Genomic DNA, 57,671 nt, shown 5'->3' on the forward strand with positions numbered 1-57,671 from the left:
ATCAAGTTCGCCCGCTCCCGCAAGGGCCGCACCTGCATCATCGGCGCCCTGGACAAGGCCGCCGAGACCATGGCCGGTCTCTCCGGTACCCGCATCCACGAGTAGTCCCTACTCCGTTGCCTCTCTCGTGGGCGCCAGGCAAAGCGCCCACAAACTAGCCTCTCTTCATGAGCCCCGCAGTCCGCTCCGACTGCGGGGCTTTTGCTATTCACCTAGTCATTGGGGACAGACTTAAATGAGTAGTCCAAAACGGGTGCAGTTTCCTTTGAGGCCCTCAACCGGAAAATGCATCCCGGAAATATGCCGAAAAGTGGCTCTCAGTTTCCCAAGCAGGCCGCTAACGGAAAGCGCATCCCGCTATCGAACTTCAAAGCGGGATGTGCCTTCCGTGCCGGCAGTTCCGGGCAGTCTGGGGCCACTCATTTAAGTCTGTCCCCAATGAGTGCAATGAGTGCCCAATGACTAGTAGTAGGCCCACATGGCTTCGATTTCGTTGAGGACTTCTACGACGCCCCAGCGGCGAGCGCTGCGGCTTTGCGAGTTGGGGTCGTAGACTCCCACCTGATCGGCATCGTCGATGCCCCAGAGCACGATATAGTGTCCAACGCTGGTAAAGGTGCCGGGGCGAACCGATGCGATGATGGGCGCACCCGAGCGCAGCGCCTGGGTGATGGAGCTGCGATCGATATGGAGCTCCGTTCCGTTAAGGCCCAGCTGCCATGCGCCGCGCGTCATAAATGACCATTCGGTGGCGCCGGTGGGGGCATAGTTGCCCGCCTCGGAAAGGGCGCACATATCGACCGGCGTCATATCGGTGTGGCCGGTCTTAAAAATATAGACCATGGTGAGGCAAGTGGGACCGCAAGCGTTTTCGCGAATAGTGCCACCGGCATAGGGCAGCTCCGACCATGCGGGGTCAATTTGGTAGATGTGGGGCATGGTGCCGGCACTCCACTGCGAGCGCGGGGTCGAAAAAGCAAATGAGTAGCCGGGTGCGACGGGAGCTTTAAGCAGCTTGTCCTCGGCAGTGGGCTCAAGACCGGCTGATCCGTGGGAGATACAGGATCCCAAAAACACAAAGACGAGGCAGGCGGCAATGGAGCAAAGCGCAAGGCGTAGGCGGCGGGCCGGAAGCACGTGGCTTGTGGTATGCGACGCGGGGTGAGGGGCGGAATTGCCGCGATCGCGTTGAGGTCGCGAAAAGGAGCGTTTAACGTAGTAGTCGGTCTTACGGCGATCGTAGCGGCGCGGCTGCGATATGTCGGTCTGACGTTGGCGTGTGCTCGTACTCACGCGGTCTGACTGTTGCACGGTACGGCTTTGTTGCCGAGAAGAAGCCCCGGGCTGCTCTTGGGGGCGCTGCTGGTTGCCGTTGTCGGAGGTGCTTCTGGGCGTTGGCGTGGTGCGGCCGGCAAGGCGCACGCTTTGTGGCCGTTGGTCGCCGTCATTGTATCCGTATGCCATTCGAATCACCTTGCCTCGTGTGTAACTTGTCTATCCTACATAAAAAGATGCGCGACACATGGGTATGTGCGCCAAAAGCCTGACAAATGGTATGAACGTTGCCGCGCCGCGCGCCACGCGTCACGGCAACAGGTATTCAAAAGCAGACAAGATGAAAGCGTCCAAGACGAATGACGTCTCCCGCCGTTCGTCCCAAAAACGGCGCCGCTCGTTTTGCAGTTCTGCCTTCGGTCGAGCCTTGGACGGCGCTGCTGTGCCAAGGCCGTATCTTAAAGCCACGAAATAAAAGCGCGCGGTCAGACAGGTCGCGCAAGGGGTGACGCCGGGGGGCGTCAAAAAGGAAAGGAGGGGAACAATGGCGGACAAGAACGCAGAAGTTGCAGTCGAGGACAACGGCGGCATGAAGAAAACGCTTTCGCTCTGGAACTTCTTCACCATCGGTTTCGGTGCCATCATCGGTACCGGTTGGGTTCTGCAGGTCGGCGACTGGATGGTCGTGGGCGGCGGTCCCGTTCCCGCTATGATTGCATTCCTCTTGGGCGCAATCTTCCTCGTGCCCGTCGGAGCTGTTTTCGGTGAGCTCACGGCTGCTATCCCCATTTCGGGCGGCATCGTCGAGTATGTCGATCGTAGCTTTGGCCGTACGATGAGCTACATCACCGGCTGGCTCCTGGCCCTGGGCAACGGCATCCTGTGCCCGTGGGAGGCCATCGCCATCTCGACTCTCGTGTCCGAGATGTTCGGCAGCCTGCCAGGCCTTGAGTGGCTGCGCGCCGTCAAGCTCTACACCATCCTGGGCGCCGACGTTTACCTGTTCCCGACGCTGATCGCGCTCGGCTTTGCAACCTACGTCATCTTCCTCAACTTCCGCGGTGCCAGCTCGGCCGCCAAGCTGCAGGCCTTCTTGACCAAGGCCCTGCTCTGCGGCATGCTGCTCGCCATGGGCGTCTCGCTGTTCACCGGTTCGCCGGACAACGCCATGCCCGTGTTCTCCCAGGTCACCGGTGCTGGTGGCGGCAAGCCCGCTACCGAGGGCACCAGCCTGTTCGCCGGTATCGTGTCGGTCCTGGTTCTGACCCCGTTCTTCTACGCCGGCTTCGACACCATTCCTCAGCAGGCTGAGGAAGCAGCCGAGGGCCTCAACTGGAACAAGTTCGGTAAGATCATCTCCCTGGCCCTGCTGGCCGCCGGCGGCTTCTACATGGTCTGCATCTACTCGTTCGGCACCATCCTCGACTGGCATGAGTTTGTTAAGAGCCCGGTTCCCGCGCTTGCCTGCCTCAAGGGCATCAACATGCTCCTGTACCTGGCCATGCTCGTCATCGCCACGCTTGGACCCATGGGCCCGATGAACTCCTTCTACGGCGCCACGAGCCGCATCATGCTCGCCATGGGCCGCAAGGGCCAGCTGCCCGAGAAGTTCGCCGAGGTCGATCCCAAGTCCGGCGCTCCCAAGCTCGCCTGCGTCGTTCTGGGCGTCATCACCGTCGTCGGTCCGTTCCTGGGCAAGAACATGCTCATCCCTCTGACCAACGTGTCGGCTCTCGCCTTCATCTTCTCCTGCGGCATGGTCGCCCTCGCTTGCCTGCGCATGCGCTTCACCGAGCCCGACCTGCCTCGTCCCTACGAGGTGCCCGGTGGCAAGTTTGGCATCAGCCTCGCTGTCGCTGCCTGCGCCGTCATCATTGGCCTGCTCGTGATCCCGTTCTCTCCCGCCTCCCTCAACATGGTGGAGTGGAGCATCGTGATCGGCTGGCTGGCTGTTGGCCTGGCCCTCATGGCCTTCACCAATTCCCGCAAAAAATAACGCCTAGCCGGGGCGGATCGGGTGCGCGGGGCCCTCTCTCCCGCGCACCGAACCCGGCACCACTTGGGTAGTTTTGTGAGGCCTTAACCCAACGCGGCCTCGCCCACTATATGGATCCATAAGGAGGAACCATGTCCACTAAGTATGCAATCGTTGGCGGCAAGCTCATCGACGGTACCGGTGCCGAGCCGGTCGAGAACTCCCTCGTTCTCGTCGACGACAACGGCAAGATCGAGTACGCCGGCGCCATGCAGGACCTTCCCGAGGGCGTTGAGGTCATCGACGCCGCCGGCAAGACCGTCCTTCCCGGCCTGATCGACACCCACCTGCACTTCTCGGGCAACCTGACCGACGATGACACCGATTGGGTCATGCAGCCACTCCTCGAGAAGCAGGCCGTCGCCGTCAAGCAGGCCTACGACTGCCTCACCCACGGCCTCACCACCGTCTGCGAGATCGGCCGCTTTGGTATCCAGATCCGTGACTGCATCGACAAGGGCGTCTTCAAGGGCCCGCGCGTTCTGGCCACCGGCCTTGGCTTCTGCCGCGTTGCCGGCCACGGCGACTCCCACCACTGCAGCCAGGAGCTCAACAAGGAATCGCACCCCTGGGGCGATCAGGTCGACGGTCCTTGGGATCTGCGCAAGGCCGTCCGTCGTCGCCTGCGCGAGAACCCCGATGCCATCAAGATCTGGGCTACCGGTGGCGGCATCTGGCGTTGGGATTCCGGTCGCGACCAGCACTATTGCTCCGAGGAGATCCAGGCTGTGGTCGAAGAGGCCAAGATGGTCGGCATCCCCGTGTGGAGCCACTGCTACAACAACCACGCCGCTGCCTACGATTCCGTTCGCTTTGGCTGCGAGCAGCTGATTCACGGCTTCGATATCGATGAGCGAACCATGGACCTCATGGCCGAGCAGGGCACCTTCTTCACCCCGACGATCGCCTTCCTGCCCACCTGGTACGCCACCTATCCGCCCGTCTACGTCCCCGAGCTGCACGACAAGTACGAGGGCACCCTGGTCGAGAAGGAGCTGCAGCGCAACTACGACTGCCTGCGCGAGGCCAAGAAGCGCGGCGTCGTCATGACGATCGGCTCCGACTCCTTCTCCTTCGTCACCCCGTACGGCACCTGCTCCATCGAGGAGATGTACGAGTTCGTCGACAAGATCGGCTTCACTCCGGTCGAGACCATCACCTGCGCCACCCTCAACGGTGCCAAGATGTGCCACATCGAGGACGAGACCGGTTCCATCGAGGCCGGCAAGTGCGCCGACCTGCTGGTTGTCAACGGTGACGTCGCCGCCGACATCCACGTGCTCAACACCGACAACATGGACGTCATCATGAAGGATGGCTGGATCGTCGAGGCTGGCACTTTTGGTGAGGCTAACAAATACAGCGCCTAAGATACCGTTTGTCGATGGCTTGATGTAAAACACAGTTTTTGATTGCATAATGCAATGGAGAGGGTCGCTTGCGGCCCTCTTTATTGCTATGGGTGCTAAGGACAAGAGGGGATGACGGTGGATTTAAACAGGCTGATTCTGGGCAAGAGCTACAACTCTACCAAGGTCTTTCGTACGGCCCGGCATGTGGTTCAGGCCATCCTGCTCGGTATTGTCGTTCCGGCGCTTATCCTGCTGCTTATCTGGGATTTAACCGATAATCCCAATCCCGTTCCGGGCGTTGTCGTTATTGCCGGCCTGGTCATGCTGTGCTTCTTTTTCTCGTATGTCTTTGTGGTCCCCGACGACCTCACATCGAGCGCTACCGACCGCACACTCGCCATCGCATCGAAAATATTCGCCTATACGTCGCGAGGCCTTACGCCCGAAGCGGCCCTGGGCGCCTCTAAAATTATCCTGTCCGAGACCATCGCCTCTGCCATCTGCTTTACCGATGGCAAACAGGTGTTGGCAAGCTGGGGCGAGGACTCGGCAAAGTGCCCTGCCGGCACCCCGGTTGTGCTCAAGACCACGCTCAACGTGATCGAGTCCGGCGAGCAGAGTGTATTTTCGCGCGACGCCTCCAATGAGACGGGCGGCTATTTTCCCCGCCTGCGCGCCGGCATTGTCGCGCCGCTTACCGTGCGCGGGCATTGCGTGGGTACGCTCGAGCTGTACTATCCCCGCCTGAGCAGCATCGATATGCGCCAGACGGCGTTGGCCTCGGGTTTTGCCGACCTCATCTCCACGCAGCTCGCCAGCTTTGAGCTCGAGCGCCAGGACGAGCTCACAGCCCGCGTGGAGCTTCGGGCCCTGCAGTCGCAGGTCGACCCGCATTTTCTGTTCAACACCATCAGCACGATCGTGTCGCTCGTTCGAACCGAGCCCGACAAGGCGCGATCGCTGCTCATCGATTTTTCCAATTACTATCGTCAGACGCTTTCTGACTCCGATACGCTCACCACGCTCGAGCACGAGGTGGAACAGGGCACCCGTTATATCAATCTTATGCAGGCCCGGTATGGCGACGGCCGTCTGCGCGTCTCGGTCGATATCGACTTTGAGGTGCGCGATTGCATGGTGCCGCCGTTTATCTTGCAGCCGTTGCTCGAAAACTGCATCAAGCACGCGCAGCGCGAGACCGAGCCGCTTTCTATTCGTGTTAGGGCTTTTGAGACCGATGACGGCTTGGAGATCATCGTCGAAGATGACGGCATCGGTATGAGCGAAGAAGTCTGCGCGCATCTGTTTGAGCAGCATCGCCGAGAGGAGCCCGAGAGCATTACCGCCGACGGCTCCATCAAGCGAGGTTGCGGCCTGGCGCTCTTCAACGTGCTTCAGCGTATCCATTTCTTTTACGGAGAAGATTCCGGCATGCGCGTGGAGTCCCAGGAGGACGTGGGGACGCAGGTTATCGTCGAGCTGAACGGCGAGCCGCATGAGCCGGCGCCGTTGACGGCGTAGCACGCGAGTATATTGAGGAGAGAGAGGAAGCGCACATGTCCGAGGGCTGGAACATCCTGGTGGTTGATGACGAGCCTCCCATCAGGGCTGAGCTACGCTATCTATTGGAGAAGGACGCGCGCGTGGGGCATATTGCCGAGGCGGGCAATGTCACCGAGGCCGTGGAGTCGATTCTCTCGAGCAAGCCCGACGTGTTGTTTTTGGACATCACGATGCCCGGCCGCTCGGGAATTGAGCTTGCCGAGACGCTGCAGAACTTAAAGACGCCGCCGGTGGTTGTGTTTGTGACGGCGTTTGCCGAGTTCGCCGCCGATGCGTATAACCTCGATGCGGTCGACTATATCGTCAAGCCGGTCGAGGATGCACGCCTGTCAAAGGCACTCGACAAGATCGAGGCAGCCTTGGGTGCCCGTCGTGTTGTCCACGCTCCGCGCCAGCCTTTGCGTCTGACGGTGGACCGCGGGGGCAAAAAGGTGTTCATTCCCGCCGCAGACGTTTGCTACTTTGAGGCGCGCGCCGATTTTTGCAACGCCATCTGCGCCGAGGGAACGTACCTGATCAATGAGTCGATCTCTTCGCTCGAGCGTCGCTTGGACTCCGAGGGCTTTATTCGCGTTCATCGCAGCTACCTGGTCAATTTGGAAGACGTGCACAATGTTGAGATTGGCTCCACGGGGTTGATGGAGCTCAGGCTCGACCGCGTGAACTCGACGGTACCGGTGTCCCGTCGTCGTGCCGCCGAGGTCAAGTCGCACCTGGGGCTTGCGTAAGAGGCTTGCGTGCTGTCGTTTACCATCGCAGGTTTGGCATGGGCGCGCGGTGGGCATAATGGGTGGCATCGAATGAAATCGAAAGGATCATTATGCCCGCGCTTATCACCCATCATCTGTTTGGCGAGGAAAGCATCGACCGTCTTCCGCAGGGCGTCATCACGTCCGATGAAGAGCGCATTGCCTTTATCTTGGGCAACCAAGGCCCCGACCCGTTTTTCTTTCACATTCTGACACCGCGTGTTTCCGACTGCACGCTGCTGGCGCAGGTCATGCATCGGTCGCGCATGTCTCGCCAGTTCGCGTGCCTGCGCGACGGCGTGTCGCATCTGCTGCCGCGCGATGCCAGCTTGGGTCGTGCCTTTGCGCTGGGCCTGCTGTCTCATTACGTGCTCGACCGCAACGCTCACCCCTTTGTCTATGAGCAGCAGTTTGGCATCGTGGAGTCCGATTCAGAGCTTGAGGATTCGAGCAGTCAGGTCCATGCCGTGATCGAGAGCGACCTGGATGTACTGATGCTGCAGCTTAAACGCGATGGCGCTACGGTCGACGATTACCCGCCGGCGGGCGAGATCGTCACCACCGATCGCATCAATCGCGTGGCCGGCGTGCTGATGAGCTATGTTGCCGGACGCGTGTACGGCATTGACATTCCGGCGGGGGAGTACGGTGCTGCCGTTGCCAATATGCAGCGACTTTACCGCGCGATTGAGCCGGCCGGCTCCGCAAAGACGCGCGCGATCTCGCTGGTTGAGGGCTTGGTGCACGACTACTCGCTGCTCGACGGCCTTGCGCACCGCGTGACGACCGAGCTGCCCGAGCGTACCGGCAACCTGGGCCACTTGGCATGGAAGAACCCCTTTACCGATGAAGTCTCGACCGAGAGCTTCCCCGAGGTCTTTGACCGCGCGCTGCTCGATTACGAGTGCACGGTTGCCCGCTTTATCGAGACCGGCGATATGGAAGCCGTGACCAACCATGTCAATTACAGCGGTCGCGTGCTCAATGCCGATGAGGAGTTCGACCGCGAGGAATAGGGCTCATGCGTGCCCCTTTGCCGAATCCTTACCGGTGCTTCTGGACAATTGGGGTACGATGAACTAACTGCATATCGGGCAAATACGAAGGGTCCCTGTCCATGAAATACACCAAGCTCGAGCGTAACTGGGTTATGTACGATGTGGGCAATTCGGCCCTCGTGCTGCTCAATACCTCGGTGGTGCCCATTTACTTTAACGCCATCAATACCGGCGCTTCCTCGGCCGACCTGGTGGTCGCTTGGGGCAATGCGCAGACGATCGCCTCGCTGGTCATCGCCATGCTCATGCCCATTCTGGGCGCACTTGCCGACTACGCCGGCAACAAGATCAAGTTCTTCTTGGGCTTCTTCCTCACGGGCCTGGTGCTTTGCCTGGCGCAGGCTATCCCAATGTCCGCCATGGCATTTTTGACCGTGTACGTGCTGTGCACCATCGGCCTTAACTCTTCTATGACGTTCTACGACGCCATGCTGCCTGACATTACCACCGACGAGCGCATGGACGCCGTGTCCAGCTCGGGTTATGCCTGGGGCTACATCGGTTCCACCGTGCCGTTCGTCATCTGCCTGGCGCTCATCATGGGTGGCCCCGCTCTTGGCATCCCCACCATGCTGGCAACGCGTCTGTCGTTTATCATCACTGGTGCCTGGTGGCTCATCTTTACCCTGCCGCTCATTCGCACCTATAAGCAAAAGTACGGTCGCGAGCGCGGTCCCGAGGACACCATCGGCCACATCGTGGGCGGTGTGTTCTCCGAGGTCGGACACACCATGCGCGAGATCGCCCACAACAAGACCGTGCTGGTCTACATGATCGCGTTCTTCTTCTACATCGACGGTGTGCACACGGTCATTTCCATGGCAACCAGCTACGGATCGGCCTTGGGCATCGATTCGACCCAGTTGGTCCTGGCGCTGCTCGTCACGCAGTTCGTGGCCTTTCCGTCCGCCATCATCTACGGCAAGCTCGCCGGCCGCGTGGGCACGCTCAACATGATCTTGGTGGCAGTCGCCGCCTATATGGGCATTGTGCTGTTCGCCGCGTTCTTCCTAAAGACCGCCTTTGAGTTTTGGGTGCTTGCCATTATGGTCGGCCTGTTCCAGGGCGGCGTGCAGGCGCTCAGCCGCAGCTACTTTGGCCGCATTATTCCCAAGGAAAAGTCCAACGAGTACTACGGCTTCTTTGACATCTTTGGCCGCTATGCAAGCGTTATGGGCACCTTCCTGGTGTCGATCGTCACCTCGCTGACCGGCAACCCGTCGCTGGGCGTCCTTTCCATTGGTGTGCTGCTGGTCGTTGGCTTTATGCTGCTGGTCCGCCTGTCCCGCATGACTCGGGCGGCAGAGCATGCCGCATAGGAGTGAGCGGCTATTGTGCCTGTCCACGGTACTCTTTTGGGGTTATCCGCAATAAACATTCTGACTTTCGAACAATGATTAGCCCAAGTGGGTATGATGGAGTCAGCTAGGTCGCGGGGCGTCGCCTGTGTTTGGCGGCGTCCCGTTTTTGTGTTGCAGGGAGGGTAAGGCATGAACGCCACGGTCGTGATTCCAACGTATTGGGCGGGCGATGACGCTCGCGCAAACGCCCCTGGCACCTATGACCATTCGACACGACTCAACGCCGACAATCCCGAACTCGACCGCTGCCTGGCCTCGCTTGAGCAGGTGCGCGACATCCCGCGCATCATCCTTTTGGTGGTCTGTCCCGTTTCTGCCACAGCCGATGTGTCGCTGCGCGTGCACGAGATTGTCGACGCGCATCCCACGCTCAAGGTCACCGTTGTCACCAACACCCAGGCCTCGCGCATCGCAGACCGGGTTGCTCAGATCGCGCCCAAGGGTTCGGGCGAGTGCGTGAGCCTGCGAGGTTACGGTGCCATCCGCAACATGGGGCTGGCCTGCGCTGCGGTGCTGGGGCATGACGCGGTTATCTTTTTGGATGACGATGAGGCTGTCATCGACGCCGACTTTATGAAGCGCGCGACCTATGCGTTGGGGCAGCAGACGCGTCAGGGCTTGCCGATCTTGGTCAAGAGCGGCTATTTCTACGATCGCGACGGCTCGCCGTTGGCTCCCACGGACAAGGCGGGCATCTGCCATCGTTGGTGGACCAAGCGCATCGAGTTCAACCGTTGGATGAAAAAGGCGCTCTCGGGCACCCGCATCTCGCGCTCCAACTACGTGTGCGGCGGCCTGATGGCCCTGCACGCCCGCGCCTTTACGCGTGTGGCCTTTGACCCGTTTATCACCCGCGGCGAGGACTTGGATTACCTCTTTAACATGCGCATGTTTGGCTACGACGTGTGGTTCGATAACGAGTGGACCGTGCGCCATCTGCCTCCGGAGTCCGAAAAGCGCTCACCGCGCTTTATGCAGGATGTATACCGTTGGTACTACGAACGGGCCAAGTTGACGTTCGCCGCGCATCAAAAGGAGCTCATTCCCGTTACGGCGGCATCGCTCATGCCCTACCCGGGCCCGTGGATTTCGCGCGAGCTCGACGACCGCGTGCGCAAGACCGCTATGGTCCGCAGCGTGTTTACCCGCGAGCATGAGGGCTACCTGCGCATCTGGCGCCATGGTATCGACGAGGCAAAGGCCTATGCACGCCAAAACGCTGCAAGCTACCTGCGTTTCCAGAGCTTTTGGCCCAAGATCATGGACGGGCTTTGGCGTGACGCACAACTGATCAGTATCCTGGAGGGGGCCGAATGATCGACCGCCGCGCCCAGCGCGATAGTTCAATATCAATCTTTCGCATCATTGCCGTTGCCTGCGCCATTTGCGTGCTGGTGTACTTTATTTTTGCCCTGGCGACCGGAATCGAGCCGATTGCCACGGTGATTGCCTGCGCGCTGCTGTGCATCTTTCTGTGCATCTTTATCTTTTTGACGCTCAATCCCGATTCGGTGCGCTCCCAGTACACCGAGGAGACGCTCTCGGTGGCCTCGGCCATGCTCGAGGACATTAAGGGCGGTTTGACACAGGAGTCGGCGCGTTTGGTGTGCCAGCGCATTTTGCCCGAGACGCGCGCCATGACGGTGGCCATCACCGATGAGGACAACGTGCTTGCCTGCGCGGGCGAGTTTGAGGAAAAACTACTGCCAGATTCTCCCATCCACACGCTTGCCACACGCTACGTTATCGAACATGGCATCGTGCAGTCGTTCAACCGTATGGTGGATGTCGTGGGCTCGGACGGCTCGCACAACCAAGTCCCCGCCGGCATTATCGCCCCCATCAAGGTGGGCGATCGTACCGTCGGCACGCTCAAGTTCTACTACAAGACCCCGCGCGCCGTCGACCGTACCCAGTACGCGCTTGCCTCGGGCTTTGCCGAGATCTTGTCCACGCAGCTCGCCATCCACGAGCTCGAGGTGCAAAAGGAACTCACAGCGCGCGCCGAGGTGCGTGCGCTGCAGGCGCAGATTAACCCGCACTTCCTGTTCAACACGCTGAACACCATTGCATCGTTTACGCGCACCGACCCGCTGAGGGCCCGCGAACTGCTTCGTGAGTTCTCATCGTTCTATCGCGCCACGCTCGACAACTCGGGATCGCTTATTCCGGTCTCGCGCGAGGTCGCACAGACCAAGCGCTACCTTACCTTTGAGAAGGCCCGCTTTGGCGAGGACCGCGTGCTTGCGACGTTCGATGTGTCCGAGGACGTGGAAGATACGCTGGTGCCGGCGTTCGTGATCCAGCCGATTGTCGAGAACGCCGTGCGTCATGGTATGGGCGATGACGACGCCCTGAGGATCGACGTGACCGTTCACCAAGACGGCGAGGATGCAATCTTGATTGCCGTGGCCGATAATGGCGTGGGCATGGATGAGGGTACCGCCGCCAGACTGTTTGACGAGCGCTCTGCCCGTCCCGACGCCAGCTCTCCCCAGGGTGGCGGCGCCGGTGTGGCCATGCACAATATTTCGGAGCGCATCCATCGCTTTTTTGGGCCGCACTCCTATACGCGTGTCGAATCGGCGCCGGGCAAGGGCACCAAAGTGCTTCTTCATCTTGATTTGTCAGAGAGCATCTTTGACATTCAAGAGTAAAATAAAAGGCTACGGGCTCAACGTCATGCGACGGATGCCCGGCGTAGTTAGTTGACGAAAGGTTTTATCCCTATGCTGCGTGCGATGATTGTGGATGATGAGGCGCCGGCTCGCTCGGAGCTTCGCTTCCTGCTCGAGCAAACGGGCAAGATCGGCACGATCACGGAGGCGTCGAGCGTCCGCTCCGCCATCGAGATGCTTATGGAAAGTCGCGTGGATGTCGTGTTTCTCGATATCTCGATGCCCGGTGCCTCGGGCCTGCAACTTGCCGAGGCGCTGCATAAGCTCAAAAATCCGCCGGCGATCGTGTTTGTGACTGCGTATAGCGACCATGCGGTCGAGGCATTCGACGTCGATGCCGTCGATTATCTGATGAAGCCTGTCGAGGAAGCTCGCTTGGATCGCGCGATCGAGAAGGTCATGCAACGCGCCAAGCCGGTTACGGACAGCAAAGTGACCATCGAGCGTATCCCGGTGGAAAAGGGCGGCCGCAAGGTGCTCATTTCCGTGGACGACATCCGCTTTATCATGGCCAAGGACGATTACTCCTGCATCTATACCGTCGATGATCGCTTTTTGTCGACGACCTCGCTGGCGCAGTTTGAGGCCAAGCTCTGCGACTTTGGCTTCTTCCGTGTTCACCGCCGCTATATCGTCAACTTGGCGTGCGTTACGGACGTCGAGACGGTGCCCTCGGGCGCCATCCAGCTGGGCATTACGGGCGTCGACGAACGCGTGCCGGTTTCGCGCCGCCGCGTCGTGCCGCTCAAGAAGGCCTTGAGTCTCTAGCGCACTGGCCCCGCAGCCCTGTAGACCCATCGTCTGCGGAGCCGTGGGGCCTTTTTTGTATGTATCTGCCGAATCGTTTTTTGCGGAAGGGATCCCATGAACAGTGCAAGCGCCAAGCGTATCGACATCATCTCGGACACCCACGGCTATTTATCGCCTGCGCTCTTGGATGCGCTTGAGGGCGCAGACCTGATCATCCACGCCGGCGACCTCACGTCAGAGATGGACTACGAGCACCTGTGCACCATCGCCCCTGTACGGGCCGTATTGGGCAACAACGATTACTACCGCGACTACGGCCCCGATGTAGACCGTCTTGCGCTCTTTACCTACGAAGGCCTCAAATTTGCCGTAGCCCACTACCGCGAAGACCTTCCGGTGGGATCCGTAGACGTAGCCATCAACGGCCACACCCACGTAACCAAAGAAGCCCAGGTGGGCCGCTGCCTAGTCCTCAACCCGGGCAGCGCCAGCTACCCCAGAGGCACCCGAGGCCCCACCATGGCCAGAATGCTAGTAAAAGACGGCAAGATCCTAAGCATCAAATTTATTGATCTAGAGTAACCACAACAAAAGCGGGGGATGCAGATGCGTCTCCCGTTTCCATTTGAGCCAAAGGCAGAGCTTCAACAAAAACAATCAGACCAACCCCGCCGAGGAGCACGCGGGCTAGCCGCGCAGCGGCGCACGCCCGCAAAACTGGTTGAATAATGTGACGGCAGGGAGGGTCTCCGGGGCTGGGGGCGGGGGTTAAGTTTGTCGCGAGTTCCGCACGCAAAGGAAAGCACTTAATGTGCTTTCCGTCTTGCGCAGGACTGTAGAGCAGCAAACTTAACCCCCGCCCCAGCCCCGGAGACCCTCCCGGATGGCCCCAAAAATTTTTTCAAAAAAGTTGTTGCGCGCCGGACAGACTTCTGTGTATACTAATCCCCGCAGCGCACGCGAGTGGAAACAAACGCGAACGACTGCCTGGGGAGTTAGCTCAGTTTGGTTAGAGCGCCGGCCTGTCACGTCGGAGGTCGCGGGTTCGAGCCCCGTACTTCCCGCCAACGCAATTAAAGCCACGTCTTCGGACGTGGCTTTTTGCGTTTGATGCACTTTGTTTCGATAGAACGATCGCCCTGGTGCATCTTCGCCCAGAATCCCCGCGCCTTCGGGAACGCAAGTAAAATCGAATAAGTATATCTGTCTGAACAACAGCTTTGTTGCGCAACACCTGTTCAACGAGACAGGGGGTTAGGTTATACTAAATTGCACTGTAGGCCGCATCTGATGCATTTCGCTCCAAGCGCGGCACTCAGTGGATATCCTATTTATCATTTGGATGTCCTAGCGGTCATTTAGCGTCTCGACACAAGCTCGGCCCCGGAGCTCGTTCGAGCTGTTCGTATTCCTTGAAAGGGGAAAAATGGGCATATCGAGGAAGACTGATTACGCCCTTCGTATGCTGGCGATGCTTGCCGAGGATCCGGAGCGTTTGCTTTCTGTTCGCACCGCTGCCGAAGAGGTCAATGTTCCGTATTCGTTTGCCCGCTCGATTCAGCACGGTTTGGTCCAGGCCGGTATTGTGGAGAGCCTGCGTGGCGTCCACGGTGGCATGCGTCTCAAGGTCAGTCCGGACGACGTCACTATCCGCCAGGTCGTCGAGGCCGTTCAGGGCCCTATGGTTATGAACGATTGCACCGCGCCCGATGGTGACTGTGCGCGCATGGGCGCGTGCTGCTATCATCCCCTGTGGGCCGGAGCCCAGGCGTTGATGCGCGACTACCTCGATTCCGTTTCGCTCGGCGACATCGTCGCTCACCGCCAGTTCCCGGCCGTCGATCCCAAGTTCGCCGACCGCGAAGCGTTTCCCGAGTACGCCACCTGCGCGTGCGCTTACCGGGAGGAATAGCGCCGCATAAGGAGTATAGCCATGATTCAGGACCCCTTTCGTTCGATGATTCGTTCGGAAGGGGTCCTGCGTTATCGCGACCTTCCGTGGCGCCGCACGCGCGATCCGTACATCATTTGGCTTTCCGAGGTCATGTTGCAGCAAACACAGGTGCCACGCGTGGAGACGCGTATGCCGGCGTGGCTCGATCGCTTTCCGACTGTGCAGGCACTTGCGCAGGCGGCGCCCTCGGACGTTTTGGACGCTTGGCAGGGCATGGGCTACAACCGACGCGCTCTGGCGCTCCACAAGGCCGCTCAGCGCGTTGTGGAGGACTGGGACGGTGAGTTTCCGCGTGAGACGCGTGACTTGGTCGCTCTGCCTGGTATTGGCCCGGCAACGGCGCAAGGTATCCGGTCGTTTGCGTTTGACCTTCCAGGCGTGTATCTGGAGACCAACGTGCGCACGGTCTTTCTGCATCACTTCTTTCCCGATGTACCGGCTGTTCCCGACCGCGAGCTGGTGCCGCTGATTCAGGCGGCCTGTCCGGCGGTCCCCGGTGCGGCGACCGACGAGATCGCTCCCTTTGCCGTGCCACTCGATGATGCCGACACGCCACGTGCGTGGTATTACGCGTTGCTGGATTACGGCGCATATCTAAAAAAGACGTTGCCCAATCCGTCCAGGCGCTCGGCGGGCTATAGCCGTCAATCAAAGTTTGAGGGCTCACGTCGCCAAAAGCGCGCGCATATCGTGCGCATGTTGCTGGCAGCGCGCGATGGCCAACCGGCGGGGATTACGCTTGCTGATGCCGTGGTGGGCGTTAACGATATGGAAGCGGCGGCTGGGCGCGGGCCGGTCGAGCGCGAGCTTGTCGCGGGCATTCTGGCCGACCTGGAGCGTGAGGGCTTTTGCCGAGCCGAGGGCGATCGCTGGCTGAGCATTTAGCCCGTGGAAATCTGAAGAACAGGATTGTAAGGTTTAGATTTCCGACATGAGGGCATCCTAAAGACGAGGCCGCTCGAAGCCTACGGGCGGCATGCGTTGAAGGGAAGTACACCTATGGATTTTGAGAATTCCCAAACCAAGAAGAACCTCGAGACCGCTTTTGCCGGTGAGTCCCAGGCACACACCAAGTATCGCTACTATGCCTCCAAGGCAAAGAAGGACGGCTACGTTCAGATCTCGAACATCTTTGCCGAGACGGCTGGCAACGAGTCCGAGCACGCCAAACTGTGGTTTAAGTATCTGCACGATGGCGCCGTCCCCGATACCCTGGACAATCTGCGCGATGCCGCCGCGGGTGAGAACTACGAGTGGACCACGATGTACGACGAGTTCGCCAAGACCGCCGAGGAAGAGGGCTTTGCCGAGATTGCCGCAAAGTTCCGCGGCGTCGCTGCTGTCGAGAAGGCTCACGAGGAGCGCTACAACAAACTCGTCGAGCGTATCGAGTCGGGCGAGGTGTTTGAGCGTGAGGGCGTGAAGGTGTGGAAGTGCCTGAACTGCGGACATCTGCACGTTGGTGCCGAGGCACCTGAGGTGTGCCCGGTGTGTAACCACCCCAAGGCGTACTTTGAGGAGCAGGTGGTGAACTACTAGCGCCGATACGAACGTGGACTGCGGAGCGCAGGGCGGGGAAATACCTTTCCCTCCCGCTCACGGCTCCGCAGGGTCGCGCGAGGCAAAGGTATTTCCCCGCCCTGTGCTCCGGCGTTGGGTCGTCGCGTGCTCGATACAGAAAAGCTGATAAAAAAGGTTGTGTGCCGCCCCTTTTTGGGGCGGCACGTTTTTGTGGGGTCCCGGTCTCCACAGTTTTCGTCAAGCTATTGGTTAGATTTTGGTCAGTTGGCGTAAGGGTGGAAGGCCAAAAGATTGTTGGCGAAAAAAGCTCAGAGAAAGTGCTGGTAGGGGAGTTGTTGAGCTTTTCGACAGCTTTTGAGCAAAAGAAACTTTGTGGCTATTGCCGGCGATTGCGTTGTCGCGGTCATGGCGGTGCGGGATGCTGGTCGTAAGCGTCGAATGCTCCGATTTTGGAGGCCAGCATGGATCTGTTTCTTGAGACTCCGCAGCAACAAGCTGAGCGCATGCTGCGTCAGCAGCAACGACTCATGGAGATGCAAATGCAAGGGGTTGCCAACCAGGCGCCCGTGCAAAACGTCGTGCCCGCTGCTGTACCTGCAGCTGTGCCCGGGTGTGAATCGGCGCCAGAGGCCTATTCCGTACAGCAAGATTCATATGCGCAGGAGCTCGCGTTCGACAAGCATCGTGCGCGTCGCCGTCGCTGGGCCCAGCGCCTGCGTACGTTGGCGATGATCGTGCTCATCCCGTTGGGGCTTGCGGCCATCTTTCTGGCGTCGTATGCCCTCACGTGCATCCTCAACGGTGCATCGCCCAACGAGGTGCTCCAACATCTAGCGGCCCTGGGCCAGCGCCTAGATGACGTCATAACAACCATCCGCGCCGGCTGGGAGAGTTTGCGTTTTAGCGTCCGCGGCTCTAAGAGAAATTTGTCTGCAAGGCAGTGAGTGATCCGTGTGTGTGGCGGGGTAAGATTGATCGCGGTTTTGATTGATGATCGATTGGGTTTGTTGGGCGGAGTTTATGTCTGCAATTGATATTGCACTTATTGTGATTGCTTTGGTGGCGGTGGGGGTCGCTGCGGCCTGTGCCCTGCAGCTCAAGGGCCTTCGTGCCGAGTTGCGGGAGCGTGGCGACAGTAGCGCGGAAACGCTGGCAGCACTCGAGCAGGCCAACAACGCGCTCGATGCCCTGAACGTCGCGCTGGCCGAAACACGCCGCACGGCCAATGCCATCGCGCAGCAGCAGACGACCGATGCGGCCGTGGAGCAGCAACGTTACCTGGCCATCGCACGCGAGTTCTCGCAAGCTGGTGACCGGATGGATGACCTGCGCCGTGAGACGGCCCAACAGCTCGGCGCCAATCGCGAGGGCATCGAGCATCGCCTGGACAAGGTGCGCGAGACGGTCGATGCTCAGCTGGGCGCCATCCGCAAAGACAACAACGTGCAGCTCGATCAGATGCGTGCGACGGTGGACGAGAAGCTCTCTCGCACGCTCAACGACCGTCTGTCTGCATCGTTTAAGCAGGTGAGCGACCAGCTCGAGGCCGTGTACAAGGGCCTGGGCGACATGCAATCTATCGCCACTGGCGTGGGCGACCTTAAGCGCGTGCTGGGTAACGTCAAGGCGCGCGGCATTTTGGGCGAGGTGCAGCTGGGCGCGATCCTGGCGGATATCCTCACACCCGATCAGTATCTGGAAAACGTTGCCACCAAGCCCGGCGCCTCGGAGCGTGTTGAGTTTGCCGTCAAGCTGCCGGTAGACGAGGGCGACCCCGTACTGCTGCCGATTGACTCCAAATTCCCGGGCGACGCGTACGAGCATCTGCTCGATGCCCAGGAGTCGGGCGACGCGGATGCCGTCGCCGCCGCGCGCAAGACGCTTGACGCTATGGTCAAGCGTGAGGCAAAGGACATCTGCGAAAAGTATCTGAGCGTGCCCGTGACCACCAACTTTGGCATCATGTTCGTTCCGTTTGAGGGGCTGTACGCTGAGGTCGTCAGCCGCCCCGGGCTTATCGAGACCCTGGGCCGCGACTATCATGTCAACGTTGCCGGCCCTAGCACCATGGCGGCCATTCTCAACAGCCTGCAGATGAGTTACCAAACGTTTAAGCTGCAAAAACGCACCGACGATGTACTGCGCGTGCTCTCCGCTGTCAAGGCCGAGCTGCCGCGCTATCAAAAGGCGCTGCGCCGCGTCCAGCAGCAGATCGAGACCGCGGGCAAAACGGTCGAGGGCATCATTACCACGCGCACCAACGTCATGGAGCGCAAGCTCAAGGACATCGACGCGCTGGAAGACGCCGGCCAAGCCGATGAGATCTTGGGGCTCACGCCCGCGGGCTTTCCCACAGACCAAGAAGACGAGGACTAATTGCAACAAGACGGCGGGGCGCCGGCGCAAACGCGGATGCCCCGCTGCTTTTCGCATCGTGCTTGCCTGAAGTGCGCTTCAATGTGCAACAATGGCGTTTCGCCCTATCAGACGCGAAAGGAAGCCCATGTCTCAGAGAAGCACCAGCCCGCTCAAACGCTCCACCGTGCGCCGCACGCTACAGCGTTTTTGGGATGTCACGCGCACGCAGCCGCTGATTGTCTTTCTCTCGGTGTTCTCGTCGGCGGGCTACATCTTTTTGCTGACGTTTGCCAATACCTATGTGATGGCCCTCATTGTCGACCGCGTTCAAGCCGGTCCCGTGGCGGGTGACCAGGTGTTTGAGGTCTTCGGTCCCTACATTCTGGCGCTCGTGCTCGTCAACCTGGTGGGCCAGATCCTCTCCAAGCTGCAGGACTACACCGTCTACAAGCTCGAGATCGCGGGCAACTATCACCTGGCGCGCCTGTGCTTTGACACACTCTCCAACCAATCCATGACATTCCATACCAGCCGCTTTGGCGGATCGCTTGTGAGCCAGACAAGCCGTTTTATGAGCGGCTACACCGGTCTGGTCGACGTGACGGTGTATTCGCTCATCCCCACCATCACCTCGGTCATCTGCACCGTGGCCGCACTCGCCCCGGTGGTGCCGACGTTTACCGTGATCCTGGTGTGCATCATGGTCGTCTACATCGCGTTTGTCTGGCTTATGTACAAGCGCATCATGCCGCTTTCGGCCGCGACGTCCGCCGCCCAGAACAAGCTCTCGGGCGTGCTCTCCGACGCGGTCACGAACATCTTGGCCGTCAAGACCTGCGGGCGCGAGGACTTTGAACGCGATCTGTTCGACGCCGCCGATCGTGCCGCGCGCGACGCCGAGACGGTCTCGATGCACGCCATGATGCAGCGCAACTTTACGACCTCGGGCCTTATCGTCATCACCATGGCCGTGGTGAGTGTGTTCGTGGCGGGCGGCAACGCGTGGTTTGGCATCTCGGCCGGCTCGCTCGTCATGATCTTTACCTACACCTATAACCTCACCATGCGTCTGAACTACGTAAGCTCCATGATGCAGCGCATCAACCGCGCGCTCGGTGATGCGGCCGAGATGACGCGCGTGCTGGACGAGCCGCGTCTGGTGGCAGACGACGAGAACGCTCCCGAGCTTAAAGTGACCGAAGGTGCGATTGATTTTGAGCACCTGAGCTTTGCATATCGTGACGCCGCGGCGGGCGAGAACGTGTTCGACGACCTGACGCTTCACGTGGCGGCGGGCCAGCGCGTGGGCCTGGTGGGTAAATCGGGCTCGGGCAAGTCGACGCTCACCAAGCTGCTGTTGCGCTTGGACGATGTGCAGGGCGGCCGCGTGCTCGTGGACGGCCAGAACGTCTCGCGCTGCACGCAGCAGAGCCTGCGCCGCCAGGTTGCCTACGTGCCGCAGGAGGCGCTGCTGTTTCACCGCTCCATTCGCGAAAACATTGCCTACGGTCGTCCCAACACCACCGACGAGCAGATTCGCGAGGCCGCGCGCCTGGCCAATGCCCTGGAGTTTATCGACCGCTTGCCCCGTGGCTTTGACACCATGGTGGGCGAGCGCGGCGTTAAGCTCTCGGGCGGCCAGCGTCAGCGCGTGGCTATCGCCCGCGCCATCCTAACCGACGCGCCGATTCTGGTGCTCGACGAGGCGACCTCTGCCCTCGACAGCGAGTCCGAGGCGCTGGTGCAGGAGGCGCTCGAAAACCTGATGCGTGGACGTACCTCCATTGTGGTGGCGCACCGCCTGTCCACCGTGGCGGCGCTCGACCGCATTGTGGTGCTGGCCGATGGCGAGATTGTCGAGGACGGCACGCATGCGCAGCTTGTCGAGGCGGGTGGCGAGTACGCGAGCCTGTGGGGCCGCCAGACCGGCGCATTCTTGGAGGCGTAAGCGTCTCGGACGTGGGACAATTGTGCCCATAAGTTTATTGTGCCGTTGAGCCGAGGAGTCGTTATGCCACGCGAGACCAATGCCGCCAAGCGCGAGCGCGCCATCGAGGTGTGTGAGCGCCTCAACCGTCGCTATGGCCCGGTCGAGTGCTTTTTGGACCACGAGAATCCCTTCCGCCTGCTGATCGCGGTGCTGCTCTCGGCACAAACGACCGATGCGCAGGTCAACAAGGTGACGCCGCGGCTGTTTGCCCAGTGGCCCACGCCCGAGGCCATGGCCGGGGCGAGCGTAGCTGACGTGGCGGACACCATCAGGTCACTCGGCTTCTACAAGAGCAAAGCCAAGCATGCCGTCGAGGCCGCGCAGATGATCGTCGCCGACTATGGCGGCGAGGTGCCGGCCGACATGAAGGAACTCGTGAAGCTGCCGGGCGTGGGACGCAAGACGGCGAACATCGTGCTCAACGTGGGGTATGGCATCGTAGAGGGCATTGCGGTGGACACGCACGTCAACCGCATTGCGCACCGCCTGATGCTGAGTCCCAAGACGCATGCCAAGGAACCGCTCAAGACCGAGCAGGATCTGCTCAAGATTTTGCCGCACGAGTATTGGGAGTCGGTCAACCATCAGTGGATCACCTTTGGCCGCGAGATCTGCGACGCCCGCAAACCCAAGTGTGACGAGTGTCCGCTGGCAGATTTGTGCCCCAGCGTGCGCGTAGCGGGGTAGGGCGGAACGCATCTCCGTCTGGCGTTTTTGTTGCGGGGCTGGGCGTACGCTTGAGCTGGAGTCCTCTCCATGCGCTACCATGACAGACAATGTATTTGACGTACGACCCGCCGAGCTTGCCCCGGCGGGCTTTTGGCGTTGCGATGCCGGAGGAACAGCATGCTCATTCACCGTATAGCCGCGCAGCTCTACACTGCCGAGGCCTTGCAGACCGTCGAGGCCGGACTCGATGCCGGCGAGGACGTGACGCTGGCCGTGTCGCAGTCGGGCCGTACGCTCATGGCGGCCGCCCAGTTTGCGCGTCGTCCGCGCCCCACGGTCTATATCGTGAGCGGCGAGGACGCGGCCGATCGTGCCGCCCGCAGCCTTGCCGCCTATGTGGGGCTGGCGCACGTGTGCCGCTTCCCCGAGCGCAAGGACTATCCGTGGCGCGAGCAGGCGCCCGACGACGTCGTGGTGGCGCAGCGCTGCGAGGCGCTCGGGCGCATCGTGCGCGGCGACAACTGCATTATGGTCGCCTCGGCCCGCGCACTGCTGCGCTGCGTGCCGCCGGTCGAGAGTCGCTACTGGGAGTCCACTACTTTTGCGGTGGGCGAGGAGATTCCCTTTGACGAGGTGCCGCAGTGTCTGGTGGGCATGGGCTACACCAATGCCGGCGCCGCCGACGCGCCCGGCCTGTTCCGTGTGCACGGCGACACCGTCGAGGTGTTTCCCGCGCAGGAAAAGGCGCCCGTGCGCATTGAATTTTTCGGCGACAAGATCGACCGCATCCGCCGCATGGTGGGTTCCACGGGCCAGACCATCGGCAACGAGGACAGCATCGAGATTTTCCCCTGTCGCGAGCTCGCACTCACCGACGACGCCGTCCACAACATGCATGTGGCGCTCTATCGTGCCAGCCAGGACGACAGCAAACTGGCGGCGCTGCTCGAGATGGTGGATGCGCGCATCGTCACGCCCGAGCTCGATCGCTTTTTGCCGGTGATGTACGGCCAGACCGTGAGCCCGCTGGCGCACGTGAGCGGCAAGGCGCTCGTGGTGCTGTCCGAGCCGCGCTCGCTGTTCGACGATTGCCTGCGTGCCTACGAGGATATCGAGGCACGTGCCGGCGAGGCGGGGGTCGACCGTCTGGACGGCCTGTACGTGCGTGCCCAGCAACTCGACTTTGGTGCCCAGCAGCGCCTTAACTACGTGAGCTTGATTCGTGCCGGCGGTGCGGTGACGGCAGAGCTCAAGATTGAGCAGCCGGCCATCGCGGGCTCGGACAATCGCTTTATGACGCGCATCCAGGAGGTCGTGGGCAAGCGCTATGCCTGCGTATTTGCCATCCCCGACCGCGGTGCGCGCGAGTCGATGGAGCTCACCTTTGGCGATGAGGGTATTACTTTTGAGGAGTCGCTGACGGCCGCGCCCGAAAACGCGGGCGCTATTGGCGACCGTGTGCGCGTGGCAGCGGCGGATTCTGCCGATCGTGCTGTCCGCCAGGATGCTCATGCTGCAATTCGCGAACGCAAGGCCGACGCGCTCAACGCCCGCTCGCTCGAGGCAGGTGCCGCCCAGGCTGCCGCCGGCGCCACCGTGCCCACCATCTCGCGCGGACGCGTGACCTTTGTCGATGCCGCCTTGCCGCAGGGCGTGGTGGTGCCCGATGCCAACCTGGCCGTGTTCTCGATCGCCGACCTCAACGCCCGCATGGACGCCAACCGCGCGCGCAGCCGCCGCAAGGTGGACATTACGCAGATCACGTTTCCGTTTAAGCCGGGCGACTACGTGGTGCACGCCACTCACGGCATCGCGCTCTTTAGCGAGATCGCGCGCCAGGAAGTGGGCGGCAAGGAGCGCGACTACTTTTTGCTGGAATATGCCGACGGCGACAAGCTCTACGTGCCGCTCGAGCAGGTTGACCGCATCACACGCTATGTTGGCCCCGACGGCGACAAGCCGCGCCTGACCAGGCTCAACACCGCCGACTGGACGCGCGCCACCAACAAGGCGCGCAAGAACGCCAAAAAGCTGGCGTTTGACCTGGTCGATCTGTATACGCGCCGCTCTTCGATTACCGGTATCGCTTGCCCGCCCGACACGCCCGAGCAGATCGAGATGGAGCAGAGCTTCCCCTACGACGAGACGCGCGATCAGCTGGAGGCCATCGCTGACATTAAGGCCGATATGGAGGCGCCCAAGCCCATGGACCGCCTGCTGTGCGGAGACGTGGGCTTTGGCAAGACCGAGGTCGCCCTGCGCGCGGCGTTTAAGTGCGTGGACTCCGGTCGCCAGGTCATGGTGCTCTGCCCCACGACCATTCTGGCCCAGCAGCACTACGAGACGTTCTTTGAGCGTTTTGCCCCGTTTGGCCTTGAAGTCGAGGTACTCAGCCGCTTTCGCACGCCGGCGCAGCAAAAGCGCGCGCTCAAGGCATTTGCCGAGGGCACGATCGATGTGCTCATCGGCACGCATCGTCTGCTTTCGGCCGATGTGAACCCCAAGAACCTAGGCCTGGTAATCATCGACGAGGAGCAGCGCTTTGGCGTGCAGCACAAGGAGCAGCTCAAGAACCTGCGTGAGCAGATTGACGTGCTTACGCTTTCGGCAACGCCTATTCCGCGAACCATGCAGATGGCCACGAGCGGCGTGCGCGACATGAGCCTGATCACCACGCCGCCGACTGGGCGTCGTCCCGTGATCGTGCACGTGGGGGAGTACGACCCCGATGTGGTGAGCGCGGCGATTCGCCTGGAGGTGGGCCGCGGCGGCCAGGTGTACTACGTGTCCAACCGCGTCAAGACCATCGACGACGCCGTGGCGCGCGTGCACGAGGCCGCGCCCGAGGCGCGCATGGGCGTGGCGCACGGAAAGATGAGCCCGCGCGAGGTCGAGGACGTGATGATTGAGTTCGCGACCAAAAAGATCGACGTGCTCATCGCCACGACCATCGTGGAGAGCGGCATCGACAACGCGACCGCCAACACGCTGATCATCGAGGACTCGCAGCGCTTGGGTCTGGCACAGCTCTACCAGCTCAAGGGCCGCGTGGGTCGCTCTGCCACGCAGGCCTACGCGTACTTTATGTTCCCGGGCGAGCTGCCGCTCACCGAGGAGGCCACGGCGCGCCTGACTGCACTTTCCGAGTTCCAGGACCTGGGCAGCGGCATGCGTATCGCCATGCGCGACCTGGAGATTCGCGGCGCCGGTTCGCTGATGGGCGCTGAGCAGCACGGCAACCTGTCGAGCGTGGGCTTTGATCTGTTTACGCAGATGTTGGGCCAGGCCGTGGCCGAGGCGCGCGGCGATGACGACGCCGGCGTGGAGGCGGCGAGCGTGGGTATTAATCTGCCGGCCGATTACTTCTTGTCCGAGGAGTACCTGCCGGCGGTGGACCAGCGCGTGCTCGTGTACCGCAAGCTCGCAGCGGCCGAGGACCTGGAGAGCATCGACGAGGTGCAGGAAGAGACCGAGGCCGCGCATGGCGAGCTGCCGTTGGCGGGACTCAATCTGTTCAACCGCGCGCGTATCCGTATCCGCGGCGAGCGCTTGGGGCTCGAGAGCGTCACGCTCAGCGGCGGACGCATCACGTTTTTGGGCGTCGACGTGCCCAAGAAGGTGGCCTTTGAGTTTAAGAATCGGTACGGCGCGGTGAACTTCCCCAAGAGCCGCAAGCTGTCGGTGCCCTATAAGGCGGGCGCCGGTGCGGGCAGCGGCCTGGGTCGCGGTCTCGATGCCAACGACGGCGCCGGCCCCGTGGCGGCCACACTCATGCTGCTGCAGCAGCTGGGCGCTACTGACGATGACTAACAAGTAAGTCGGTGGGACAAAGTTATCAGTAGTTTTTGTCCCAGGTGCGATAGTCGCATCGAGCCTGTCAACGCAAGCGACCCTGGGACAAAACTACTGATAACTTTGTCCCACCACGTTGCGGGTTGACCCTTCGCCCGATGGAAAGGAAAGCATGTTCGGGTACATCTATAAGAAAGACGCCGCTGCCATTGCGGTTGTCCTGTGCCTTTGTCTGGGCGTGGGCAGTTTCTTCGATTATCAGATCTCGAGCGCGCTCTTCAATATCGGCAGCATGTACGGTCGCTTTATCGAGGCCGCTGGCGAGCTGCCGTTCGAGCTGACGGCGAGTATCGCGGGCGTCATGCTCGTGCGCGCGGTGCGTCCCGACTCCAGGGGGAGCAAATGGCTCGCCGTGCTCGGCATCCTCGTCAACGTTGGCCTGGCCGGCTACGAGATCGTCTCGTCCCTGAAGGTTGGCGGCAAACTCATCGCGGTTCAGCTGGTTCTGACGTTTGCATTGGTCATCGCGGCCAACCTCATCGCCTATCGCCTCACGCGCGACACCGACTCCGACGAGCTCACACGCTGGGCGCTGATGGTGCTTGCCGTGTGGGTCGCTCAGGCCATCATCCTCAACGTGATCGTCAAGCCGCTGTGGTCGCGCCCGCGCATGCGCGTGATCGAGGTCACGCCGGGGCTCAATTTTCAGCCGTGGTGGGTGATTGGCAATCCCGACAAGTGGAGCTATATCGCCGCCGGCGTGATCAAGGACGGCTTTAAGTCGTTTGCGAGCGGACACACGGCGCACGCGGCGATCGGCCTTATGCTCGCCGGGCTTCCCGCGGCGGCCTTTACGGAAAAGCCGTCGCGACGCCGCGTGGTCTTTTGGGTCGCTGCCGTGGTCGCGGCGCTCGTCGCCTTTGGCCGTATCGTGATCGGTGCACACTTTTTGACTGACGTGAGCTGCGGTTTTGCCCTGGTGTTGGCACTTGAGTGCCTTGCCGCGCGCATTGCCTATCCTCACGGCGTACAATAGCCCCACCTGAATCATCTGGCCGATACCTGGTAAGAGAGGATTGCCATGCTCGCGTTCAACAACGACTATTCCCACGGCGCACATCCGGCGGTGCTGCAGGCGCTCGTCGACACCAACATGGAGCCGCAGCCTGGCTACGGCACCGATGCGCACACCGAGCGTGCCAAGCAGCTTATTCGCGAGGCCTGTCAGGCTCCCGATGCCGACGTATTTTTGCTGGTGGGAGGCACGCAGACCAACGCGACGGTGATTGACATGCTGCTCGCGCCGTACGAGGGCGTGGTTGCCGCCGAGACCGGCCACGTTGCCTGCCACGAGGCGGGCGCCATCGAGTTTGGCGGCCACAAGGTGCTCACCATCCCCGGCTACGAGGGCAAGATGCACGCCGAGGATCTCGAAAACTATATCCAAGTGTTCTACGAAAACGAGAGCTGTGAGCACATGGTGTTTCCGGGCGCCGTGTATGTGAGCCTGTCGACCGAGTACGGCACGCTGTACTCCAAGGCTGAGCTCGCGGCAATCCATGCGGTGTGCCAGAAGCGCGAGATTCCGCTGTTTGTGGATGGCGCCCGCCTGGCCTATGCGCTGGCGGCCGATGAGTGCGACATTACCCTGCCCGAGCTGGCGCAGCTGTGCGACGTATTCTACATTGGCGGCACCAAGTGCGGCGCGCTCTGCGGCGAGGCTGTGGTGGTCTGCGGCATGCACGCTCCGGCGCATCCCATTCCGCGCATTAAGCAGCACGGCGCGCTGCTGGCCAAGGGCCGCCTGACGGGCGTGCAGTTTGAGGCGCTCTTTACCAATGGCCTGTATTTTGAGATCGGTCGCCAGGCGATTGAGACGGCTCAGGCGCTGCGCCGCGTGCTGCATGAGCGCGGCTACGAGTTCTTCTTGGAGACGCCTACGAACCAACAGTTCGTGATTCTGCCCAACGAGGATATGGCCCGCATTCGCGAGCACGCCTCGATCGAGTACTGGGAAAAGCACGACGAGACCCGCACCGTGGTGCGTTTTTGCACCAGCTGGGCCACGACGCAGGAGGACATCGACGCGCTGGCTGCCGTCCTGTAAGTTGATGCAATGACGAGGGCCGCCTTGCGCTTGGGTTTGGCGCAGGGCGGCCTTTGCTTTTGGGAGAAGGGTTGTATGACCGAGATGTCCGAGCCGACGATTCGCCTGGCGACGCCCGATGACGCGCCGGCGTTGCTTGCCATCTATGAGCCGTATGTGCGCCAGACGGCGATTACCTGCGAATACGAGGTGCCGAGCGTTGAGGAGTTCGCCGGGCGCATCGAGCGTACGCTCAAACGCTATCCGTATCTGGTGATGGAGCTGGACGGGCGTCCGGTAGGCTATGCCTATGCGAGTCCGCTCAACAGCCGCGAGGCATACGACTGGTCGGTCGAGACGTCGATTTACCTGGCACGCGACGTGCGCCACGGCGGGCTGGGCCGCAAGCTGCACGATGCGCTCAAGCAGTGCCTGATCGCGATGGGCATCACCAACATGTGCGCGCTCATCGCCGTGCCGCACGACAAGGACGACGAGTATCTAACGCACAACAGCCAGGACTTCCATGCCCATATGGGATATCGCTTGGTGGGTGCTTTCGACCGCTGTGCCCAAAAGTTCGGCCGCTGGTACGACATGTGCTGGATGGAGCTGGTCCTGGCCGAGCGCACCCCCAACCAGCCCAAACCAACCTGGTTCCCCGACCTTCCCGCCTAAAACCACCACGAAGGTGCCTGTCCCTTTGTGGTGGTTAGCCGATGGGCTCGGTGTATTTGGCGCGGTCGGTGCGCTGGATACGCTTGGAGATATGGAGCGGGCGGCCGTCGGCGTCGTAGACGTAGTCGGTGATCAGGATTAGCGCCTGCCCGCGCTCGACGTTGAGCAAAAACGCCTCGTTTTGCGATGCATAGCACACCTCAAAGGTCTTGTGCCCCTGCGCCGGCGCGCGATGGAACTCCTGGCGCAGCGTGGCGTAGAGCGATCCGTTGATATCGCGATCGATGAGCGGGGCAAAGCTCGGCGCCAGGTAGGTGGTCTCCAGGCACAGCGGGGCATCGTCCAGATAGCGCAGGCGGACAAGTTTGACGAGCTTGCTGCCCGCGGGCACATCAAAAAACTTGGCCACGTCGCCGGCGGCCTTGGCAAAGCCCGAGTCAACCGTGCGTGTGGTGGGCTTCATGCCCTGACCCTGGACCTGTGCCGTGTAGCTCGAAAACACCAGGTTGTTCTCGTGGAGCGCCGGCGTGTCGGCCACAAAGGCACCGCGCCCGCGTTCGGTGCGAAGCAGACCCTCATCAACGAGTACCTTAAGCGCGTGGCGCACGGTGCTGCGCGACAGGCCCGATTCGTCCATGAGTTCCATCTCGGACGGCAGTTTATCTCCGCGGGCGTAGGTGCCGGCGGCAATGCGGTCGCGAAGCGTTGCCGCCAGACGCTCGTATTGGGTCAAGTTCTTTTTCAACGAAGTGCTCATGCGAACAACCTGTATCTAACTTGTATGCTTACAGAACCAAGCATGTATCCAACATGACAACAAAACCGCTGGTAATGGCTTGCCGAAAACTTTACCAGCAAAATTTCTAAGACAAATATAGCATACAACTAGTCGACATCGTTAAAACATGTATGTAACTTGTATGCCATCGACAGCATCAAACGAGAAGAAAGGCTGATGCACGATGACTACTCAGGAACAGGTTAAGGACGTCGTCTCCCAGGTTTTGGCTGACAAGGCAGACAAGGGCGGCATCAAGCGCGTCGTGTGGATCGGCGCCGGCGGATCCAACGGCGGCAACTATCCTGCCCAGTACTTTATGGAGCACGAGGCCACGCAGGTCGTGAGCTCCAGCTACACCAGCAACGAGTTCGTGCACGCCACGCCTGCCTACGTCAACGAGAACACCCTGGCCGTCGTCGTGTCCATGCGCGGCACCAAGGAGACCATCGTCGCCGCCCAGGTCGCCAAGGACCACGGCGCCAGCACCATCGCCATCTATGTTGACGAGTCCGGCCTCACCGAGGTCTGCGACTACAAGATCCAGTACGACAGCCTGGCCGTCGACGAGTCCTGCATGGGCCGCACCAACTCTGCCGTCGTGACCATGATCGCCATGGAGCTTACGCAGCAGACCGAGGGCTATGCCGAGTACGAGACCGCTATGGCCGCCTTCGACTTGGTCGACCCCATCTATCGCAAGGCCGTCGAGTACACCCGTCCGCTCGCAGCCAAGTGGGCCGAGCAGAACGCCGACAAGCCCTGCATCAACGTGATGGCTCAGGGTCCGCTCTTTGGTGCCGCCTACGTCTTTAGCATCTGCAACGTGCAGGAGATGCTGCAGATCGACTCCTGCACCATCAACACCTGCGACTTCTTCCACGGTCCCTTCGAGATCCTGGACAAGCGTACCTCGCTGTTCCAGCTCATCAGCGTCGGCCGCAGCCGCTGCAACGACGAGCGCGGCATTCGCTTTGTCAACCAGTACGGTGGTGAGCGCGTCTACCAGCTCGACGCCAAGGAGCTCGGCCTCAACGACATCAAGGACAGCGTGAGCGAGTACTTCAACCACCTGATCTTTGCCCCGATCCTCAACAACGTCTACATGCGTGCGCTCTCCGCCGTCACCCACAAGGACTACATGACGCGCCGCTACATGTGGAAGCTGGATTACTAAGGGATAGAGCGGCCTAACAGCCCAATACCCCTCATGAGTTGCGGTGGAATAGTTCCTGTTTGGGGGCGTGAAGCCTCTGTTTGAGAACTATTTCACTGCAACTGCTAGAGCGGCACTTGGGGACGTTCCCTTTCTGCCGGCAGTTGGGGACACTCCTTGTGTCGAGAGATTTCCCGTTCGCCGATTTGTGCCTTGAAAAATGTATATAACGACTATAACGTAGCATGAAACATATTGGAAATATACTGAGGAGGCTGCGTTGAAGAGGAGCAATCTGGGCTATGTGCTGGTGCTGATCGCCGCGCTTATGTGGGGCAGCATCGGAATCTTTGTAAACGGCATCTCAGCCATGGGCGTTTCGTCCCAGAGCATGGCTGCCTTTCGCTTGTTGGTCGGAGCGCTTATCTTGGCGCCGGTCCTGATGTTTATGGGCTGCCGTCCGGGTGAGGGGTCTACCGTGGTTCAGGGTCCGCTGACCCTGTTCAAGGCAAGCCCTAAAGAGCTTGTTTCCTGCGCGCTTGTCGGTATCGTCGGTTTGGCTTCCGCCAACACCTGCTATTACGAGTGCATGCGCGAGGTGGGCATGTCCACGGCATCGGTGCTGCTCTACACGTCGCCGGTGTTTGGCGTCGCGCTCGGCCGCGTCCTTTATCGCGAGGACGTGACCCTCAACAAGCTCGTCGCCATTGTCTTTAACATCGTTGGCTGTGTGCTTGCGGTGACCAATGGCGACCTTTCCGGTTTTCATTTTTCGGTTTGGGGCGTCACGTCGGGCGTGATTGCAGGCCTTTGTGGTGCGTCGCTCGCGGTGTTTAGCCGGATAGCAACCAAGACGGTCCACCCGCTGGCTGTCACGTTTTGGGGCTTTGTTTTTGGCGGTGCGGTTATGGCAGCTATCGCGGCTCCGTGGCCGGATGTCGCCGCGGCAATGTCGCCACAGCTGCTGCTGCTGTTCCTTGGCTTTGGACTCATCCCCACAGCCGTGGCTTACATCTTATATATGCAGGGTCTGTCCATGGGGCTCGAGACGTCGAAAGTTCCCGTCGTAATGTCATTCGAGACAGTCGTCACCGTACTGCTGGGCATTGGTGTCTACGCCGAGCCCGCCGGCGCGATCAAAGTTCTGGGCATCGTTTTGGTGCTCGCGTCCATCGTGATTATGAACACCGACTTTTCCAAGCTGCGCAACAGTGTGTTTGTCGGTCATGTCGTTGAGAGCATGACCTTTAAACCCAACGCGTGGTGGACGGAGAAATCGCAGGACATGGATCTCTTCCGCGAGCGCACGGGCATTGCGCTGGAGCCCACCGTGCAGGAAAGTCCCTGGTACTTCGTGCGATAGGGGGGTTGCGCGCGGCGTCCGACCTGGGGTTATCCAGCCAGCGCCGGCCTACCCAAGACCATCGTTTCGATTGCGTTAAACCCGCCAACGGTCGTTTTTCACCCGCGAACGGTTTATATACTAATTATCAATATAAGCAACGTATAAGACGTTATAATGACCATAACGAAAAGGAGGAGGCAAGATGAATCAGATCATTCTCGCATCTCATGGCGGCCTGGCCGCAGGCGCCAAAGACACGCTCGAGATGGTTCTCGGCGACGTGTCGAACGTCCACGTCGTGTCGCTTGCTCGTGACGACAAGGAGCCCATCACCAATAAGGTTGAGGCTATGATCGCCACGTTCAACGCGGACGACACCGTCTATGTGCTGACCGATATGCTCGGCAGCTCGGTCAACAACAACATGGTCGAGCTTTCCAAGAACGGCACGAAGTTCACGGTTGTTAGCGGTTTCAACATCCCGCTGGCGCTCACGCTCGCTATGAGCCCCGTCCCCGTCAAGGGTGCCGAGCTCGCGGCCCTCATCAACGAGGCCCGCACCGGTCTGACCAACCCCAACGCACCGGTCGAGGCCGCCGCGGCTCCCGCCAAGAAGGCCAAGGCGTCCCGTCACAGCTCCGGTCCCGCCAAGATCGTCCTCGCACGTCTTGACTACCGTCTGCTGCACGGCCAGACCGTCTTTACCTGGACCACCAAGGTTCAGGCCGAGCGCATCATCGTCGTCGACAACGCTGCCGCCAACGATGACATCAAGAAGGGCGCTCTTAAGCTGGCCAAGCCCCAGGGCGTGCGCCTGAACGTCTTCACCGTCGAGCGTGCCCTCGCCAAGATGGACAAGCTCAACACCCTCGGCGAGCGCGTCATGTTCGTCTTTGGCAACACGGCCGAGATGCTGCAGTTCTGCCAGGGCTACAAGCTCGACGCCATCAACCTGGGCGCCACCGCCAACCACGACGGTGCCGATCAGGTCGGCGGCAAGGACAGCTCCGTCTTCCTCGACGCCACCCAGAAGGCCGACGTCAACCAGCTGCTCGACATGGGCATCAAGCTCTACGTCCAGCAGACCCCTACGTATCAGAGCGTCGACATCGACGCCAAGCTGTAATCAACCAGGCTTTTGCCTGACTGAAAGGAGAAGGGTATGAATACGTTCATCAGTGCGGTGCTCGTCGGCCTCGTCGGCGTGTTCTGCATGTGGGACTCCCGCCTGCTCGGTCGTCTTAACTTCGAGCAGCCTCTCGTTGGCGCTACGCTCGTCGGTCTGCTGCTGGGCGATGTGCCCACCGGCCTTGCCGTCGGTGCCGCCGTCGAGCTCGTGTCCATGGGCCTGGTGCAGGTCGGCGCCGCCGTTCCGCCCGATATGGTCCTGGGCGGCATCGTGGCCGCTGCCTTCGCGTGCCTGACCGATGCTTCCGCCGAGACCGCCATGACGATCGCCATCCCGGTCGCCGTCCTGGGTCAGCTCCTCGGCATCGTGTTCCGTTCCATCATCGCCGCCCTCACCCATGTGGCCGATAGCGCGATTGATAACGGCAAGTTCAAGACCGCCTACCGTATGCACATCTGCGCCGGCTCCGGTCTGTACGCCATCATGTACTTCCTGCCGATCTTCCTGGCCGTCTTTGTCGGTACCGACCTGGTCCAAGCCATCGTCAACATGGTTCCCGAGTGGCTGTCCGTTGGTCTGAACGTCTCGACCAAGATCATGACCGCCTACGGTCTGGCCCTGCTGCTCACCATGATGATCAAGAAGGGTATGACCCCGTTCCTGTTCATCGGCTTCCTGCTCGCCGTCTACCTCAACCTGTCCGTCATCGCGGTCGCTCTGATCGGTGTGTGCCTGGCTATCGTCTTCATGGGCTTCAAGTTCAATGGCTCCCATGCAGCCGCCGGTGTCGATTCCGACTACGATCCGCTCGAAGACGACGAAGACTAAGGAGGAACACACTATGGCAACCGCAACCAAGGACGTGTCCCTGAACAAGAAGGTCAGCCAGTTCTTCTGGCGCTCCTGGGCCATCCAGGCCTCTTGGAACTACGAGCGTCAGATGAACATGGGCTTCCTCTACGGCATGGTCCCCACGCTCGATCGCCTCTATCCGGACGAGTCCGACCCCAAGCAGCTCGCTGCTAAGAAAGAGGCTTACCACCGTCACATGGCGTTCTACAACTGCACCCCGCAGACGAGCGCTTTCATCCTGGGCCTCGCCGCCTCCATGGAGGAGGAGTACGCCAAGGATCCCGAGAACTTCGATCCCGATTCGATTAACGCGGTCAAGACCTCCCTCATGGGCCCGCTTTCCGGCATCGGTGACTCCTTCTTCCAGGGCACCATCCGCGTTATCGCCTTTGGCCTGGGCGTTCAGCTGGCTCAGCAGGGCTCCATCATGGGTCCGATCCTGGCCATGCTCATCTCCATCGTGCCCTCCGTGCTGATCACGTGGTTCGCTGCCAAGATCGGCTACCAGGGCGGCCACGAGTACCTGAGCAAGCTTCAGGGCGGCGACCTCATGGAGAAGCTCATGTATGTCTGCGGCATCGTGGGTCTTATGTCCGTGGGCGGCATGATCGCTACGCTGATTGGCGCCACCACCCCGCTGCAGTTCGCTGAGGGCACCGTCGTGATCCAGGACATCCTGGACGGCATGATGCCCCAGATGATTTCCCTTGGCCTCACTGGCCTTATGTACTGGCTCATCAAGAAGAACGTCAACACCGGTTGGCTTCTCGTGATCGCCATCGTGGGCGGCATCGCCCTCTCCGCGGCCGGCATCCTGGCCTAGTCGCGACCAAGCGCCTAATCGCTTTCCCCCGGGGGCCTGCCTGGCATCCCATACCCCAGGCAGGCTTCCATCCCTAAATGTGTCAAAGGGACAGTTCCTTTGTCACATCCTCAACGGGCCGGCGACTCGGTCCAAATCACGGTAACCCTGCGAGCGCCCGGCAATGTGGCGCCGCAAAAATCGAAAGGAATGTGTCAGATGTACGAGATCGACCTTAACCTCCCTAAGCAGATCGTCGCTGACGTCCTGTCCAACCACGAGATCCACAGCGTCGCCTTCGTCGGCTGCGGCGCTTCCATGTCCGACCTTTACCCCGCCAAGTACTTCCTGGCCAACAACACGGACAAGCTGAACGTTCAGATCTTCACCGCTAACGAGTTCAACTACGACACGCCTTCCTGGGTCAACGAGCACACCTTCGTGATCACCTGCTCCCTCGGTGGCTCCACGCCCGAGACCGTCGAGGCCAACAAGACCGCCAAGAAGCACAACTGCCCGGTCGTCTCCCTCACCAACAAGGCTGGCTCCGCTCTGACCGTCGACGCCGACCACGTCATCGTTCACGGCTTCCACGCCAACTACGCTGCCAAGTGCGAGAAGCCCGGCTACGCCATCGCTCTTGCTCTCGAGATCCTTCAGCAGACCGAGGGCTATGACCACTACGAGGACATGATCACCGGCCTCACCAACGTCTTCGATCTCTGCGAGAACGCCGCTCAGCACTGCAAGAAGCTCGCCAAGAAGTTCGCCGAGGACTTCAAGGACGACAAGATGATCTACTTCATGGCCTCCGGTGCCTCCGAGAAGATGGCTTACTCTCACGCCGCCTTCCTGTTCACCGAGATGCAGTGGATCGACGCCGCCGCCTACAACACCGGCGAGTACTTCCACGGCCCGTTCGAGGTTTCCACCGAGGGTAAGCCCTACGTCTTCTTCATGTCCGATGGCGCTACCCGTCCGATGGACGCCCGCGCCCTCACCTTCCTTGAGCGCATGGGCGCCAAGGTCGCTCTGATCGACTCCAAGGACTACGGCCTGGCTGACGCCGTGCCCGCGAGCGTCATCACCTACTTCAACCCGCTGCTGCACCTCGCCGTTATGCGTGAGTACGGCAACCAGATCGCCGAGGCCCGTCAGCACCCGCTGACCATGCGTCGCTACATGTGGAAGCTTTCCTACTAATCACAAGTAAGTAGACCTTACGGGTTGATTGAGAGGGGATGGGGTTTGCGCCCCGTCCCCTTTTTTGCTCTGGGGAGGGCGTGTCTGTCGTGTCGCAAAACCCCAGATAAAACCTACCAAAATAAACCTGTCCCTTTTTGGCAGGTGGGAGGAGATGCGTATGATCAAGGCAGTGCTGTTTGACATGGACGGCGTGCTGGTCGATACCGAGTGGTTCTACAACCGTCGCCGCGTGGCATTTATGGAAGAGAAGGGCTTCCACTTTGACGAGATCCCCGATCTTTCGGGGTCTAACGAGCCCGCCATTTGGAAGGCGCTGGTGCCCGACGATGTTGAGCTGCGCGAGCGCCTGCGCGTGGAGTACAAGCAGGTCTACAGCCCGGACCACCCCGTTCCGTATGCCGAGCTTCTCAACGAGCAGACGGAGCCGGTGATGCGCAAGCTGCACGAGCGCGGCGTGAAGTGCGCCATCGCGAGCTCGTCCTATCGCGAGCTCATTGACGAGCTGGTGGAGATTGCCGGTATCGCCGACGTGCTGGACTACACCATCAGCGGTCACGAGTGCAGTGCGTTTAAGCCCGACCCCGAGATCTACCTGCGTGCCATGGAGGCGCTGGGGGTGGAGCCTGCCGAGTGCCTGGTTATCGAGGACTCGCCTTTGGGCATCGAGGCCGGTAAGTGCTCCGGCGCCCGCGTCCTGGCACTGCGTCCGCACGAGGGCGTTAACCTGGACCAAACGGGAGCCGACGCCGTCATCGACAACCTCGCCGACATTCTGACCGCTTTGTAGCGTCAATTCGCCGCAAGAAGTGCGGATTCACACGTCTCTTGCGGTGGATTGGCTCATTTTGGCTTCGATTTAGATCCGTTTGGCTTCGACTCGGACTAAGTGAGTAGACTTTTTGGCACATGCCGAGCGCAAAGCGTATCTGCCTTAGTAAAACCGCAGGTCGGAGAGGTGGCTGTTTTGAGTGCGCTTGGTAGATCGCGAAAAGTCTACTCACTTAGAATTTGGCTCTTTGGTTGGGGAGCTGCTGGCTCGTTTTGGTTGTCGAGAGAGGGTGAATTGAAGCGCCCTCTCGCGCTCCATGCTACAATCGCCGGCATGCCCCACAATTACATCTGCCTTCGAAAGGAGCCTACGTGGCGAACGCCATCGATCAGCTCACGGACCGCGTGCTCGTGCTCGGCCGTCTCACCATCGTCCGCCGCGCCATTACTGCCGTGGCGGTCACCATCTCCGCCGTTCTCCAGACATTTCTGATTCAGGCGTTCATTCGCCCCGCCGACCTGCTTCCGAGCGGCCTCACCGGCGTCGCGGTCCTGCTCGATCGCGTCACCTCGCTCGGCGGCGTTCATATCGACATCTCGCTCGGCATGCTCGCGCTCAACATCCCCGTGGCGCTCCTTTGCTGGAGCGGCATCAGCAAGCGCTTCGTCATCTTCTCGATGATGCAGGTCATGCTCTCGTCGCTGTTCCTCAACATCTTTCACTTCGCCCCGTTTTTGGGCGACAAGATCATGCTCATCATCTTTGGCGGCGTGGTCTCGGGCCTGGGCGCCGCCATCGCGCTTAAGTCCGGCGCATCCACCGGCGGCACCGACTTTATCGCGCTGTGGGTTTCCAACCATACAGGCAAGACCATCTGGGGCGTCATCTTTGGCTTTAACTGCGCTATCCTGGCGATCTTTGGCTTTATGTTTGGCTGGGACAATGCGGCGTATTCCATCGTGTTCCAGTTTATTTCGACCAAGACCATCGACAGTTTCTACCGACGCTACGACCGTGTGACGCTGCAGATCACGACACGCAAGGCAGACGAGGTCATGACAGCCTATGTTGACCATTTTCAGCATGGCATTAGCTGCGCCGAGGTCATTGGCGGATACAGCCGCGAAAAGATGTATCTGCTGCATGCCGTTGTCTCGACCTACGAGAGCCAGGACATTATCAAGCTGGTGTGCGATATTGATCCCGGCGCCGTGATCAATGTGTTCCACACGCTCAACTTCGTGGGCGGCTGGTGGGGCGGTCATGTCGACGAGCCCATGCCCACGGCCGTACCCGATCCCGACAAGCCCGCGCGCATGGCCAGCAGGCAGGCGCGCCTCAGCGAGCAGGACAGTCTGCAGCAGGACGACGGCAAGTAGGGTTTTGGCTTTTTGCCGGTCAAGCGCAGCCCATTCGAATGAGCCCCCCGAAAGCCCCGTTGCTTTCGAGGGGCTCTCGTTTGACCAGATAAAACCTACCAAAATGAAGCTGTCGCTTTTTGGTAGGTGGGGTGTATCGTTTTATCAAACTGAGATAACATATAAAAAGACGTTATATACGTATTAGTTATTTCGCTATTTTGATAAGAGTGATCAGATATGCCCGCACCCAAAAATGCACCACTTTACCAGCAGATTTACGACGAAATCAAGGATGCGATCGAGAAAGGTGTTTATGCACCCAAGGAGCGTATCCCGTCCGAGCTTGAGCTTGCCGAGCAGTACGAGGTAAGCCGCATTACGGTGCGTCGCGCCGTTGAGGAGCTGTGCTCCGATGGCTACCTGGTTAAGCAGCAGGGCCGCGGCACCTTTGTCTCCACGCCGCACATCAACCGCCAGTTCCACGCCTCGACGCTGCAGACGTTTACCGCGCTGTGTGCCGACAATGACATGAAGGCGGGTGCACACGTGGTCGATCGCCAGATTGTGCCGGCACGTCAAAACGAGATGGAGTTCTTTGGCCTGCAGAAGGACGCGCTGCTACTGCACATTAAGCGAGTGCGTACGGCCGACGGCGAGCCCATCTTTGAGGAAAACATCTTTGTGCCGTTTGATACATACCGTGAGCTGTTGACGGCCGATCTTGAGGACAAGTCGATTTTTGCCGAGGTCGAGCGTGTTGGCGGAACGCCGATTGTCTCGGTTGGCTACCGTACGGTCGAGGCCGTTCGCGCTAACGCCGAGCAAGCGGCCGAGTTGGGCATTGCTCCGCACGATCCACTGCTCAATCTGCGTGCCGGCTTTATCGGCCCCAATGGCGAGCCGGTCCTGATGGGTAAGCAGTACTACGTGGGTAGCCGTTACGTCATGGTGATGTAAGTTACGCGGTTTTACCAAACCGCGTAACGGGCCGACGCTGCGCCCTTGGTTCCGCCGTTCTGACGAACGGCGGACCGGTCGACGCTGCAAGCCCGCCAGAGCGGCAATCTGCCTTTCAACTTCGGCGGCATGACCAGAAGGTCAATGCCGCCTCGTTTCAAGGCACCTTGCTCGCTCTGACGGGCTTTCGCTGACTTTGCCAAAACATCGACTACCCGCAGAATGAGCGTGGATAATCTCCCGTTTTTGGCTTGGTGACGGGCCCAAAGTGGGAGATTATCCACGCCCATCCGGAAAGTGTCCAAAAATCCACGCTCGTTCCCTTCGGATTGCATCGCCCGTGGCCGGCAGCCGTGCGGCACCGGTCCGCGTGGCGGCGTATAATCGGCGGCAGATGACTTGGACGTTAGGAAACCATGACCGATAGCATGCAACAGACGGCGCTCGACACGCTCGGCGCCTATTTTGGCTACACCTCGTTTCGCCCGGGGCAGGACCGTATGGTCGATGCGATCCTTGCCGGCTGCGACGCGCTGGGCGTTATGCCCACGGGCGCCGGCAAGTCCATTTGCTACCAGGTGCCCGCGCTCATGCTTCCCGGCATCACCTTTGTGGTGAGTCCGTTGCTGTCGCTTATGGAGGACCAGACCCGCGCGCTGCTCGCGGCGGGTGCGCGCCCCAGTTATCTCAACTCCAGCCTTACTCCGGCCCAGCAAAACACCGTGCTCAAGCGGGCGCGCGAGGGCCGCTACCAGCTTATGTACGTGGCGCCCGAGCGCTTGCTCGAGCCACGCTTTTTGGCCTTTGCGCAGGAGGCCGCGGCGGACGGCGGCATTGGCGTGCCGCTCGTGGCCATTGACGAGGCCCACTGCGTGAGCCAATGGGGCCAGGATTTCCGTCCCGCCTACCTGCAGATTCGTGAGTTCATCGATTCCCTGCCGCAGCGCCCCATCGTGGCGGCCTTTACCGCTACGGCGACTGAGCGTGTGCGCGCGGACATTCAGCAGATGCTCGGCCTGCATAATCCCGCGACGGTGGTGACGGGCTTCGATCGCAAGAACCTCTACTTTGGCTGCGAGGAGATGGGCGACAAGGCCAAGGCAGCGTGGGTGCGCGACTATGTGATTGCGCATTCGGGCGAGAGCGGCATCGTGTATTGCTCGACCCGCAAGACGGTCGATGCGCTGGCAGGCGAGCTTGCCGAGGCGCTGGGCCCCAGCGGCATTCGCGTTGGCCGCTACCATGCCGGCATGGGCAATGACGCCCGCCGCCAAAGCCAGCGTGCCTTTATTGACGACGATCTTCAGGTGATGGTTGCCACCAACGCCTTTGGCATGGGCATCGACAAGCCCAACGTGCGCTACGTGATCCACAACAATGTGCCCGAGAGCATCGAGGCCTACTACCAGGAGGCGGGCCGCGCCGGCCGCGATGGCGATCCGGCCAGCTGCCACTTACTGTGGAACGGCAACGATTTTCGCATGCGCCGCTTTTTGATCGACCGCGGCGATGCGGCCGACGAGGCGCTCGACGACGAGCAACGCGCGTGGGCGCTCCAAAATCGATATCGTCTGCTCAGCCAGATGGAGGGCTACTGCAATACCACCGGCTGCCTGCGCGAATATATGCTGCGCTACTTTGGCGACGAGGCCGCGGCCGAGCATGCTGCTGCGGCTGGTGCGGGCGCCACCGCCACGGACGAAGCCGAGGGCTGCGGCAACTGCAGCAACTGCCTCACGCAGTTCGAGGTCGAGGACGTCACCGATATGGCCCGCGCCGCCGTGCGCTATGTGGCCACGCGACCCATGCGCTTTGGCAAGTCGCTGATCGCTGATGTGCTCCACGGCGGCAACGCCGAGCGCATTCGCCAGATGCATCTGGACGAGGACCGCGGCTACGGTGAGCTGTCGAGCGAATCGGTCGGGCGCATCAAGGACATCATCGGTCAGCTGTGCGGCCGCGGTTATTTGGCAACCTCGCAGGGGCAGTACCCGGTCGTTGGGCTGGGCCCGCGTGCCGTCGAGGTCGAGGATGAGGCGTTCGCCTTTACCGTTAAGCGTCGCGCGTCCAAGCGCAAGGCCTCGGCCCGCGCCCGCCGTGCGGTGGATCTGCTGCGCGAGGAGGCCGAGCTGGATCAGCGCCCGCGCGTGGGCGACGATGCCGAGCTGTTCGAGCGCCTACGCGCCCTGCGCAAGGAGATCTCGACCGAGCTGGAGATGGCGCCGTACATGGTCTTTTCCGACAAGGCCCTGCGCGGTCTGTGCCGTCTACGCCCGCAGACGCGCGACGAGCTTGTTCAGGTCAACGGCATTGGCGAGAAAAAGGCCGACGCCTTTGGCGAGCAGTTTATGGCGGCGATTGAAGAATTTGAGTCCGAGCATGCGCGGGATGGAGCGTAACGATGGCAACCGACGATAAAACCGACCGCGCTGGCGCGTCCGCCGTGCCGCTGTACCAGCAGGTCATGGACGACCTAAAGGGCGAGATCGCACGCGGCGTGTACGCGCCCGGCTCGCGCATTCCTTCCGAGATAGAGCTCGCGAAGTCCTACGGCGTGGGGCGCATTACCGTGCGCCGCGCCATCGAGGAGCTGTCGCGCGCGGGGTACCTCAACCGCCAGCAGGGGAGGGGCACCTTCGTGTGCGCCCCCAAGCTCAAGCGCAAGATTGTCCAGAAAGGCGACGTCCAGAGCTTTTCCGAGGGTTGCGCCGCCAACGACATGGTGGCCGGAGCGCGCCTGGTGTCGCGCGCGGTGGTTGCGGCGACGCACGAGGACGCGGCGTTTTTTGGCGTGGAACCCGGCTGCGAGCTCATTGTGGTCGAGCGCGTGCGCACGGCAGACGGCGTGCCCGTCATGCTCGAGAACAACGCCTTTGTGCTCGCCGACCATCCCTACCTGCAGACGCTTGCCGATAAGGACCTCGCCGACAACTCGATCTTCTCGCTCGTTGCCGAGCATTCGGGTCGCGCGCCGCTCAAGTCCGACCCCTGCACCGTGGAGATTGCGCTGGCGGATGCCCACGCGGCCCCGCTGCTGGAGGTGCCGGTCGGCGAGCCGCTCTTCTATATGGAGGCCTACTTTACCGACGCCGGCGGACGCCCTCTACTGCTCGGGCGTCAAAAGATCGTGGGCTCGCGCTACGTGTTCGACATCTAACGTCCACAGATAGAACAACATAGAACAAATTTGCCGGGATGACTTCACGGGCGTTATTACACGTGTTATAAATAGGACAACATAGAACGACCGCAGGTACGAGCTGCCGTCGTTCAAAGCCGCCACACAAGGAGGAGCGTCACCGTGAACGCACACGATCTGATTCAGGAAATTATCGAGCGCAAGGGTAAGATCGAGAACGTCTTTTGGATCGCCTGCGGCGGTTCGATGATCGACCTGATGCCGGCTAACGAGCTGCTCAAGCGCGAGGCCACCACGTTTGCCTCAACGGTCTACACGGCACGCGAGTTTTGCCTGATGGCGCCCAAGAGCCTGGGGCCGAAGTCACTCGTCGTCGCCTGCAGCCACAGCGGCAATACGCAGGAGGTTGTCGATGCCTGCGAGATGGCGCTCGCCGCCGGCGCCGAGGTCGTGACTATGACCGACTACGCGGGCTCCAAGATCGACAACGGCAAGTGGACCACCTGGGTCTATCCGTGGGGCAAGGGCGAGTCGCAGGCCGAGGTCCCGCAGGGCATTGGCGTGCTAATGGCTGCCGAGCTGCTCGACCAGCAGGAGGGCTACGAGGCGCTCGCCGACATGTATGCCGGCCTTAAGCAGATGGACGCGCTGCTGCCCGCCGCCCGCGAGAAGGTCAACGCCGAGCTGGGCGATCGCTTTGCCGAGCTCTGCCAGCAGCACAAGTTCTTCTATATCCTGGGCTCCGGCCCCAACTTTAGCCAGACCTATGCCATGGCCATCTGCTCGCTCATGGAGATGCAGTGGCAGCACTGCTGCTACATCCACTCCGGCGAGTACTTCCACGGCCCGTTCGAGGCTACCGAGCCCGGCGTGTTCTACTTTGTGCAGCTCGGATCGGGCGAGTGTCGCCCCATGGAGGAGCGCGCGCTGGCGTTCCTCAACACGCACACCGACACGATCATGGTGCTCGACGCACTCGAGTACGGCGTGGGCGACGTGCCTGCCAGCGTGCGTTCGTACCTGGAGCCAATCTTCTTCTACGCGATGAGCTGCGAGCTGCGCGCAGCCCGCGGTAAGGCGTTCGACCACAGCCCCGAGATTCGTCGCTACATGGGCATCGAGCAGTACTAGGTACCGGGAATTATCTTTTTTGACGGGGTCTGCGCTGCGCGCGGGCCCCTTTTTGCGTTGTGGCGGCCGGATTCGTGTCTGCGCGAAAACGAAGTCTAATACTTTTCCGCGAAGTGAACGACCTATTTTGGACCCCCGAAGCATCGACATTTTTTGGCGCCAAAACCGCAGGAAAATCTTAATGAAACCGCAGGAAATGGTTCCCATAAAGTGTCGATGCTTCGGGGGCTCATTTTTGCTCGTTCACTTCGCGGAAAAGTATTAGACCTAAATTTGTAAGCGTGTCGTGTGAGCCAAAAAGCGGGCCGCGCCGATGGGTTTCCGGCGCGGCCCGCTTTACATGGCGTCCGTATGGGCGAGGTGTCGCGTCAAGCGGCGGCCTACTTTGCGTCGTACGCCTCGGCGTCCCACCAGTCGAGCTGGGCGATGTTGCCGCGGATGTGCCGGCAGCTCTTGTGGAAGCCCTCGAGCTCGTACTCGGACAGGTCGAGCGTGTAGACCTCCTCGACGCCCTCGGCACCGATCACGCACGGCAGGGAGGTAAAGATGCCCTCCTCGCCATACTGGCCGGTCATGAGCGTGGAGGCGGAAAGCACGGCGTGCTCGTTATGCAGAACGGCAGCGCAGACGCGCGCGGCGGAGTTGGCGACGGCGTACTCGGTGCACTGCTTGCCCTGGTAGGTCACATAGCCGCCCTTACGCGCGAGCTCCTCGACCTCCATGTGGTCAAAGGCGTACTTGTCGGGGTTTTCGGCCTGAAGCTCGGTCAAGCTCTTACCGGCGATGGTTGCGGCCTTAAAGGCGGCCAGCTGGCTAAAGCCGTGCTCGCCGATCATGTAGGCGTCGACGGACTTGGGGCTCACGCCAACTTTCTTGGAGATCTCGGTGCGCAGGCGGGCCGAATCCAGGCCGCAGCCCGAGCCGATGATCTTCTTGGGATCGTAGCCGGTCAGGTGCCACAGCTCGGTGCACACGACGTCGCAGGGGTTGGAGATGCTCACGAAGATGCCGTCAAAGCCGGCGTCGACGATGCGCTTGGCAAAGGTGCGGGCGGCGTCGGTGGTAAAGAACAGCTCGCCGTCGCGGTTGCCGGCGGCCAGCGCGACCTTGCCGGCGGCGTTGACGATGACGTCGCAGCAGGCCAGCTCCTCGTAGTGGTCGTAGCAGTTGACGATCTTGGTGTTGTACGGGACAAACGAAAGGGAGTCGCGCAGGTCCTGGACCTCGGACGTCACCTTGGCCTCGTTGATATCGCATAGGTACAGCTCATCGGCAATGCCCTGCATGAGCAGGCTGTTGGCGACATGTGCTCCTACGTGGCCCTGGCCGACCACACCGATCTTACGCGTCTGGTACATATATGTATCCTTTCGGCCGAGTTTTTCGCGTCGGACCATTGTAGCGTCCTGGCGTCACTTTGCTAAGCTAAAGTGCCGTAGATTTTTGGGACATGCCTTTATTTCTACTTTTACGGCGTTTTAGGACGAACAGTGCCCGGATGGTCGAAAGGTAGAAATTAAGGCATGTCCCAAAAATCTACCGCTGGGGGATGTGCTCGCGCGGATGGGGTCGCTCGTTGTACCATAGCTGCAACTGACTCGTTAGGAGCTTCCATGCCCATTCGCATTCCCGACGCCCTCCCTGCCGCCGCGCAGCTCGAGAGCGAGAACATCTTTGTCATGACCGAGTACCGCGCGCTGCACCAGGACATCCGTCCGCTGCGCGTGCTCATCCTCAACCTCATGCCCACCAAGATCGCCACCGAGACGCAGATCATGCGTAAGCTCTCCAACACGCCGCTGCAGGTGGAGGTGGACCTGCTGCGCACCAAGACGCACGAGGCCACGCATGTGAGCGCCGGCCACCTGGAGACGTTCTACCGCACGTTCGATGACATCCGCGACATCCACTACGACGGGCTGATCATCACGGGCGCGCCGGTGGAGCAGATGCCGTTTGAAGAGGTCGACTACTGGCCCGAGCTCTGCCAGATCATGGACTGGTCCACCACGCACGTGCACTCCACGCTGCACATTTGCTGGGGCGCGCAGGCGGGGCTCTACCATCATTACGGCATTCAGAAGTACGACCTGCCGGCAAAGGCGAGCGGCGTCTTTGAGCATTACCTGGTAAAGCCGCAAAGCCCGCTGGTCCGCGGCTTTGACGACTGTTTCTATGCTGTGCATTCGCGCAACACCGATGTGCGCCGCGAGGACGTGGAAGCCGAGCCGCAGCTTGAGGTCGTGGCCGTGTCCGACGAGGTGGGCCTGTACATCGTCAAGTCGACCGACAGCCGCCGTTTCTTTGTCTTTGGACATCCCGAGTACGATACCGATACGCTGCGCCTAGAGTACGAGCGCGACGTGAAGCGCGGGCTTGATCCCGAGGTGCCGGCCCATTACTTCCCGGGCGACGACCCTACCGCCGAGCCGCGCAACGTCTGGCGCAGCCAGGCTCAGCTGTTCTACACCAACTGGCTCAACTACTACGTCTACCAGACCACGCCCTACGACCTGGCCCGCGCCGGCGAGGAGCACTAGACTTCGCTCGTGTAACGAGGCGCGCCAGCGGTTAGGCGCTGATGATGTTGGGTAGCGGCAGGTCGTGGACGTCTGCGGGGACGTGGTCGACGCGCTGCTCTTCAAAGGCGATGCCGATGATGTGGCAGTCGGGACGAAGCGTGGGCAGGTAGCGGTCGTAGCAGCCGCCGCCGTAGCCCAGGCGCGCGCCGGCGCGGTCGAAAGCCACGAGCGGCACGACGATCATGTCGAGAGCTTCGGCAGGCACAATGGGGAAGCGGCTGCTGTCGATGTCCGTGGCCGCAAAGGCCCGCGTGGGGTGGGCGATAAACGTAGCCGCGTCCGCGTCGCCGGCAGCAACTGCCCGCATACACATGCGCTGGCCACAAGCTGCGGCGTCTGTTGCCGAGAGCATGCACGGATAGGCCACGCGCCAGCCACGTTTGGCGGCAGCTGCGGCAAACGCGGCTGAGTCGACTTCGGAACCCATCGCGGCATAGACGGCAACGGTGTGCGGCGCCGCGGCATCCAAGCGGCCCAGCAGCTCAACCAGCCGCGCACAGATATCAGCAGACTTCGCCGCCCGCAAGTCCAAATCAAGAGCATCGCGCCGAGCAATCACCGCCCGCCGCAACTCAGCCTTGTCCATCCCGGCTTCCTCTCCCAAACCTACCAAAAAGGGCAGGTTTATTTTGGCAGGTTTTATCTGGGCAAATGTCGAAACCACCACAAAGGTGCCTGTCCCCTTTGTGGTGGTTTTGGCCCATGCGTTAACGCTATAACGCCGCGGCGATTGCTTCGGTCACAAACTTATTGAGTGACTCGCCCTTCTTTGCCGCCGCCAGTGCTGCCTGCTTGTGAAGCTCGGAGCCTGTTCTCACATTGAACGAGCCCTTAAAAGCCCGCTCTGGTTCCTTGCCCTTTTCGGCACAAAACTCAAGGTAATCGTCGACGGCGTCGTGGAAGCATTGCTCCACTTCTTCAGCCGTGGAGCCTTCAAATACAATTGCGTCCCTAATGCCGGCGACCATACCTGTTAGTACATGCTGCTCGGCATCGAACTCGACTGGGGCGAAATAGCCCTTGTATGCCAAAACGTTACTCATGACTGCCTCCGACATCCTGCAGAAATCGAACGATGTTTCGAATTGTCCCCGCTGTCAATTCGTCAGATGGATGAGGCGCGTGCATCACGAACATCCTGCCATCTGAGGGCCTGTAGAAGCGAATGCGCGATCCGGATGTCTTGCCTTTGCTGTCCATTTCAAAGCCATATGAGGCCATGACTTTTAAAAAATCGGCATACCGATACGTCGAAGGGCAGCTAAACAGTTGGGCGATGAGTTTATCGGCTCGAGTCATCCTGCCTCACATTCTGCAACTATATTCTAGTTGCAATTTAGATCCGATGCAATCACCCATACTATAGAACATGTGTACGTATAGAACAAGTGTTCGAACCACTACAAAGGGGCCTGTCCCCTTTGTAGTGGTTTTGCTTGCTGTGGTTAGCCCATCAGGTCGACTACGTTAAAGCCGGCGTTGCTCTTGGCGATGACGTCTCGGCCGCCAAAGACGCAGGTGGGCGACTCGGCTGCGATGCGCGTTACGTCGGTGCCGAGCGAGCGCAGCTCACCGGGCGTGGCGGCGAGCATCTGGGCGCGACGCTCCTCGCGCGCATGCGGATCGAGCCCGGCCAGGTAGGTCGTGTTGCGGCGCTTGGTGAGCGCATAGGGCTTCACCGGCGCGTCCATGCCGCTCACGCAGCTCACGATAAAGCCCTCAAAGGCGGCCTCGTCGGGCTCAAAGCGGCCAAGCCATGCGCCTGCACGCTCCACGCGCTCAATCGAAGGGTCAATCGCCGGGTCGCGGTAGGTGTAGAACGCCGTCTGGCGCTCGCCGGCTGCGCGGAATCCGCAGCCGTATGCACCGCCCTTCACGCGAATCTCGTTCCACAGGTAATCGTAGGAGAGCGCGTTGGCAGCCACGGCCCAAGCGCCTGTCACGTCAAGCCCCAAGCGACGCGGGTCGCACGCGCTTGCCGCAAAGCAGATGTCGCTGGGGATGACAAAAGCCTCGTGGCGATTGCACGGCGTCGGCACCACGAGCGCGTCGCGGTCGGCATCGGCGCCGTCGCCCGCGCCAAGCCCCAGGTTACCCGCGGCATCCCAGTACGCGTCAAAGTCCTCGTCGCTGCCGGTAAAGCTCGCCATGCAGCCGTCGACCACAAAGATACGACCTGCCAACTCGGCAAGCTTGGCGCGCAGGTCGTCCAGTCGCTCGTCAAAGTGGTCGAGCAGATCGCGCAGGAACAGGTAGAAGTCCACGCCCGAAAGCTGCTCGCGCACCACGACCGAAGGCGAGCTGTAGCTCATCGCGCGACCGAGCGCCGCCGAGTGACCGTTGTTGATAAAGCCCTGCTCAAGCCCAATGCGAATCTGCGTGAGCACGTCGCGCACGCGGTCGGCGTCGGCATCTGCCAAAAGCGTGCTCGACCATACCTCGCGCGGCAGACTCGCCAGTGCATCGATCTTCTCGGACAGGGCGCCGGCGCTCACCAGCAGGTAGGGGCGCACGCCGTCCACTTCGGGCTGGGTCATGACTTCGGTCGTAAAGCTCAAAAAGCCCAGCTTGCCAGCGAGCAAGTTATCGAGTTCCTCGGCCGAGTGCTCGCGCGTGGGCAGCTGCTTAAGCAGGCGGCAGAGCAGCGTCACATAGGGCAGGTCCTCAAACGCGACGCAGCTCAGGTCGAAATACTGCATGGCGTAGGCCAGACGGTTGGTGGGGATGCCGTGGCGCAGGCAGGGGATGGGTGCGGTGGTGTCCACGACCAGTGGCGGCTCAGGGCGCGCCTCGCCAATGTCGGACACGCGCAGGCGTGGCAGCGTGGCCTTGGCCTCGGGCGTGTCCTCGGCTTCCTGCGCGGCGCGCAGCGCGGCCGTGCGCTCGGCCACATCGGCCAGCTCGGCATCGGTCATGGCATCGCGCTTGGCTGCCAGCTCGGCGGCCTCGGCACCCTCCGAGCCGGGACCGGCGTCCACCGGCACCAGCTCGACCAGCGCCATGTGGTCGTTTTCCAGCACGAGCTCGCGCAGCAGGTCCTCAAAGTAGCTACCGTCTAGCTCGCCACGCAGCTCCTCGTACACCGGGCCGTACTTGAGCGCCAGCGTCGCGGCGTCGTCATCGTAGAGCCACGTGCTCAGCGCGTCGCACGCAATGGCCACGCCGTCGGCAATGCCGTAGTCGCGCTGGCGCAGGTCGTATTCGTTGCTGCTGATGATGGCTTCCAGGCGCTTACGCGGAACGCCGTGCTCGCACAGGTCGCGGCAGGCGTCCTGGAACACGCGGCGCAGCTCGCGCGCCACGCCGGGCTGCGCGTTTTGCAACATGATGAGCTCGTAGGGCTGCAGGCTCTCGGCCGCGGTGTAGCTCACCACGTTGCCGCCCAGGCCGGCGGCCAGAATGGTCTTCTTAACCGGTGCTTCGTTGGAACCCAGCAGCGCCTCGAACAGGATGTCCGCCGCGATCGTGCGCTTGCGATCGAGCGCGCCGCCCAGCACCAGGCCCAGGCCCACCAGGGCGTTCTCGGGTGTGGTGGCCATCTTGACGCGCTTGTACTCGCAGGTCACGGGCGCCTGCACGTCCAGCGGATTGGGCGCCAGCGCGGACGGGTCCTCGCCGGCGGCGACGGCAGCGTCCATGCGGCGGCTCGCGGCACTCGGCTGCGACAGATAACGCTCGTCCAAAAAGGCCAGTGCGCGGTCCACGTCCAGGTCGCCGTAGAGCGTGATGTAGGAGTTGGAAGGATTGTAGTGGCGCGCATGCGTGTCCAGGAACTGCTCGTAGGTGAGCGCGGGAATCGCGCGCGGGTCGCCGCCACTTTCGTGCGCATAGGCGGTGTCGGGATAGAGCGCGGCGTTGACGGCGTCGTCCAGCACGCTCATGGGATCGGACAGCGCACCCTTCATCTCGTTGAATACCACGCCGTTATAGCGCAGCGTGCCCTCGCGCAGGCTCGCGGAGCTGTCGCTGCCCTCGATCTCGACGCTCTCCGGCAGGTCCAGCTCGTAGTGCCAGCCCTCCTGCTCAAAAATGGTGGGCTTGGTATAGATGGCCGGGTTGAACACCGCGTCCAGATACACGTCCATCAGGTTGTACAGATCCTGCTCGTTGGTGGTGGCGACAGGGTAGATGGTTTTGTCGGGGTAGGTCATGGCGTTGAGAAACGTCTGCATGGAGCTCTTGATCAGGTCGACGAACGGCTCCTTGACGGGGAACTTGGCCGACCCGCACAGTACCGAGTGCTCGAGAATATGGAACACGCCGGTAGAATCGGCCGGCGGCGTCTTAAAGCCAATGGCAAAGGCCTTGTTCTCGTCGTCGCACGCCAGGTACAGCAGGCGCGCGCCCGATGCGGTGTGGCGCAGCACGTAGGCGTCCGAGTCGAGCTCGGGCACGGTCTCGCAGCGCTCGACGGCAAAGCCGTGGCAGGTAGTGCCGGGCACCAGCAGTGCGGCGGCAGCGGCGCGCGGGTCGGTTGAGGTGGTGGGCATATGCAGTCTCCTTTGACGCCCCAGCGGGGGCGAATCGAGTCGAATCCCCGAGAGTATACCCATATGGGGCCGCGGCACTGCGGCGAACTGGAGACGATGCCGGCTGATCGTCGATCACTCGCGGTTCGCCCGCCGCACGAGCGTGGATATCCGGACGCGCGAGCGTGGAAAATTGGACGCTCGCCAAACGAGAGTGGATATTCGGACGAAATCGGCCGTCAAAAGTTCAAAAACCGTCCAAATATCCACGCTCGTGCGTCAACTACGTGTCTCTCACCTCACATTCATTTCTACGACGAGGGATGACTGAGAGACAGACAGAAGATAAAAATCAATCGGCTTATCGGATGCATATACCGCCATCAGATTGAAGCTGTATGCGGAAATGGATGGACTCTACACCGCTTACGCAAAATAACCCCTCGTTTGCTGAAACATTATAGGAAATGGCGTGGAGTGCTAAAAAGTTCTAATACAATATAAGTCATTTATCTATAAGCTGCTGATTCCTTGTAAAGGTATGGTTGATATGGTTGAGGCAAATAGCGTTATCCCCCTGTACAAACAGATTGTTCGTGCGCTTTCTGATTCAATCGCCAACGGCACGTACCGCCCGGGAGATAAGCTTCCGACCGAGGCGGAGCTGATCGAGCAATTTGGCGTGAGCCGAATAACGGTTCGCTCCGCAATTAAAGAAATGGAAGATGCTGGGCTTGTTGAGAGGGCCCGCGGCAAGGGCACGTTCGTTTCGTCGGACACGCAGATGTATGCCGCGGACGACCGTGAGAGCTTTACCCATTCGTGCCAGCTTGCGGGCAAACAGGCGTCTACCAGGGTTCTCGAAATGGGCTGGGACTTCCCAAGTCTGCGAGACGCGAAGTTCCTGGGCGTAGACGATACCCAAAAGGTATTGCGTAGCCGTCGTCTGCGCCTTGTGGATGGCAAGCCCACGATGCTGGAAACCAATAGCTATTCCGCTGCGCTTTCTTTTTTGGAGCATGAGTCCTTCGATGATTCGCTGATGGCGGTACTCGATCGCCAGGGGATCAAGATGGGTCCCAACACGCGTACGCTCGAGGTCTGCTATGCGAGCGAGCTCGAGGCGGCATACCTTAACGTGGAGCTGGACTCTTCGCTGCTTCTGTTTGTCGATAGACGTTGTGCCCCAAGTGGCGAGCCGCTTTTCATCTCCCGTCAGGTGTACTGCACCGAGCGACTGAAGTTCTATTTGTAAATTAGAGATAGATTGGTCGATTTACCGACCAATTGTTACCGTTCGCGGATTTGGAAAATAGACACACCACGTAGGGTAGATTGCTAATATACTTTGTTATGACAATATAGTACGTCCTATTGGTATTGGAGAACTATGAATAAGATATTGCTAGCGAGTCATGGTTATCTCGCCCAAGGCATGAAAAGCTCTCTGGAGATTCTGATGGGCACCAACGACCGAATCGAGTGCCTGTGCGCCTATGTCGATGACGATTCAAGGGACGTCGCGGCGTTGATTGATGCATGGATGGAGACGAGGGACCCTGCCGACTCTTGGTTTGTCGTGACTGACATCTTTGGCGGCTCTGTAAACAACGAATTCATTCAGAGGCAGACTGCCGGATCGTTTACGTTGATCGCCGGAATGAACTTGCCGCTGCTGGTGGAAATGGTTACACAGCTGGACTCTCTGGATGCGGACAAGGCCAAAGCCGCGGTCGAGGGATCGCGTTCGTTTATTCAGCTTTGCGAGGCGGCGGACATGCTTGCCGGCGCCGAGGAAGAAGATTTCTAGTTAGTTCTGGTTCGAGCCCTAGCTAGGGGTCGCACCTGTCATTCCCTTTATCACGTGCGGAGATGATAACGATGATTAAGCTTACGAGAGTTGATTACCGACTGATTCACGGCCAAGTTGCCATGTCCTGGACTCACGCTTTGGATGTAGATTGCATTCTGCTCGCCAGCGATGCTGTGGCAAAAGACGACATGAGGAAGGCGGCCTTGAGGCTCGCCCGCCCCAGCGGCGTTAAACTCGTCATCAAGGATGTTGACGCTGCTATCGAGGCGCTCAACAGCGGCGTTACCGACAAGTATTCGCTGTTTATCATCGCTGAGACGATTGAAGATGTCTATCGTCTCGCTAAGGGTTGCAAAGACATCAAAGAGATCAATCTGGGTGGAACCCGAAAGACCCCCGAGACCACGCTTCATCCGACCCCTGCAATCTTCGCGACCGAGAAAGATGCCGAGCATATCCAAGAACTCCTGGGCGATGGCGTGGTCATCGAAATCCGTCAGGTTCCCAATGACGCTAAGGTGTTTGCCAAGGACGTTTTTTAGCCGAAAACATGCTGGTGCTCGGTATTTATTGAACCGATACTCTATGTCTAAGCCCGTCGATCATTTGATCGACGGGCTTTTTATTGAAGAAAAATCAAAAAAATTTGAAATAGTTCTTGCATAGTTAGTTATATAAAGTATTATAACGTCATGGGATGAATGAAGGGTTCATCCAAGTGAGTTAGGAGTAAGGGATGTTCAATTTCGATGAGCCTCGTTACGAGAAGGTTGTGAGCGATGCCCTCGCTCTCCGTCCTCAGATTGAGGCTGCCGTGGACGAGGTCTGCGAGCAGGGTTATTCCAACATCTTCTTCATTGGCTGCGGCGGCACCTGGGCCCACACGCTCCCGATGAAGTATTGGGTCGAGACCACCACGGCCGACGTCGACGTCCACTGCGAGATCGCCGCCGAGTTCCTCGCGTGCCCGCCCAAGACCTTCAACAAGGATTCGGTCTGCGTCTTCTCCACCCGTACCGGCACCACCCCCGAGATCATTGAGGCTGCCAAGTTCTGCCAGGAGCAGGGCGCCCGCACGCTGATGTATGTCTCCAACGACAACACCCCGGCCACCGAGTACGCCGATTACAAGTTCTTCAGCTTCGCCGAGGACGACGTTCTGTGCGAGGCCATCTACACCTACCAGATCACGCTGGTCGCCCGCTTCCTCAAGAACGCCGGCGCCTTCCCCAAGTACGACACCTTCATGGAGGAGTTCGGCAACATCGCTCCGTTCCTCATCAAGGCCAAGGACGCCCAGGACGAGCGCTGCGCCGCCATGGCCGAGGACTTCAAGGACACCGACTACCACATGGTGATCGGCTCCGGCATGCTCTGGGGCGAGGCCTACGACTACGCCATGTGCATCCTCGAGGAGATGCAGTGGATCAAGACCAAGTCCATCCACGCCGCCGAGTTCTTCCACGGCACCATCGAGCTGTGCGAGGAGGGCACGAGCCTCATCATGCTCTACGGCGAGGACGACACCCGTAAGCTTATGGACCGCGTGGACAACTTCACTCACATGCTCGCCGACGAGAAGGGCGTCAACGTCCGCGTGAACAAGTTTGACACCGCCGAGGTCGAGCTGCCGTTCAGCGACCCCGAGTTCCGCAAGATCGTCTCCCCGATGGTCACCTACACCATCACCGAGCGTCTGAGCTGCCATCTCGAGCACGTCCGTAACCACCCGCTCACCACGCGTCGTTACTATCACCAGATGAACTACTAATCCTCTCAAATTGCTGCGGTTGTCTGCAGGCGAGCTGCGCAGAATGCCTCGCCTGCAGACCTATTTCTGGGGTTGATCGAAATGGTGTCCAGTATCTTCTAGTTGCACTGGTCGCATTTATTGCGTCCATGGACGAGCAATTATTTGGCATTACGATGCTTGGTCGTCCGCTGTTTACGAGCCTGTTTGTCGGCTTGATCCTTGGCGATGTCCAGCAGGGCGTTATCGTCGGCGCTGCTTTGGAGTCCATGTTCATGGGCGCCATCATGGTCGGCGCGGCGGTTCCTCCCGAGGTCTATGCCTCCGGCGTGCTTGGCTGCGCGTTTGCCGTCATTACGGGTACGGGCACGGCAACTGCCGTCGCGCTCGCCCTTCCCGTCTCCGTCTTCCTTCAGGTGTGGCGCAACTTCTGCTACGCCGTTCCGGGTGCCTTTGCCTGCAAGAAGATTGAGACCGCTCTGGCAAATCGCGATCTTGCCAAGGCGAATCTGTACCATCTGACTATCGTGCCGCTGTCGATTGGCATTCCGTCTGCACTGCTGGTGTTTGGCTCACTGTTCTTTGGTGCCGACCTCATCAACAATGCGCTCAACGCGATTCCGCAGTTTGTGATGGACGGCCTCAACGTTGCATCCGGCGTCATGGTCTGCATCGGCTTCGCACTTCTTATCAGGACCATGGGCGATAACAAGCTCCTTCCCTGGCTGTTCCTGGGCTTCATTATGGTCATCTATCTCAAGATGGACGTGATCGGCGTCGCCGCAGCTGCCATTTGCGTCGCGCTGCTCCTGGCCTTCCGCGAGGGCTCGTCCGGTCCGCAGACGGTTGCTGCAGATGAAGAGGAGGACTTCTAATGGCTATCCAGAACACCGACCTCAAAGAGGCCAAGAAGGACGCGATTATGACTCCCGATATGTATCGGAGCATGTTCCTTCGCCAGTTTACGAGCCAGTGCTCGCAGTCGTACGACAAGATGATGGCAATGGGCTTCATGTACACCATTCAGAAGCCCCTGCGAAAGATCTATCCCAACGACGACGATTACTATGCGGCGCTCGATCGCCATACCGAGTTCTTTAACATCACGCCTCATGTGCTTCCGTTTGTAGCCGGCCTAACGGTTTCGATGGAAGAGCAGGCGGCTGCCGATAAGAACTTCGACACGTCCTCGATTAACGCCATGAAGGTCGGCCTCATGGGACCGCTTTCCGGCATCGGCGATTCGTTCTACTGGGGTACGTTCCGCGTGGTTGCCGCCGGCATTGGTATTGGCATCGCTTCGACGGGCAACCCGCTCGGCCCCATCGTGTACGCGCTCATCTACTCCGTGATTAACTTTGCAACGCGTATCGTCGCCGCCCATCTGGGTTACGACTTGGGAACCAAGTTTTTGCAGCAGTCCGAAGAGAGCAACCTTATGTCTCGCATGACGCATGCTGCCGGTGTCCTCGGAATGACCGTTATCGGCGCCATGATTGCGGCACAGGTCTCGCTGTCCACGGCTTTGACCTTTGACGTGGGTGGTTCGGAGATTGTCCTGCAGGATCTGTTCGATTCGATCTTCCCCGGTCTGCTGCCCTTGCTGGCAACGTTCGCTTGCGTTGCCCTCTATAAAAAGGGCGTCAAGACCATTTGGATCATCTTGGGCATCTTCGCAATCTGCATCATCGGAACGGGCTTGGGAGTGTTCGCGGCGGCGTAATGTTGACTGCTATGCTCGCGCGTTGGATAACTAACTGACCGTTTGAAAACGGGGCTCGGCGTAAGGCCGACCCCGTTTTTTGTTTGAGGGATTTTCCGACCGTCCAATAATCCACGCTCATGCATCACTCACGCATCTCTCGTCTCTCATTCGTCACTAACACGAGAGATAGATTAAAGACGAGAGATAATTACGAGAGATAGCTCAGCAGCAAAGAGACAAGCAACCATGGTATTGTCTCAATATCGATTGTTCCACCAGCAAAAACATGATTTAATGAAGCAGGTAGAGATATCTTATCTCTCATCTTTTACTCATATCTAATACGAGAGATAACAGAAAGACGAGAGATAATTACGAGAGATAACTGAGAGACGAGGGAAATCCGTCTGCGGTATTCTCCGCAGGACCGAGCGAAGGGACGTGCAGATGAACGAAAACGAGCTGGCCGGTTTGCTCGAGTCTTTAAAGCGAATGGGTTCGGATGACCTTAGCGTCGAAGTAAAAGAGAGCGCCATGACGCTTTCCCGCGACGTATGGGAAACAGTCAGCGCTTTCGCAAACACCGCCGGCGGCATCATCGTACTCGGAGTGAGCGAGCGCGCGGGTTTTGTTCCAGTTGCAAACTTTGAGACCGAGAAGGTACTCAACCAATTCGTGGCGGGCATGGGCGATGCTGGCGGTCGCGGAAAGCTGGCCAATCCGCCCAAATACACCATTGAGCGCGTGGGGCTTCGGGGTACCGTTGTTCTCGTTATCACGATTGAGGAGCTCGACCCGTCGAGCAAGCCTTGCTATGTAATAGAGCGGGGCGCCCAGGGCGGCAGCTACAAGCGCGTCGATGACAAAGACGTGCCCCTTTCGTCGACCGAGGTTTTGGCACTGTCGTCATACGAACGGACGAGTCCTAGCGATCGCGATGCGGTGCCCGGCACGAGTGTGGGCGATCTCGACGAGTCGCTGGTCGACCGCACGATAGAACGCGCCTATTCGTTGACGCCTCGAGCGATGCGTGGTGCGACGGACAAGAAGACAAAGATGGAGCGCCTGAATCTCCTCGACTTCCAGGGCAATGTTACCAAGGCCGGCCTCCTTGCCGCGGGCGTTTACCCTCAGCAGTTCTATCCCAAGCTCTTCATTGATGTGGCTGTCCATGCGGGAACTCAAAAGGGCGCTGCGGGACCGCTAAGATTTATGGACCGCACAGTCTGCGAGGGCACCCTGGGCGAGATGATTTCGGATACTGTCGCGGCTGTCGCCAAAAACCTGCGCCGCACCTCGACCGTCCAAGGCATCTCGCGTATCGACTCGCTGGAGATTCCCGAGGAGGTCCTGCGCGAGGCAGTCGCCAACGCGGTTATCCACAGGGAATACGGGGATCGGTTCTGTGGGCAATCGATCACCGTCGACGTTTTTGACGACCGTATCGAGGTGACGAATCCCGGCGGCCTTTATGGAGGGAAGACTCGCGAGAACTTGTTTGACGGCAGCTCCCGATGCCGTAACGCGACGCTCGTGAAACTCATGTCGATTGTCCCGCTGCCGGATGGCGCAGGTTCGCCGGCTGAGGGCAATGGCTCGGGCATCCCGATGATGATCGATGCCATGCGCGCGCATGGTCTGGCCGAGCCCCTGTTCTGCCCGGGGTTCGATCGGTTCAAGGTCGTACTTTACCGTTCAAAGATCGAGCCGGTCGATCATGGCGGGGACTTGATTATGACGGCACTCAAGCGCTACGGCGAATTGGGGACGCGCGAACTGGCAGAGCGCACGGGACTCACGGTTTCCCAGGTTAGGGCACGCGTCAATGCGCTCATTGAGCAGGGTGAGCTTGAGCCGACGGCGCCGTCGACAAGCCGCAACCGCAAATATCGACTGTCAGAGCGCGTGGAATAAATGCGTTAGTGGACGAGGCGACCCAATAATCGACCCCTCGATTGGCGCCCACTAAGGTAAAGCGGTTGTTGCTCAGTCGACGGTGATGCTAAAGACTCGGCTTACGCCGGCATGGCCCCGAACCCGTCCATCAAGAACAGCCTAAGAACCAGCTCGATGACATATCCCGGTTTGACTTCTGCCGCGTCAAAGACGTGGCGCTCGGCGAGCTCGCGGCAGTATGCATAGATGTCGCGGATAAGGTCCGCGCCCGAAAGCGTAAACATGTAGCCTGCGTCCGAAAGCGCATTGGGCGCGGCGGGCAACTTGGCCATGCGGCAGAACGTTTGCAGGTCGGGCGCCATAACATTCTGGTAGTCGAGGTGGCCGCTGGCATTCTGTGCGGCAAGCTCCAATTGGCGCACAAAATCCAGCGCCGCCGCTAACACAAAGCTCGGCGTAGGCGCATTGACGTCCTGAGTGGTCGCCACAAGCCTGCCCGCCGCCTGCGCGACAAGCCAAGCGACCTCGCGCTGGCAACGCACGGCCTTGCGCGTAACCGGCTTGATGGACGAAGAAGAAACGCTCCCCTTAGGCGGATTCGAAGCAGCCATAAGACCCTCCCATGAACAATCCGGCCCAACAAGCCCGGATGAAACACGTGCTACATCAGTATACAGGGGAGTGGGGTAGCGGGGTACAAGCGCGCCAGCGGCAAACCGAGAGCATCAACGATGTGCCGATCGCGGAATGAGATCTCGTAATAATTGACTTTCGGCCATATTATTGAGAGGCATGACTCGCGTTCGTATGGTTGTAGGTGCTGGCGATGAACGACATTGACCTTGCTGTTCCGTTGATGGATGGACCAAGCTATGACCGTGCCTGCAGTCTCGTTCCTTCTGAATACGTTGAGGCATGGGAGTGGTTTCTGGGTGAGGAGCAGCGCGGCGGCGTTTGGACCA

At 60.3% G+C, this 57,671-nt stretch carries 50 protein-coding genes, 1 tRNA gene and 1 pseudogene (1 of these 52 running past the window's edge); 44 read left to right on the forward strand and 8 right to left on the reverse strand.

What is annotated here, in order from left to right:
• Nucleotides 1-105: pseudogene (locus PMW70_RS02015) on the forward strand (carbamate kinase); the annotation flags it as partial.
• 357 nt (nucleotides 106-462) lie between these two features.
• On the opposite strand, the gene PMW70_RS02020 reads toward PMW70_RS02015, so the two are convergent.
• The gene (locus tag PMW70_RS02020; RefSeq protein ID WP_271743736.1) at nucleotides 463-1,464 is read right to left on the reverse strand and encodes a C39 family peptidase; all 1,002 of its coding nucleotides are present in this window, start codon (nucleotides 1,462-1,464) and stop codon (nucleotides 463-465) included.
• 355 nt (nucleotides 1,465-1,819) lie between these two features.
• Between PMW70_RS02020 and PMW70_RS02025 the strand changes: the two genes are divergently transcribed.
• The 22 genes from PMW70_RS02025 (at nucleotide 1,820) to PMW70_RS02130 (ending at nucleotide 27,869) form a co-directional block, all read left to right on the forward strand.
• Complete coding sequence (locus PMW70_RS02025; RefSeq protein ID WP_271743737.1) at nucleotides 1,820-3,271, forward strand: APC family permease; 1,452 nt, start codon at nucleotides 1,820-1,822, stop codon at nucleotides 3,269-3,271.
• A gap of 131 nt (nucleotides 3,272-3,402) precedes the next feature.
• Nucleotides 3,403-4,680, forward strand: a complete 1,278-nt coding sequence (locus tag PMW70_RS02030; RefSeq protein WP_117633809.1) for a metal-dependent hydrolase family protein — start codon at nucleotides 3,403-3,405, stop codon at nucleotides 4,678-4,680.
• 117 nt (nucleotides 4,681-4,797) lie between these two features.
• A complete protein-coding gene (locus PMW70_RS02035) occupies nucleotides 4,798-6,183 on the forward strand; it encodes a sensor histidine kinase (protein WP_271743738.1) in 1,386 nt (461 codons plus the stop codon).
• 35 nt (nucleotides 6,184-6,218) lie between these two features.
• Nucleotides 6,219-6,953 carry a LytR/AlgR family response regulator transcription factor gene (locus tag PMW70_RS02040; protein WP_271743739.1) on the forward strand — a complete coding sequence of 245 codons (735 nt, stop codon included), beginning with the start codon at nucleotides 6,219-6,221 and terminating at the stop codon, nucleotides 6,951-6,953.
• 92 nt (nucleotides 6,954-7,045) lie between these two features.
• On the forward strand, nucleotides 7,046-7,990 hold the full coding sequence (locus PMW70_RS02045; RefSeq protein ID WP_117634430.1) for a zinc dependent phospholipase C family protein: 945 nt from the start codon (nucleotides 7,046-7,048) through the stop codon (nucleotides 7,988-7,990).
• A 101-nt stretch (nucleotides 7,991-8,091) separates the two neighbouring features.
• Nucleotides 8,092-9,351: an MFS transporter gene (locus tag PMW70_RS02050; RefSeq protein WP_271743740.1), complete on the forward strand. Its 1,260-nt coding sequence runs from the start codon at nucleotides 8,092-8,094 to the stop codon at nucleotides 9,349-9,351.
• A gap of 171 nt (nucleotides 9,352-9,522) precedes the next feature.
• On the forward strand, nucleotides 9,523-10,710 hold the full coding sequence (locus PMW70_RS02055) for a glycosyltransferase (RefSeq protein ID WP_117648129.1): 1,188 nt from the start codon (nucleotides 9,523-9,525) through the stop codon (nucleotides 10,708-10,710).
• Complete coding sequence (locus PMW70_RS02060; protein WP_117655950.1) at nucleotides 10,707-12,050, forward strand: histidine kinase; 1,344 nt, start codon at nucleotides 10,707-10,709, stop codon at nucleotides 12,048-12,050. The genes PMW70_RS02055 and PMW70_RS02060 overlap by 4 nt, the downstream gene beginning before the upstream one ends.
• A 72-nt stretch (nucleotides 12,051-12,122) precedes the next feature.
• Nucleotides 12,123-12,839: a LytR/AlgR family response regulator transcription factor gene (locus tag PMW70_RS02065; protein WP_271743741.1), complete on the forward strand. Its 717-nt coding sequence runs from the start codon at nucleotides 12,123-12,125 to the stop codon at nucleotides 12,837-12,839.
• 96 nt (nucleotides 12,840-12,935) lie between these two features.
• Nucleotides 12,936-13,403, forward strand: coding sequence for a YfcE family phosphodiesterase (locus tag PMW70_RS02070; RefSeq protein ID WP_271743742.1), 468 nt, complete (start codon nucleotides 12,936-12,938; stop codon nucleotides 13,401-13,403).
• Nucleotides 13,404-13,810: 407 nt separating this feature from the next.
• A tRNA-Asp gene (locus tag PMW70_RS02075) sits at nucleotides 13,811-13,888 on the forward strand.
• A gap of 359 nt (nucleotides 13,889-14,247) precedes the next feature.
• A complete protein-coding gene (locus PMW70_RS02080) occupies nucleotides 14,248-14,733 on the forward strand; it encodes an RrF2 family transcriptional regulator (RefSeq protein ID WP_271743743.1) in 486 nt (161 codons plus the stop codon).
• A 21-nt stretch (nucleotides 14,734-14,754) separates the two neighbouring features.
• The gene (locus PMW70_RS02085) at nucleotides 14,755-15,660 is read left to right on the forward strand and encodes an HhH-GPD family protein (RefSeq protein ID WP_117564952.1); all 906 of its coding nucleotides are present in this window, start codon (nucleotides 14,755-14,757) and stop codon (nucleotides 15,658-15,660) included.
• Nucleotides 15,661-15,774: 114 nt separating this feature from the next.
• Nucleotides 15,775-16,314: a rubrerythrin gene (rbr, locus tag PMW70_RS02090; RefSeq protein ID WP_055252097.1), complete on the forward strand. Its 540-nt coding sequence runs from the start codon at nucleotides 15,775-15,777 to the stop codon at nucleotides 16,312-16,314.
• Nucleotides 16,315-16,757: 443 nt separating this feature from the next.
• Nucleotides 16,758-17,240, forward strand: coding sequence for a hypothetical protein (locus PMW70_RS02095; protein WP_271743745.1), 483 nt, complete (start codon nucleotides 16,758-16,760; stop codon nucleotides 17,238-17,240).
• A 76-nt stretch (nucleotides 17,241-17,316) separates the two neighbouring features.
• The gene (locus PMW70_RS02100) at nucleotides 17,317-18,672 is read left to right on the forward strand and encodes a DNA recombination protein RmuC (protein ID WP_271743746.1); all 1,356 of its coding nucleotides are present in this window, start codon (nucleotides 17,317-17,319) and stop codon (nucleotides 18,670-18,672) included.
• Nucleotides 18,673-18,799: 127 nt separating this feature from the next.
• Nucleotides 18,800-20,602, forward strand: a complete 1,803-nt coding sequence (locus tag PMW70_RS02105; RefSeq protein ID WP_117564954.1) for an ABC transporter ATP-binding protein — start codon at nucleotides 18,800-18,802, stop codon at nucleotides 20,600-20,602.
• A gap of 63 nt (nucleotides 20,603-20,665) precedes the next feature.
• On the forward strand, nucleotides 20,666-21,331 hold the full coding sequence (gene nth / locus PMW70_RS02110; protein ID WP_117839838.1) for an endonuclease III: 666 nt from the start codon (nucleotides 20,666-20,668) through the stop codon (nucleotides 21,329-21,331).
• A gap of 159 nt (nucleotides 21,332-21,490) precedes the next feature.
• Nucleotides 21,491-25,123, forward strand: a complete 3,633-nt coding sequence (gene mfd / locus PMW70_RS02115; protein ID WP_271743747.1) for a transcription-repair coupling factor — start codon at nucleotides 21,491-21,493, stop codon at nucleotides 25,121-25,123.
• A 154-nt stretch (nucleotides 25,124-25,277) separates the two neighbouring features.
• A complete protein-coding gene (locus PMW70_RS02120) occupies nucleotides 25,278-26,141 on the forward strand; it encodes a phosphatase PAP2 family protein (RefSeq protein ID WP_271743748.1) in 864 nt (287 codons plus the stop codon).
• A 45-nt stretch (nucleotides 26,142-26,186) separates the two neighbouring features.
• Nucleotides 26,187-27,212, forward strand: coding sequence for a threonine aldolase family protein (locus PMW70_RS02125; protein ID WP_271743749.1), 1,026 nt, complete (start codon nucleotides 26,187-26,189; stop codon nucleotides 27,210-27,212).
• A 75-nt stretch (nucleotides 27,213-27,287) separates the two neighbouring features.
• On the forward strand, nucleotides 27,288-27,869 hold the full coding sequence (locus PMW70_RS02130) for a GNAT family N-acetyltransferase (RefSeq protein WP_271743750.1): 582 nt from the start codon (nucleotides 27,288-27,290) through the stop codon (nucleotides 27,867-27,869).
• A 34-nt stretch (nucleotides 27,870-27,903) separates the two neighbouring features.
• On the opposite strand, the gene PMW70_RS02135 is transcribed toward PMW70_RS02130, so the two are convergent.
• The gene (locus PMW70_RS02135) at nucleotides 27,904-28,626 is read right to left on the reverse strand and encodes a GntR family transcriptional regulator (RefSeq protein ID WP_271743751.1); all 723 of its coding nucleotides are present in this window, start codon (nucleotides 28,624-28,626) and stop codon (nucleotides 27,904-27,906) included.
• Nucleotides 28,627-28,831: 205 nt separating this feature from the next.
• Between PMW70_RS02135 and PMW70_RS02140 the strand changes: the two genes are divergently transcribed.
• The 12 genes from PMW70_RS02140 (at nucleotide 28,832) to PMW70_RS02195 (ending at nucleotide 42,494) form a co-directional block, all read left to right on the forward strand.
• Complete coding sequence (locus PMW70_RS02140; RefSeq protein WP_006235139.1) at nucleotides 28,832-29,824, forward strand: SIS domain-containing protein; 993 nt, start codon at nucleotides 28,832-28,834, stop codon at nucleotides 29,822-29,824.
• A 259-nt stretch (nucleotides 29,825-30,083) separates the two neighbouring features.
• Nucleotides 30,084-31,166: a DMT family transporter gene (locus PMW70_RS02145; RefSeq protein WP_161194666.1), complete on the forward strand. Its 1,083-nt coding sequence runs from the start codon at nucleotides 30,084-30,086 to the stop codon at nucleotides 31,164-31,166.
• A 184-nt stretch (nucleotides 31,167-31,350) separates the two neighbouring features.
• Nucleotides 31,351-32,274, forward strand: coding sequence for a PTS sugar transporter subunit IIAB (locus PMW70_RS02150; RefSeq protein WP_271743752.1), 924 nt, complete (start codon nucleotides 31,351-31,353; stop codon nucleotides 32,272-32,274).
• 36 nt (nucleotides 32,275-32,310) lie between these two features.
• Nucleotides 32,311-33,105 (forward strand): PTS mannose/fructose/sorbose/N-acetylgalactosamine transporter subunit IIC, encoded by a 795-nt coding sequence (locus PMW70_RS02155; RefSeq protein ID WP_271743753.1) that lies wholly within the window; start codon nucleotides 32,311-32,313, stop codon nucleotides 33,103-33,105.
• Between the two features lie 13 nt (nucleotides 33,106-33,118).
• A complete protein-coding gene (locus tag PMW70_RS02160; protein ID WP_117640939.1) occupies nucleotides 33,119-33,952 on the forward strand; it encodes a PTS system mannose/fructose/sorbose family transporter subunit IID in 834 nt (277 codons plus the stop codon).
• 198 nt (nucleotides 33,953-34,150) lie between these two features.
• Nucleotides 34,151-35,134 carry an SIS domain-containing protein gene (locus tag PMW70_RS02165; protein WP_229077274.1) on the forward strand — a complete coding sequence of 328 codons (984 nt, stop codon included), beginning with the start codon at nucleotides 34,151-34,153 and terminating at the stop codon, nucleotides 35,132-35,134.
• A 160-nt stretch (nucleotides 35,135-35,294) separates the two neighbouring features.
• Nucleotides 35,295-35,924 (forward strand): HAD family hydrolase, encoded by a 630-nt coding sequence (locus tag PMW70_RS02170; protein ID WP_271743754.1) that lies wholly within the window; start codon nucleotides 35,295-35,297, stop codon nucleotides 35,922-35,924.
• Between the two features lie 353 nt (nucleotides 35,925-36,277).
• The gene (locus PMW70_RS02175; RefSeq protein WP_118258627.1) at nucleotides 36,278-37,285 is read left to right on the forward strand and encodes a YitT family protein; all 1,008 of its coding nucleotides are present in this window, start codon (nucleotides 36,278-36,280) and stop codon (nucleotides 37,283-37,285) included.
• Nucleotides 37,286-37,504: 219 nt separating this feature from the next.
• The gene (locus PMW70_RS02180; RefSeq protein ID WP_117736865.1) at nucleotides 37,505-38,224 is read left to right on the forward strand and encodes a GntR family transcriptional regulator; all 720 of its coding nucleotides are present in this window, start codon (nucleotides 37,505-37,507) and stop codon (nucleotides 38,222-38,224) included.
• 416 nt (nucleotides 38,225-38,640) lie between these two features.
• Nucleotides 38,641-40,623 (forward strand): RecQ family ATP-dependent DNA helicase, encoded by a 1,983-nt coding sequence (locus tag PMW70_RS02185; protein WP_271743755.1) that lies wholly within the window; start codon nucleotides 38,641-38,643, stop codon nucleotides 40,621-40,623.
• Between the two features lie 2 nt (nucleotides 40,624-40,625).
• Nucleotides 40,626-41,381, forward strand: a complete 756-nt coding sequence (locus tag PMW70_RS02190; protein ID WP_271743756.1) for a GntR family transcriptional regulator — start codon at nucleotides 40,626-40,628, stop codon at nucleotides 41,379-41,381.
• A 144-nt stretch (nucleotides 41,382-41,525) separates the two neighbouring features.
• A complete protein-coding gene (locus PMW70_RS02195; RefSeq protein WP_271743757.1) occupies nucleotides 41,526-42,494 on the forward strand; it encodes an SIS domain-containing protein in 969 nt (322 codons plus the stop codon).
• Nucleotides 42,495-42,874: 380 nt separating this feature from the next.
• Here the strand turns inward: PMW70_RS02195 and PMW70_RS02200 are convergent, their stop codons facing one another.
• On the reverse strand, nucleotides 42,875-43,852 hold the full coding sequence (locus tag PMW70_RS02200; protein WP_271743758.1) for an L-lactate dehydrogenase: 978 nt from the start codon (nucleotides 43,850-43,852) through the stop codon (nucleotides 42,875-42,877).
• 255 nt (nucleotides 43,853-44,107) lie between these two features.
• Here PMW70_RS02200 and metA point away from each other — a divergent pair, with 255 nt between their 5' ends.
• Nucleotides 44,108-45,034, forward strand: coding sequence for a homoserine O-acetyltransferase MetA (gene metA / locus PMW70_RS02205; protein ID WP_117736860.1), 927 nt, complete (start codon nucleotides 44,108-44,110; stop codon nucleotides 45,032-45,034).
• 31 nt (nucleotides 45,035-45,065) lie between these two features.
• On the opposite strand, the gene PMW70_RS02210 is transcribed toward metA, so the two are convergent.
• The 4 genes from PMW70_RS02210 to PMW70_RS02220 all read right to left on the reverse strand — a co-directional run bounded on the left by PMW70_RS02210 (nucleotide 45,066) and on the right by PMW70_RS02220 (nucleotide 49,566).
• Nucleotides 45,066-45,662, reverse strand: coding sequence for a 5-formyltetrahydrofolate cyclo-ligase (locus tag PMW70_RS02210; RefSeq protein WP_117736859.1), 597 nt, complete (start codon nucleotides 45,660-45,662; stop codon nucleotides 45,066-45,068).
• Nucleotides 45,663-45,789: 127 nt separating this feature from the next.
• The gene (locus tag PMW70_RS02215) at nucleotides 45,790-46,119 is read right to left on the reverse strand and encodes a type II toxin-antitoxin system HicB family antitoxin (RefSeq protein ID WP_022094981.1); all 330 of its coding nucleotides are present in this window, start codon (nucleotides 46,117-46,119) and stop codon (nucleotides 45,790-45,792) included.
• On the reverse strand, nucleotides 46,112-46,375 hold the full coding sequence (locus PMW70_RS09750) for a type II toxin-antitoxin system HicA family toxin (RefSeq protein WP_117629026.1): 264 nt from the start codon (nucleotides 46,373-46,375) through the stop codon (nucleotides 46,112-46,114). Before PMW70_RS09750 ends, PMW70_RS02215 begins: the two co-directional genes overlap by 8 nt.
• A gap of 146 nt (nucleotides 46,376-46,521) precedes the next feature.
• A complete protein-coding gene (locus PMW70_RS02220) occupies nucleotides 46,522-49,566 on the reverse strand; it encodes an insulinase family protein (protein ID WP_271743759.1) in 3,045 nt (1,014 codons plus the stop codon).
• Between the two features lie 529 nt (nucleotides 49,567-50,095).
• Between PMW70_RS02220 and PMW70_RS02225 the strand changes: the two genes are divergently transcribed.
• The 7 genes from PMW70_RS02225 to PMW70_RS02255 all read left to right on the forward strand — a co-directional run bounded on the left by PMW70_RS02225 (nucleotide 50,096) and on the right by PMW70_RS02255 (nucleotide 56,727).
• Complete coding sequence (locus PMW70_RS02225; protein ID WP_271743760.1) at nucleotides 50,096-50,800, forward strand: GntR family transcriptional regulator; 705 nt, start codon at nucleotides 50,096-50,098, stop codon at nucleotides 50,798-50,800.
• A gap of 135 nt (nucleotides 50,801-50,935) precedes the next feature.
• Nucleotides 50,936-51,355 carry a PTS sugar transporter subunit IIA gene (locus PMW70_RS02230; RefSeq protein WP_117563728.1) on the forward strand — a complete coding sequence of 140 codons (420 nt, stop codon included), beginning with the start codon at nucleotides 50,936-50,938 and terminating at the stop codon, nucleotides 51,353-51,355.
• 71 nt (nucleotides 51,356-51,426) lie between these two features.
• A complete protein-coding gene (locus tag PMW70_RS02235) occupies nucleotides 51,427-51,900 on the forward strand; it encodes a PTS sugar transporter subunit IIB (protein WP_271743761.1) in 474 nt (157 codons plus the stop codon).
• 194 nt (nucleotides 51,901-52,094) lie between these two features.
• Nucleotides 52,095-53,129 (forward strand): SIS domain-containing protein, encoded by a 1,035-nt coding sequence (locus PMW70_RS02240; protein ID WP_117563726.1) that lies wholly within the window; start codon nucleotides 52,095-52,097, stop codon nucleotides 53,127-53,129.
• 62 nt (nucleotides 53,130-53,191) lie between these two features.
• A complete protein-coding gene (locus PMW70_RS02245; protein ID WP_271743816.1) occupies nucleotides 53,192-53,983 on the forward strand; it encodes a PTS mannose/fructose/sorbose/N-acetylgalactosamine transporter subunit IIC in 792 nt (263 codons plus the stop codon).
• Complete coding sequence (locus tag PMW70_RS02250) at nucleotides 53,983-54,831, forward strand: PTS system mannose/fructose/sorbose family transporter subunit IID (protein ID WP_192924133.1); 849 nt, start codon at nucleotides 53,983-53,985, stop codon at nucleotides 54,829-54,831. The genes PMW70_RS02245 and PMW70_RS02250 overlap by 1 nt, the downstream gene beginning before the upstream one ends.
• Before the next feature lie 429 nt (nucleotides 54,832-55,260).
• Nucleotides 55,261-56,727, forward strand: coding sequence for an ATP-binding protein (locus PMW70_RS02255; protein ID WP_271743762.1), 1,467 nt, complete (start codon nucleotides 55,261-55,263; stop codon nucleotides 56,725-56,727).
• 101 nt (nucleotides 56,728-56,828) lie between these two features.
• On the opposite strand, the gene PMW70_RS02260 is transcribed toward PMW70_RS02255, so the two are convergent.
• Nucleotides 56,829-57,320: a hypothetical protein gene (locus PMW70_RS02260; protein WP_271743763.1), complete on the reverse strand. Its 492-nt coding sequence runs from the start codon at nucleotides 57,318-57,320 to the stop codon at nucleotides 56,829-56,831.
• 215 nt (nucleotides 57,321-57,535) lie between these two features.
• Here PMW70_RS02260 and PMW70_RS02265 point away from each other — a divergent pair, with 215 nt between their 5' ends.
• Nucleotides 57,536-57,671 carry the 5' portion of a hypothetical protein gene (locus PMW70_RS02265; protein WP_271743764.1) on the forward strand. It continues 644 nt past the right edge of the window, so only the first 136 of its 780 coding nucleotides appear in the window; it begins with the start codon at nucleotides 57,536-57,538; its stop codon lies beyond the right edge, outside the window.

It is taken from the genome of Collinsella aerofaciens (genome assembly GCF_028209625.1).
GTDB lineage: Bacteria > Actinomycetota > Coriobacteriia > Coriobacteriales > Coriobacteriaceae > Collinsella > Collinsella aerofaciens_AM.

Excerpts from the sequence above, each read along its gene's own strand:
- PMW70_RS02040 (WP_271743739.1), top strand. The coding sequence starts at position 6,219 with ATGTCCGAGGGCTGGAACATCCTGGTGGTTGATGACGAGCCTCCCATC.
- mfd (WP_271743747.1), top strand. The coding sequence starts at position 21,491 with ATGCTCATTCACCGTATAGCCGCGCAGCTCTACACTGCCGAGGCCTTG.
- PMW70_RS02150 (WP_271743752.1), top strand. The coding sequence starts at position 31,351 with ATGAATCAGATCATTCTCGCATCTCATGGCGGCCTGGCCGCAGGCGCC.
- PMW70_RS02185 (WP_271743755.1), top strand. The coding sequence starts at position 38,641 with ATGACCGATAGCATGCAACAGACGGCGCTCGACACGCTCGGCGCCTAT.
- PMW70_RS02050 (WP_271743740.1), top strand. The coding sequence starts at position 8,092 with ATGAAATACACCAAGCTCGAGCGTAACTGGGTTATGTACGATGTGGGC.
- PMW70_RS02155 (WP_271743753.1), top strand. The coding sequence starts at position 32,311 with ATGAATACGTTCATCAGTGCGGTGCTCGTCGGCCTCGTCGGCGTGTTC.
- PMW70_RS02055 (WP_117648129.1), top strand. The coding sequence starts at position 9,523 with ATGAACGCCACGGTCGTGATTCCAACGTATTGGGCGGGCGATGACGCT.
- PMW70_RS02255 (WP_271743762.1), top strand. The coding sequence starts at position 55,261 with ATGAACGAAAACGAGCTGGCCGGTTTGCTCGAGTCTTTAAAGCGAATG.
- nth (WP_117839838.1), top strand. The coding sequence starts at position 20,666 with ATGCCACGCGAGACCAATGCCGCCAAGCGCGAGCGCGCCATCGAGGTG.
- PMW70_RS09750 (WP_117629026.1), bottom strand. The coding sequence starts at position 46,375 with ATGACTCGAGCCGATAAACTCATCGCCCAACTGTTTAGCTGCCCTTCG.
- PMW70_RS02120 (WP_271743748.1), top strand. The coding sequence starts at position 25,278 with ATGTTCGGGTACATCTATAAGAAAGACGCCGCTGCCATTGCGGTTGTC.
- PMW70_RS02215 (WP_022094981.1), bottom strand. The coding sequence starts at position 46,119 with ATGAGTAACGTTTTGGCATACAAGGGCTATTTCGCCCCAGTCGAGTTC.
- PMW70_RS02100 (WP_271743746.1), top strand. The coding sequence starts at position 17,317 with ATGTCTGCAATTGATATTGCACTTATTGTGATTGCTTTGGTGGCGGTG.
- PMW70_RS02130 (WP_271743750.1), top strand. The coding sequence starts at position 27,288 with ATGACCGAGATGTCCGAGCCGACGATTCGCCTGGCGACGCCCGATGAC.
- PMW70_RS02200 (WP_271743758.1), bottom strand. The coding sequence starts at position 43,852 with ATGTACCAGACGCGTAAGATCGGTGTGGTCGGCCAGGGCCACGTAGGA.
- PMW70_RS02125 (WP_271743749.1), top strand. The coding sequence starts at position 26,187 with ATGCTCGCGTTCAACAACGACTATTCCCACGGCGCACATCCGGCGGTG.
- PMW70_RS02065 (WP_271743741.1), top strand. The coding sequence starts at position 12,123 with ATGCTGCGTGCGATGATTGTGGATGATGAGGCGCCGGCTCGCTCGGAG.
- PMW70_RS02080 (WP_271743743.1), top strand. The coding sequence starts at position 14,248 with ATGGGCATATCGAGGAAGACTGATTACGCCCTTCGTATGCTGGCGATG.
- PMW70_RS02020 (WP_271743736.1), bottom strand. The coding sequence starts at position 1,464 with ATGGCATACGGATACAATGACGGCGACCAACGGCCACAAAGCGTGCGC.
- PMW70_RS02045 (WP_117634430.1), top strand. The coding sequence starts at position 7,046 with ATGCCCGCGCTTATCACCCATCATCTGTTTGGCGAGGAAAGCATCGAC.
- PMW70_RS02220 (WP_271743759.1), bottom strand. The coding sequence starts at position 49,566 with ATGCCCACCACCTCAACCGACCCGCGCGCCGCTGCCGCCGCACTGCTG.
- PMW70_RS02070 (WP_271743742.1), top strand. The coding sequence starts at position 12,936 with ATGAACAGTGCAAGCGCCAAGCGTATCGACATCATCTCGGACACCCAC.
- metA (WP_117736860.1), top strand. The coding sequence starts at position 44,108 with ATGCCCATTCGCATTCCCGACGCCCTCCCTGCCGCCGCGCAGCTCGAG.
- PMW70_RS02190 (WP_271743756.1), top strand. The coding sequence starts at position 40,626 with ATGGCAACCGACGATAAAACCGACCGCGCTGGCGCGTCCGCCGTGCCG.
- PMW70_RS02225 (WP_271743760.1), top strand. The coding sequence starts at position 50,096 with ATGGTTGAGGCAAATAGCGTTATCCCCCTGTACAAACAGATTGTTCGT.
- PMW70_RS02170 (WP_271743754.1), top strand. The coding sequence starts at position 35,295 with ATGATCAAGGCAGTGCTGTTTGACATGGACGGCGTGCTGGTCGATACC.
- PMW70_RS02105 (WP_117564954.1), top strand. The coding sequence starts at position 18,800 with ATGTCTCAGAGAAGCACCAGCCCGCTCAAACGCTCCACCGTGCGCCGC.
- PMW70_RS02160 (WP_117640939.1), top strand. The coding sequence starts at position 33,119 with ATGGCAACCGCAACCAAGGACGTGTCCCTGAACAAGAAGGTCAGCCAG.
- PMW70_RS02030 (WP_117633809.1), top strand. The coding sequence starts at position 3,403 with ATGTCCACTAAGTATGCAATCGTTGGCGGCAAGCTCATCGACGGTACC.
- PMW70_RS02140 (WP_006235139.1), top strand. The coding sequence starts at position 28,832 with ATGACTACTCAGGAACAGGTTAAGGACGTCGTCTCCCAGGTTTTGGCT.
- PMW70_RS02025 (WP_271743737.1), top strand. The coding sequence starts at position 1,820 with ATGGCGGACAAGAACGCAGAAGTTGCAGTCGAGGACAACGGCGGCATG.
- PMW70_RS02235 (WP_271743761.1), top strand. The coding sequence starts at position 51,427 with ATGATTAAGCTTACGAGAGTTGATTACCGACTGATTCACGGCCAAGTT.
- PMW70_RS02240 (WP_117563726.1), top strand. The coding sequence starts at position 52,095 with ATGTTCAATTTCGATGAGCCTCGTTACGAGAAGGTTGTGAGCGATGCC.
- rbr (WP_055252097.1), top strand. The coding sequence starts at position 15,775 with ATGGATTTTGAGAATTCCCAAACCAAGAAGAACCTCGAGACCGCTTTT.
- PMW70_RS02095 (WP_271743745.1), top strand. The coding sequence starts at position 16,758 with ATGGATCTGTTTCTTGAGACTCCGCAGCAACAAGCTGAGCGCATGCTG.
- PMW70_RS02210 (WP_117736859.1), bottom strand. The coding sequence starts at position 45,662 with ATGGACAAGGCTGAGTTGCGGCGGGCGGTGATTGCTCGGCGCGATGCT.
- PMW70_RS02135 (WP_271743751.1), bottom strand. The coding sequence starts at position 28,626 with ATGAGCACTTCGTTGAAAAAGAACTTGACCCAATACGAGCGTCTGGCG.
- PMW70_RS02260 (WP_271743763.1), bottom strand. The coding sequence starts at position 57,320 with ATGGCTGCTTCGAATCCGCCTAAGGGGAGCGTTTCTTCTTCGTCCATC.
- PMW70_RS02060 (WP_117655950.1), top strand. The coding sequence starts at position 10,707 with ATGATCGACCGCCGCGCCCAGCGCGATAGTTCAATATCAATCTTTCGC.
- PMW70_RS02250 (WP_192924133.1), top strand. The coding sequence starts at position 53,983 with ATGGCTATCCAGAACACCGACCTCAAAGAGGCCAAGAAGGACGCGATT.
- PMW70_RS02180 (WP_117736865.1), top strand. The coding sequence starts at position 37,505 with ATGCCCGCACCCAAAAATGCACCACTTTACCAGCAGATTTACGACGAA.
- PMW70_RS02165 (WP_229077274.1), top strand. The coding sequence starts at position 34,151 with ATGTACGAGATCGACCTTAACCTCCCTAAGCAGATCGTCGCTGACGTC.
- PMW70_RS02085 (WP_117564952.1), top strand. The coding sequence starts at position 14,755 with ATGATTCAGGACCCCTTTCGTTCGATGATTCGTTCGGAAGGGGTCCTG.
- PMW70_RS02230 (WP_117563728.1), top strand. The coding sequence starts at position 50,936 with ATGAATAAGATATTGCTAGCGAGTCATGGTTATCTCGCCCAAGGCATG.